49 protein-coding genes, 3 tRNA genes and 3 pseudogenes (1 of these 55 cut by a window edge) are annotated in these 56,281 nt (G+C 71.9%); 30 read left to right on the top strand and 25 right to left on the bottom strand.

Going from position 1 to position 56,281, the window contains the following annotated elements; genetic code table 11:
* Positions 1–185, bottom strand: partial view of an acyl-CoA dehydrogenase family protein gene (locus AB0F77_RS29270; protein ID WP_361954674.1) — the 5' end (the start) only. The gene continues 973 nt to the left of window position 1, outside the view; only the first 185 of its 1,158 coding nucleotides appear in the window; the start codon lies at positions 183–185; the stop codon falls past the left edge of the window.
* Between the two features lie 159 nt (positions 186–344).
* A complete protein-coding gene (locus tag AB0F77_RS29265; RefSeq protein ID WP_361954673.1) occupies positions 345–944 on the bottom strand; it encodes a TetR/AcrR family transcriptional regulator in 600 nt (199 codons plus the stop codon).
* A 96-nt stretch (positions 945–1,040) separates the two neighbouring features.
* Between AB0F77_RS29265 and AB0F77_RS29260 the strand changes: the two genes are divergently transcribed.
* From AB0F77_RS29260 to AB0F77_RS29245, 4 genes are read left to right on the top strand one after another with little or no spacing between them, the layout of a single operon-like run.
* Entirely contained in the window at positions 1,041–2,657 is a 1,617-nt protein-coding gene (locus tag AB0F77_RS29260; RefSeq protein WP_361954672.1) for a carboxyl transferase domain-containing protein, read from the top strand.
* An 8-nt stretch (positions 2,658–2,665) separates the two neighbouring features.
* Complete coding sequence (locus tag AB0F77_RS29255; protein WP_361954671.1) at positions 2,666–4,729, top strand: biotin carboxylase N-terminal domain-containing protein; 2,064 nt, start codon at positions 2,666–2,668, stop codon at positions 4,727–4,729.
* A complete protein-coding gene (locus AB0F77_RS29250) occupies positions 4,726–5,676 on the top strand; it encodes a hydroxymethylglutaryl-CoA lyase (RefSeq protein ID WP_361954670.1) in 951 nt (316 codons plus the stop codon). The genes AB0F77_RS29255 and AB0F77_RS29250 overlap by 4 nt, the downstream gene beginning before the upstream one ends.
* 8 nt (positions 5,677–5,684) lie before the next feature.
* A complete protein-coding gene (locus tag AB0F77_RS29245) occupies positions 5,685–6,845 on the top strand; it encodes an acyl-CoA dehydrogenase family protein (RefSeq protein ID WP_361954669.1) in 1,161 nt (386 codons plus the stop codon).
* A gap of 96 nt (positions 6,846–6,941) precedes the next feature.
* Here AB0F77_RS29245 and AB0F77_RS29240 read toward each other — a convergent pair whose 3' ends face one another.
* The gene (locus AB0F77_RS29240; RefSeq protein ID WP_361954668.1) at positions 6,942–8,540 is read right to left on the bottom strand and encodes a beta-N-acetylhexosaminidase; all 1,599 of its coding nucleotides are present in this window, start codon (positions 8,538–8,540) and stop codon (positions 6,942–6,944) included.
* Between the two features lie 207 nt (positions 8,541–8,747).
* On the opposite strand from AB0F77_RS29240, the gene AB0F77_RS29235 reads away from it, so the two are divergent.
* Together AB0F77_RS29235 and glmS are read left to right on the top strand one after the other, a co-directional pair.
* A complete protein-coding gene (locus tag AB0F77_RS29235) occupies positions 8,748–9,005 on the top strand; it encodes a hypothetical protein (protein ID WP_361954667.1) in 258 nt (85 codons plus the stop codon).
* 15 nt (positions 9,006–9,020) lie between these two features.
* A complete protein-coding gene (gene glmS, locus AB0F77_RS29230; protein ID WP_361954666.1) occupies positions 9,021–10,838 on the top strand; it encodes a glutamine--fructose-6-phosphate transaminase (isomerizing) in 1,818 nt (605 codons plus the stop codon).
* A gap of 277 nt (positions 10,839–11,115) precedes the next feature.
* Here the strand turns inward: glmS and AB0F77_RS29225 are convergent, their stop codons facing one another.
* Entirely contained in the window at positions 11,116–11,643 is a 528-nt protein-coding gene (locus tag AB0F77_RS29225) for a universal stress protein (RefSeq protein ID WP_361954665.1), read from the bottom strand.
* Positions 11,644–11,989: 346 nt separating this feature from the next.
* Between AB0F77_RS29225 and AB0F77_RS29220 the strand changes: the two genes are divergently transcribed.
* The 4 genes from AB0F77_RS29220 (at position 11,990) to AB0F77_RS29205 (ending at position 14,730) form a co-directional block, all read left to right on the top strand.
* Positions 11,990–12,247 (top strand): hypothetical protein, encoded by a 258-nt coding sequence (locus AB0F77_RS29220; protein ID WP_361954664.1) that lies wholly within the window; start codon positions 11,990–11,992, stop codon positions 12,245–12,247.
* A gap of 378 nt (positions 12,248–12,625) precedes the next feature.
* Positions 12,626–13,843 (top strand): helix-turn-helix domain-containing protein, encoded by a 1,218-nt coding sequence (locus AB0F77_RS29215; protein WP_361954663.1) that lies wholly within the window; start codon positions 12,626–12,628, stop codon positions 13,841–13,843.
* A gap of 94 nt (positions 13,844–13,937) precedes the next feature.
* Positions 13,938–14,540 (top strand): oligoribonuclease, encoded by a 603-nt coding sequence (orn, locus tag AB0F77_RS29210; protein ID WP_361954662.1) that lies wholly within the window; start codon positions 13,938–13,940, stop codon positions 14,538–14,540.
* Between the two features lie 117 nt (positions 14,541–14,657).
* Positions 14,658–14,730 (top strand) — tRNA-His (locus AB0F77_RS29205).
* A 65-nt stretch (positions 14,731–14,795) separates the two neighbouring features.
* Here AB0F77_RS29205 and AB0F77_RS29200 read toward each other — a convergent pair.
* From AB0F77_RS29200 to AB0F77_RS29180, 5 genes are all read right to left on the bottom strand, one after another.
* Positions 14,796–15,845, bottom strand: a complete 1,050-nt coding sequence (locus tag AB0F77_RS29200) for a LacI family DNA-binding transcriptional regulator (protein WP_361954661.1) — start codon at positions 15,843–15,845, stop codon at positions 14,796–14,798.
* Between the two features lie 158 nt (positions 15,846–16,003).
* A complete protein-coding gene (locus AB0F77_RS29195; RefSeq protein WP_361954660.1) occupies positions 16,004–17,461 on the bottom strand; it encodes a GH1 family beta-glucosidase in 1,458 nt (485 codons plus the stop codon).
* 145 nt (positions 17,462–17,606) lie between these two features.
* Positions 17,607–18,521: a carbohydrate ABC transporter permease gene (locus tag AB0F77_RS29190; RefSeq protein ID WP_361954659.1), complete on the bottom strand. Its 915-nt coding sequence runs from the start codon at positions 18,519–18,521 to the stop codon at positions 17,607–17,609.
* A gap of 14 nt (positions 18,522–18,535) precedes the next feature.
* Positions 18,536–19,528 carry a sugar ABC transporter permease gene (locus AB0F77_RS29185; RefSeq protein WP_361954658.1) on the bottom strand — a complete coding sequence of 331 codons (993 nt, stop codon included), beginning with the start codon at positions 19,526–19,528 and terminating at the stop codon, positions 18,536–18,538.
* Positions 19,529–19,712: 184 nt separating this feature from the next.
* Positions 19,713–21,035, bottom strand: coding sequence for an ABC transporter substrate-binding protein (locus tag AB0F77_RS29180; protein WP_361954657.1), 1,323 nt, complete (start codon positions 21,033–21,035; stop codon positions 19,713–19,715).
* A gap of 493 nt (positions 21,036–21,528) precedes the next feature.
* On the opposite strand from AB0F77_RS29180, the gene AB0F77_RS29175 reads away from it, so the two are divergent.
* A complete protein-coding gene (locus AB0F77_RS29175; protein ID WP_361954656.1) occupies positions 21,529–22,572 on the top strand; it encodes a LacI family DNA-binding transcriptional regulator in 1,044 nt (347 codons plus the stop codon).
* Between the two features lie 106 nt (positions 22,573–22,678).
* Here AB0F77_RS29175 and AB0F77_RS29170 read toward each other — a convergent pair whose 3' ends face one another.
* From AB0F77_RS29170 to AB0F77_RS29150, 5 genes are all read right to left on the bottom strand, one after another.
* Complete coding sequence (locus tag AB0F77_RS29170; RefSeq protein WP_361954655.1) at positions 22,679–23,098, bottom strand: PIN domain nuclease; 420 nt, start codon at positions 23,096–23,098, stop codon at positions 22,679–22,681.
* Entirely contained in the window at positions 23,095–23,304 is a 210-nt protein-coding gene (locus AB0F77_RS29165) for a type II toxin-antitoxin system VapB family antitoxin (protein ID WP_361954654.1), read from the bottom strand. Before AB0F77_RS29165 ends, AB0F77_RS29170 begins: the two co-directional genes overlap by 4 nt.
* A gap of 151 nt (positions 23,305–23,455) precedes the next feature.
* Positions 23,456–24,943, bottom strand: coding sequence for a cellulose binding domain-containing protein (locus AB0F77_RS29160; RefSeq protein ID WP_361954653.1), 1,488 nt, complete (start codon positions 24,941–24,943; stop codon positions 23,456–23,458).
* Between the two features lie 187 nt (positions 24,944–25,130).
* Positions 25,131–26,504 (bottom strand): HAMP domain-containing sensor histidine kinase, encoded by a 1,374-nt coding sequence (locus AB0F77_RS29155; protein WP_361954652.1) that lies wholly within the window; start codon positions 26,502–26,504, stop codon positions 25,131–25,133.
* On the bottom strand, positions 26,501–27,205 hold the full coding sequence (locus AB0F77_RS29150; protein WP_361954651.1) for a response regulator transcription factor: 705 nt from the start codon (positions 27,203–27,205) through the stop codon (positions 26,501–26,503). The genes AB0F77_RS29155 and AB0F77_RS29150 overlap by 4 nt, the downstream gene beginning before the upstream one ends.
* A 171-nt stretch (positions 27,206–27,376) precedes the next feature.
* On the opposite strand from AB0F77_RS29150, the gene AB0F77_RS29145 reads away from it, so the two are divergent.
* The gene (locus tag AB0F77_RS29145; RefSeq protein ID WP_361954650.1) at positions 27,377–27,925 is read left to right on the top strand and encodes a hypothetical protein; all 549 of its coding nucleotides are present in this window, start codon (positions 27,377–27,379) and stop codon (positions 27,923–27,925) included.
* Between the two features lie 66 nt (positions 27,926–27,991).
* On the opposite strand, the gene AB0F77_RS29140 is transcribed toward AB0F77_RS29145, so the two are convergent.
* Together AB0F77_RS29140 and AB0F77_RS29135 are read right to left on the bottom strand one after the other, a co-directional pair.
* Positions 27,992–28,858 carry a fused MFS/spermidine synthase gene (locus tag AB0F77_RS29140; RefSeq protein WP_361954649.1) on the bottom strand — a complete coding sequence of 289 codons (867 nt, stop codon included), beginning with the start codon at positions 28,856–28,858 and terminating at the stop codon, positions 27,992–27,994.
* A gap of 127 nt (positions 28,859–28,985) precedes the next feature.
* Entirely contained in the window at positions 28,986–29,378 is a 393-nt protein-coding gene (locus AB0F77_RS29135; protein ID WP_361954648.1) for a hypothetical protein, read from the bottom strand.
* Positions 29,379–29,632: 254 nt separating this feature from the next.
* Here AB0F77_RS29135 and AB0F77_RS29130 point away from each other — a divergent pair, with 254 nt between their 5' ends.
* On the top strand, positions 29,633–31,117 hold the full coding sequence (locus AB0F77_RS29130; protein ID WP_361954647.1) for a hypothetical protein: 1,485 nt from the start codon (positions 29,633–29,635) through the stop codon (positions 31,115–31,117).
* 40 nt (positions 31,118–31,157) lie between these two features.
* On the opposite strand, the gene AB0F77_RS29125 is transcribed toward AB0F77_RS29130, so the two are convergent.
* Complete coding sequence (locus AB0F77_RS29125; RefSeq protein ID WP_361954646.1) at positions 31,158–31,754, bottom strand: histidine phosphatase family protein; 597 nt, start codon at positions 31,752–31,754, stop codon at positions 31,158–31,160.
* 289 nt (positions 31,755–32,043) lie between these two features.
* Here AB0F77_RS29125 and AB0F77_RS29120 point away from each other — a divergent pair, with 289 nt between their 5' ends.
* From AB0F77_RS29120 to AB0F77_RS29105, 4 genes are read left to right on the top strand one after another with little or no spacing between them, the layout of a single operon-like run.
* Positions 32,044–32,997: a phosphatase PAP2 family protein gene (locus AB0F77_RS29120; protein ID WP_361954645.1), complete on the top strand. Its 954-nt coding sequence runs from the start codon at positions 32,044–32,046 to the stop codon at positions 32,995–32,997.
* Between the two features lies 1 nt (position 32,998).
* Positions 32,999–34,132, top strand: a complete 1,134-nt coding sequence (locus AB0F77_RS29115) for a hypothetical protein (protein WP_361954717.1) — start codon at positions 32,999–33,001, stop codon at positions 34,130–34,132.
* Positions 34,123–35,712, top strand: a complete 1,590-nt coding sequence (locus tag AB0F77_RS29110; RefSeq protein ID WP_361954644.1) for a hypothetical protein — start codon at positions 34,123–34,125, stop codon at positions 35,710–35,712. Before AB0F77_RS29115 ends, AB0F77_RS29110 begins: the two co-directional genes overlap by 10 nt.
* The gene (locus AB0F77_RS29105) at positions 35,709–37,046 is read left to right on the top strand and encodes an AAA domain-containing protein (RefSeq protein ID WP_361954643.1); all 1,338 of its coding nucleotides are present in this window, start codon (positions 35,709–35,711) and stop codon (positions 37,044–37,046) included. The genes AB0F77_RS29110 and AB0F77_RS29105 overlap by 4 nt, the downstream gene beginning before the upstream one ends.
* Positions 37,047–37,051: 5 nt before the next feature.
* Here AB0F77_RS29105 and AB0F77_RS29100 read toward each other — a convergent pair.
* Together AB0F77_RS29100 and AB0F77_RS29095 are read right to left on the bottom strand one after the other, a co-directional pair.
* Positions 37,052–37,662, bottom strand: a pseudogene (locus AB0F77_RS29100) (helix-turn-helix transcriptional regulator); the annotation flags it as partial.
* Between the two features lie 70 nt (positions 37,663–37,732).
* Positions 37,733–38,247 (bottom strand): annotated as a pseudogene (locus AB0F77_RS29095) (DUF6879 family protein).
* 662 nt (positions 38,248–38,909) lie between these two features.
* On the opposite strand from AB0F77_RS29095, the gene AB0F77_RS29090 reads away from it, so the two are divergent.
* Together AB0F77_RS29090 and AB0F77_RS29085 are read left to right on the top strand one after the other, a co-directional pair.
* A complete protein-coding gene (locus AB0F77_RS29090) occupies positions 38,910–39,428 on the top strand; it encodes a DUF402 domain-containing protein (protein WP_361954642.1) in 519 nt (172 codons plus the stop codon).
* Between the two features lie 39 nt (positions 39,429–39,467).
* Positions 39,468–39,648: pseudogene (locus AB0F77_RS29085) on the top strand (hypothetical protein); the annotation flags it as partial.
* A 292-nt stretch (positions 39,649–39,940) separates the two neighbouring features.
* Here the strand turns inward: AB0F77_RS29085 and AB0F77_RS29080 are convergent.
* Positions 39,941–41,668, bottom strand: coding sequence for a recombinase family protein (locus tag AB0F77_RS29080; protein WP_361954641.1), 1,728 nt, complete (start codon positions 41,666–41,668; stop codon positions 39,941–39,943).
* A 312-nt stretch (positions 41,669–41,980) separates the two neighbouring features.
* Between AB0F77_RS29080 and AB0F77_RS29075 the strand changes: the two genes are divergently transcribed.
* The 3 genes from AB0F77_RS29075 (at position 41,981) to AB0F77_RS29065 (ending at position 43,120) form a co-directional block, all read left to right on the top strand.
* Positions 41,981–42,352 (top strand): hypothetical protein, encoded by a 372-nt coding sequence (locus AB0F77_RS29075; RefSeq protein WP_361954640.1) that lies wholly within the window; start codon positions 41,981–41,983, stop codon positions 42,350–42,352.
* A 125-nt stretch (positions 42,353–42,477) separates the two neighbouring features.
* Positions 42,478–43,056: a bifunctional DNA primase/polymerase gene (locus tag AB0F77_RS29070; RefSeq protein WP_361954639.1), complete on the top strand. Its 579-nt coding sequence runs from the start codon at positions 42,478–42,480 to the stop codon at positions 43,054–43,056.
* Positions 43,047–43,120, top strand: a tRNA-Lys gene (locus AB0F77_RS29065). Before AB0F77_RS29070 ends, AB0F77_RS29065 begins: the two co-directional genes overlap by 10 nt.
* Before the next feature lie 118 nt (positions 43,121–43,238).
* On the opposite strand, the gene AB0F77_RS29060 is transcribed toward AB0F77_RS29065, so the two are convergent.
* Complete coding sequence (locus AB0F77_RS29060; protein WP_361954638.1) at positions 43,239–44,561, bottom strand: M6 family metalloprotease domain-containing protein; 1,323 nt, start codon at positions 44,559–44,561, stop codon at positions 43,239–43,241.
* Positions 44,562–44,873: 312 nt separating this feature from the next.
* On the opposite strand from AB0F77_RS29060, the gene AB0F77_RS29055 reads away from it, so the two are divergent.
* Entirely contained in the window at positions 44,874–46,703 is a 1,830-nt protein-coding gene (locus AB0F77_RS29055) for a bifunctional diguanylate cyclase/phosphodiesterase (protein ID WP_361954637.1), read from the top strand.
* Here the strand turns inward: AB0F77_RS29055 and AB0F77_RS29050 are convergent.
* Together AB0F77_RS29050 and AB0F77_RS29045 are read right to left on the bottom strand one after the other, a co-directional pair.
* Positions 46,682–47,800, bottom strand: coding sequence for an LLM class flavin-dependent oxidoreductase (locus AB0F77_RS29050; protein ID WP_361954636.1), 1,119 nt, complete (start codon positions 47,798–47,800; stop codon positions 46,682–46,684). The genes AB0F77_RS29055 and AB0F77_RS29050 overlap by 22 nt on opposite strands.
* A 158-nt stretch (positions 47,801–47,958) precedes the next feature.
* On the bottom strand, positions 47,959–48,678 hold the full coding sequence (locus tag AB0F77_RS29045) for a decarboxylase (RefSeq protein WP_361954635.1): 720 nt from the start codon (positions 48,676–48,678) through the stop codon (positions 47,959–47,961).
* A gap of 176 nt (positions 48,679–48,854) precedes the next feature.
* Here AB0F77_RS29045 and AB0F77_RS29040 point away from each other — a divergent pair, with 176 nt between their 5' ends.
* The 7 genes from AB0F77_RS29040 (at position 48,855) to AB0F77_RS29010 (ending at position 54,137) form a co-directional block, all read left to right on the top strand.
* Positions 48,855–49,802 (top strand): D-2-hydroxyacid dehydrogenase, encoded by a 948-nt coding sequence (locus tag AB0F77_RS29040; protein ID WP_361954634.1) that lies wholly within the window; start codon positions 48,855–48,857, stop codon positions 49,800–49,802.
* 106 nt (positions 49,803–49,908) lie between these two features.
* A complete protein-coding gene (ehuB, locus tag AB0F77_RS29035; RefSeq protein ID WP_361954633.1) occupies positions 49,909–50,823 on the top strand; it encodes an ectoine/hydroxyectoine ABC transporter substrate-binding protein EhuB in 915 nt (304 codons plus the stop codon).
* A complete protein-coding gene (gene ehuC / locus AB0F77_RS29030; protein ID WP_361954632.1) occupies positions 50,820–51,548 on the top strand; it encodes an ectoine/hydroxyectoine ABC transporter permease subunit EhuC in 729 nt (242 codons plus the stop codon). Before ehuB ends, ehuC begins: the two co-directional genes overlap by 4 nt.
* Positions 51,545–52,195: an ectoine/hydroxyectoine ABC transporter permease subunit EhuD gene (gene ehuD / locus AB0F77_RS29025; RefSeq protein ID WP_361954631.1), complete on the top strand. Its 651-nt coding sequence runs from the start codon at positions 51,545–51,547 to the stop codon at positions 52,193–52,195. Before ehuC ends, ehuD begins: the two co-directional genes overlap by 4 nt.
* The gene (gene ehuA, locus AB0F77_RS29020; RefSeq protein ID WP_361954630.1) at positions 52,185–52,967 is read left to right on the top strand and encodes an ectoine/hydroxyectoine ABC transporter ATP-binding protein EhuA; all 783 of its coding nucleotides are present in this window, start codon (positions 52,185–52,187) and stop codon (positions 52,965–52,967) included. Before ehuD ends, ehuA begins: the two co-directional genes overlap by 11 nt.
* Positions 52,968–53,143: 176 nt before the next feature.
* Positions 53,144–53,902, top strand: a complete 759-nt coding sequence (locus AB0F77_RS29015; protein ID WP_361954629.1) for an IclR family transcriptional regulator C-terminal domain-containing protein — start codon at positions 53,144–53,146, stop codon at positions 53,900–53,902.
* A 161-nt stretch (positions 53,903–54,063) separates the two neighbouring features.
* Positions 54,064–54,137 (top strand) — tRNA-Lys (locus AB0F77_RS29010).
* A 104-nt stretch (positions 54,138–54,241) separates the two neighbouring features.
* Here the strand turns inward: AB0F77_RS29010 and AB0F77_RS29005 are convergent.
* Together AB0F77_RS29005 and AB0F77_RS29000 are read right to left on the bottom strand one after the other, a co-directional pair.
* Positions 54,242–54,847 (bottom strand): lytic polysaccharide monooxygenase, encoded by a 606-nt coding sequence (locus tag AB0F77_RS29005; protein ID WP_361954628.1) that lies wholly within the window; start codon positions 54,845–54,847, stop codon positions 54,242–54,244.
* A 96-nt stretch (positions 54,848–54,943) separates the two neighbouring features.
* Positions 54,944–56,068, bottom strand: a complete 1,125-nt coding sequence (locus AB0F77_RS29000; protein WP_361954627.1) for an SPFH domain-containing protein — start codon at positions 56,066–56,068, stop codon at positions 54,944–54,946.
* Positions 56,069–56,281 lie beyond the last annotated feature (213 nt).

The following is a 56,281-nucleotide window of genomic DNA, read 5'->3' as shown; positions in this document are numbered from 1 at the left end:
CCGCCGTACTCCTCGGGGACGTTGATGCCGAAGAGGCCCAGTTCGGCGAGCTTGTAGTAGAACTCGCGCGGCGCCTGGCCGGCGGCGAACCACTCGTCGTGCACCGGCACGACCTCGGCCTCGATGAAGGCCCGCAGGGTCTCCCGGAACGCCTCGTGATCCTCGTCGAACACCGTACGGCGCATCGCCGCCACCTCCACTGCCGCATGTCTAAGCGCTTGCTCAGAGTCAACCGTACCGGCGGGTAGGGACACCCGTCCAGGGGATGCCGGCCGTAACGCTCATCACGTACGCGCGAGGGAGGGTACGGCCGTTGCGCACACGCGCGCGGAGGGCGCGGGCGTTCACTCCGCCCCGGCCGCCGCGAACGCGCCCCGCGCCATCCGGTGCAGCAGGCCCGCCGTGGTGGCCCGCCCGGGGAGGGCGCCGGGGCGGGCGAGGTGCGGGGTGGAATTGAGGAGGCCGAAGACCGAGTGGACCGCCGAGCGGGCCGCCGGTTCGGTCAGCGCGGGATACACCTCGCGCAGCACCTCCACCCACAGCTCGACGTACTGCCGCTGGAGCTGGCGGACCAGCTTGCGGTCGGTCTCGCGCAGCCGGTCCAGCTCGCGGTCGTGCAGGGTGATCAGCGGCCGGTCGTCGAGCGCGAAGTCGATGTGGCCCTCGATGAGGGAGTCGAGCACCGCGACCGGACCGGCCGCGCCGTCGGCCTCGGCCAGCCGGCGCTTCGCCCCGGTCAGCAACTGCCCGCTGATCCCCACGAGCAGTTCCGCGAGCATCGCGTCCTTGCCCGGGAAGTGGCGGTAGAGACCGGGGCCGCTGATGCCGACCGCGGCCCCTATCTCGTCGACCCCGACACCGTGGAAACCGCGCTCGGCGAACAGCCGCGCGGCCTCCTTGAGGATCTGTTCGCGGCGGGTGGGCGCGTCGGCTCTGGTGACCATGGAGGCAATTGTAGACAGGGAGGTTAGCGTTCGTTAACCTGAGGGAGATGGTTAACGCTCATTAACGGCAGGCCACTGGGTGAGGGGACCGCGAGGATGCAAGAGGCACCGGAGCTGACGAGCGCGGCGGACCCCGCGTCGGCGGCCTGGCGGGCCAACGAGGAGGCGCACCGCGCGCTCGTCGGGGAACTGCGCGACAAGCTCGCCGCGGCCCGGCTCGGCGGCGGCGAGAAGGCCCGCGCCCGGCACACGGCCCGCGGCAAGCTGCTGCCGCGCGACCGGGTGGACACACTGCTGGACCCGGGCTCGCCCTTCCTGGAGCTGGCCCCGCTGGCCGCCGACGGGATGTACGACGGGCAGGCGCCGGCGGCCGGGGTCGTCGCCGGGATCGGCCGGGTGGCCGGCCGCGAGTGCGTGATCGTCGCCAACGACGCCACGGTCAAGGGCGGCACCTACTACCCGATGACCGTGAAGAAGCACCTGCGCGCGCAGGAGGTGGCCCTGGAGAACCGGCTGCCCTGCCTCTACCTCGTGGACTCGGGCGGCGCCTTCCTGCCCATGCAGGACGAGGTGTTCCCGGACCGCGAGCACTTCGGGCGGATCTTCTACAACCAGGCCCGGATGTCCGGCGCGGGCGTCCCCCAGATCGCCGCGGTCCTCGGATCCTGCACGGCGGGCGGGGCGTACGTCCCGGCGATGAGCGACGAGGCCGTCATCGTGCGCGGCCAGGGCACGATCTTCCTCGGCGGCCCGCCCCTGGTGAAGGCGGCCACCGGCGAGGTCGTCACCGCCGAGGAACTGGGCGGCGGCGAGGTGCACGCGCGGGTCTCCGGGGTCACCGACCACCTCGCCGAGGACGACGCCCACGCGCTGCGGATCGTGCGCGACATCGTCGCGACGCTGCCCGCCCGGGGCCCCATGCCCTGGCGGACCACCCCCGTCGTGGAACCGAAGGTGGACCCCTACGGGCTCTACGGCGCGGTGCCCGTCGACTCCCGCACCCCCTACGACGTGCGGGAGATCATCGCCCGCGTGGTCGACGGCTCCCGCTTCGCCGAGTTCAAGGCCGAGTTCGGCCAGACCCTGGTCACCGGCTTCGCGCGGATCCACGGCCACCCGGTCGGGATCGTCGCCAACAACGGCATCCTGTTCTCCGAGTCCGCCCAGAAGGGCGCGCACTTCATCGAGCTGTGCGACCAGCGCGGCATCCCGCTGCTGTTCCTCCAGAACGTCTCCGGGTTCATGGTGGGCCGGGACTACGAGGCGGGCGGCATCGCCAAGCACGGCGCCAAGATGGTCACGGCCGTCGCCTGCACCCGGGTGCCCAAGCTGACGGTCGTGGTAGGCGGGTCGTACGGCGCGGGCAACTACTCGATGTGCGGCCGGGCCTACTCCCCCCGCTTCCTGTGGATGTGGCCCGGCGCCAAGATCTCCGTGATGGGCGGCGAGCAGGCCGCGTCGGTCCTCGCGACCGTCAAGCGCGACCAGCTGGAGGCGCGCGGCGAGCAGTGGCCCGCGGCGGAGGAGGAGGCGTTCAAGGACCCGATCCGCGCGCAGTACGAGCGGCAGGGCAACGCCTACTACGCGACCGCGCGGCTGTGGGACGACGGCGTGATCGACCCGCTGGAGACCCGGCAGGTGCTGGGCCTGGCCCTGACCGCCTGTGCGGGCGCCCCGCTGGGCGAGCCGCAGTTCGGCGTCTTCCGGATGTGAGGGTGGGAATGTTCGAGACAGTCCTCGTGGCCAACCGCGGTGAGATCGCGGTGCGGGTCATCCGTACGCTGCGCGCGCTGGGCGTGCGCTCGGTGGCCGTCTTCTCCGACGCGGACGCCGATGCGCGGCACGTGCGGGAGGCCGACACGGCGGTGCGGATCGGTCCGGCGCCCGCGGCCGAGAGCTATCTGTCGGTGGAGCGGCTGCTGGAGGCCGCCGCCCGCACCGGCGCCCAGGCCGTCCACCCCGGGTACGGGTTCCTGGCGGAGAACGCCGCCTTCGCGCGCGCCTGCGCCGACGCGGGCCTGGTGTTCATCGGGCCGCCGGCCGACGCGATCGCCCTGATGGGCGACAAGATCCGCGCCAAGGAGACGGTGCGGGCGGCCGGGGTGCCGGTCGTGCCGGGCTCCAGCGGCAGCGGCCTCACGGACGCGCAGCTCGCCGACGCGGCCCGGGAGATCGGCATGCCGGTGCTGCTCAAGCCGTCCGCGGGCGGCGGCGGCAAGGGCATGCGCCTGGTGCGGGAGGAGGGCGCGCTGGCCGACGAGATCACCGCCGCCCGCCGCGAGGCCCGCGCCTCCTTCGGCGACGACACGCTCCTCGTCGAGCGGTGGATCGACCGGCCCCGGCACATCGAGATCCAGGTGCTGGCCGACGGACACGGCCGGGTCGTCCACCTCGGCGAGCGCGAGTGCTCCCTCCAGCGACGCCACCAGAAGCTCATCGAGGAGGCGCCCAGCGTGCTCCTCGACGAGGCGACCCGGGCGGCGATGGGCGAGGCGGCCGTGCAGGCGGCGCGCTCCTGCGGGTACCGGGGCGCGGGCACGGTCGAGTTCATCGTCCCCGGCGGCGACCCCTCGGCGTACTACTTCATGGAGATGAACACCCGGCTCCAGGTGGAGCACCCCGTCACCGAGCTGGTCACCGGGCTCGACCTGGTGGAGTGGCAGCTGCGGGTGGCGGCGGGCGAACCGCTCGGCCTCGCGCAGGAGGACGTACGGCTGACCGGGCACGCGGTCGAGGCCCGCCTCTGCGCCGAGACGGTGTCCGTCAAGGAGGGCGTGCGCGGCTTCCTGCCGTCGGGCGGCACCGTGCTCGCCCTGCGCGAGCCGCAGGGCGACGGTGTGCGCACCGACTCCGGACTGACCGAGGGCACCGAGGTGAGCAGCCTCTACGACCCGATGCTGTCCAAGGTGATCGCGTACGGCTCCGACCGGGAGACCGCGCTGCGCCGGCTGCGCGCGGCCCTCGCCGGCACGGTCACGCTGGGCGTGCCGACCAACGCCGGGTTCCTGCGCCGGCTGCTGGCCCATCCGGCGGTTGTGGCGGGCGAGCTGGACACGGGGCTGGTCGAGCGGGACATGGACGCACTCGTGCCGGACGGGGTGCCCGCGGAGGCGTACGCGGCGGCGGCGCTGCTGCGCCAGGCCGCCCTGGCGCCCTCTGCCGCGCCCGCCGACGGCTCCGGCTGGACCGACCCGTTCGCCGCCGCGGACGGCTGGCGCCTGGGCGGCGAACGGGCCTGGACGGCACACCATCTGCGGGTGCCGGGCCACGACCCGGTCACCGTGCGGGTGCGCAGCACGCCGGACGGGGGGACGGAGCTGCTGCTGCCCGGGGCCGGCACACCGCTGCGGGCGTCCGGGGGCCGGCCCCGCCCCGGCGACGAGCACCGGTTCGCCTTCCTGCTCGACGGCGTCGCCCACTCCTTCGCCGCCCTGCCGGACGGCACCTGGCTGGGCCGGGACGGGGACGCCTGGCAGGTGCGCGACCACGACCCGGTGGCCGCGTCGCTCACGGGCGCCGCGCACGCGGGCGCCGACTCGCTGACCGCGCCCATGCCCGGCACGGTCACGGTGGTGAAGGTCGCCGTCGGCGACGAGGTGAGCGCCGGGCAGAGCCTGCTGGTGGTGGAGGCGATGAAGATGGAGCACGTCGTCTCCGCCCCGCACGCCGGCACGGTCACCGAACTCGACGTCACGCCGGGCACCACGGTCGCCATGGACCAGGTGCTCGCCGTGGTCGCACCGCACGAGGCCCTGGTCGCCCCGCACGAGGAGGAGACGGCATGAGCACCCCGGAACTCGGACTGCCGATGACCGTGCCGGCCCCGGACCTGCCCGCCCGGGTCCGCATCCACGAGGTCGGCGCGCGCGACGGGCTGCAGAACGAGAAGACGTCCGTGCCGACCGCGGTGAAGGCCGAGTTCGTCCACCGGCTGGCCGACGCGGGGCTGACGACGATCGAGGCGACCAGCTTCGTGCGCCCCGAGTGGGTGCCCCAACTGGCCGACGCGGAGGAGCTGTTCCCGCTGCTCGGCGACCTCGGCGAGGTGGCGCTGCCGGTGCTCGTGCCCAACCGGCGGGGCCTGGACCGGGCGCTCGCGCTCGGCGCCCGCCGGGTGGCCGTGTTCGCCAGCGCCACCGAGTCCTTCGCCAAGGCCAACCTCAACCGCACCCTGGACGAGTCCCTCGCGGTGTTCGACCCGGTGGTGCGGCACGCCAAGGACGAGGGCCGGCACGTGCGCGGCTACGTCTCCATGTGCTTCGGCGACCCGTGGGAGGGCCCGGTGGCGGCGCACCAGGTGGTGCGGGTGTGCCGGGCGCTGCGGGACATGGGCTGCGACGAGCTGAGTCTCGGCGACACCATCGGGGTCGCCACGCCGGGCCAGGTCCTCGACCTGCTCGCCCTCCTCAACGAGGAGGGGGTGCCGACCGATGTGATCGGCGTCCACTTCCACGACACCTACGGGCAGGCGCTCGCCAACACCCTGGCCGCGCTCCAGCACGGCGTCACCACCGTCGACGCCTCCGCGGGCGGCCTGGGCGGCTGCCCCTACGCCAAGTCCGCCACCGGCAACCTCGCCACCGAGGACCTCGTCTGGATGCTGCACGGCCTCGGCATCGAGACCGGGGTCGACCTCGGCCGTCTCACCGCCACCAGCGTGTGGATGGCCGAGCGGCTGGGCCGTCCGAGCCCGTCGCGCACCGTCCGCGCCCTCTCCCACCAGGAGCAGTGATCACAGCCATGGACTACCGACTCTCCCCCGAGCTGGAAGAACTCCGGCGCACCGTCGAGGAGTTCGCGCACGACGTCGTGGCGCCCAAGATCGGCGAGTTCTACGAGCAGCACGAGTTCCCCTACGAGATCGTCCGCGAGATGGGCCGCATGGGCCTGTTCGGGCTGCCGTTCCCGGAGGAGTACGGCGGGATGGGCGGCGACTACCTGGCGCTGGGCGTGGCGCTGGAGGAACTGGCCCGGGTGGACTCGTCGGTGGCGATCACGCTGGAGGCCGGGGTCTCACTGGGCGCAATGCCGCTGCACCTGTTCGGCACCGAGGAGCAGAAGCGGGAGTGGCTGCCGCGGCTGTGCTCCGGGGAGGTCCTGGGCGCGTTCGGGCTGACGGAGCCGGACGGCGGCAGCGACGCGGGGGCCACGCGCACGACGGCGCGGCTGGACCCGGACACCGACGAGTGGGTGATCAACGGCACGAAGTGCTTCATCACCAACTCCGGTACGGACATCACCGGGTTGGTGACGGTGACGGCGGTGACCGGCCGCAAGCCGGACGGCCGGCCGCTGATCTCGGCGATCGTCGTCCCGTCCGGCACCCCGGGCTTCACCGTCGCGGCGCCCTACTCCAAGGTCGGCTGGAACGCCTCGGACACCCGTGAGCTGTCCTTCGCGGACGTCCGGGTGCCCGCCGCCAACCTGCTGGGCGAGGAGGGCCGGGGTTACGCCCAGTTCCTGCGCATCCTGGACGAGGGCCGCATCGCCATCGCCGCCCTCGCCACCGGGCTGGCCCAGGGGTGTGTGGACGAGTCGGTGAAGTACGCCAAGGAGCGGCACGCCTTCGGGCGCCCGATCGGTGCCAACCAGGCGATCCAGTTCAAGATCGCCGACATGGAGATGAAGGCGCACACGGCCCGCCTGGCCTGGCGCGACGCCGCCGCCCGTCTGGTGAGCGGCGCCCCCTTCAAGAAGGAGGCCGCGCTGGCCAAGCTGCACTCGTCGACGGTCGCGGTCGACAACGCCCGCGACGCCACGCAGATCCACGGCGGCTACGGCTTCATGAACGAGTACCCGGTCGCCCGCATGTGGCGCGACTCCAAGATCCTCGAAATCGGCGAGGGCACGAGCGAGGTCCAACGCATGCTGATCGCCCGCGAGTTGGGCCTGCCGACCTGACCGTCGCCGTCCCGCCGTCGACTGTGGTGCCCCACTGGGGCACGGACCGGCGGGCACCCCGGAGTACGGTCCTCCGGGGTGCCCGTCAGCGCTGGCTCAGGTGGTCCAGGGCACCTGCGGCGAGCGGTAGTAGGACATGCCGCGGGCCTCCCAGCGCGGGCCCTGCGCGGCGAGGCGCACCTTGTAGGAGTCCCAGTCGTGGGTGGCGGCCGGGGACCAGCCCAGCTCGGCCACGCCGGGGAGCCTCGGGAACGCCATGTACTCGATGCCGGCGACGTCGGCGATGGTCTCCGTCCACAGGGGCGCCTCCACGCCCCGCACGGCCGAGGCCGGCACCCCGTCCAGATAGGCGCCCGGGTCCCAGTCGTAGGAGCGCCGCACCTCCACCAGACCCGCCCAGTCCTGGCCGAGGGGCGTGTCGTCGGTGTACTTCATGTCGAGGTACACCCGGTCGGCCGGGGACAGCACGATCCCGGTGCCGTTCCGGGCGGCCTCGGCGACCTGTGCCTTCTCGGCGGCGTCGGTGTCGTCCAGGCCCCAGTACTGGGCGAGGGCGCCCTTCGCCGGGTGGGCACCGGTCAGCTGGTGCCAGCCCATGACCTTCTTGCCGTACTTCGCGACGACCGGCTGGACCCGGTCCATGAACGTCACGTAGTCGTCGTGGGCGGTGGAGTGCGCCTCGTCGCCGCCGATGTGGAGGTAGCGGCCAGGGGTGAGGGCGGCGATCTCCCGGACCACGTCGTCCACGAAGTCGTAGGTGACGGGCTTGGGCACGCACAGGGAGCTGAAGCCGACCTCGGTGCCCGTGTAGAGCGGGGGCGCGACGCCGTCGCAGTTCAGTTCCGCGTACGAGGCGAGGGCCGCGTTGGTGTGGCCGGGCATGTCGATCTCGGGCACGACCTCCAGATAGCGGGAGGCGGCGTAGCGGACGATCTCCCGGTAGTCGGCCTTGGTGTAGTGGCCGCCGGGGCCGCCGCCGACCTGGGTGGAGCCGCCGTGGGCCGTCAGGCGCGGCCAGGAGTCGATCGCGATGCGCCAGCCCTGGTCGTCGCTGAGGTGCAGATGCAGCTCGTTGACCTTGTAGAGGGCCAGTTCGTCGATGTAGCGCTTGACCTGGTCGACGGTGAAGAAGTGCCGGGAGACGTCCAGCATCGCGCCCCGGTAGGGGAAGCGCGGGCTGTCCTCGACGGTGCCGCCGGCCACCGTCCAGGGTCCGGGCTGCGCGGACCTCTTCTCCACGGCGGCGGGCAGCAGCTGACGCAGGGTCTGGACACCGTGGAAGAGACCGGCCGGGGCGCTCGCGGTGATGGTGACCCCGCCCCGCCCGCTGTCGAGCCGGTAGCCCTCGGCGCCGAACCCGCCCTCGCGGAGCCGGAGTCGGAGGTCCGCGTCGCCGCGGGTGGTAATCGGCAGGGCGTAGCCGGTGGAGGGCCGCAGCAGTCCGGCCAGGTACTCGCCGACCTCGCGCGCCGCACGGGAGTCGGGGACGCCGATGCGCGTGTCGCGGGTGATCCGGTACGGCGATCCGGCCGGGACGACGGAGGCGGGCGCCGGGATCACCCGGCCGAGCGGGGTGATCCCGGAGGGCTCGGCCGCCGGGGCCCCGGCCGAGGTGAAGGCGCCCGCCGCGGCGACGAGCAGCAGGGATCCGAGGATCCGGGCCATACGGGGAGTCGTGCTGTGGTGCCGTCTCACATGCGCTCCCTTCGGAAATGGTGGAGACCACCTTCCCGCACAACCGGCGCGCCGAGCCCCGCGGGGTGCGATCCTCCCGAAGAACCGCACAAGAGCCGCCGGCGCCGACTACCGGACCGGCCGCCCCGCCGAGGAATCCCACCGGCCGGTGCCCGGAATCGGGCAGGATTCTTGCGAAAGCGGCGTCCGTGCCCCAGGATCTACCGGGTGCACGACGAACTCGTTGATCATCTGACGCGGTCCACGCCCCTGAACCGGGGCGAGGCCCTGCGGGTGGTCCAGGACGTGCTGGCGTTCTTCGACGAGACGACCGAGGAGTTCGTCCGTCGCCGCCACCGTGAACTCCGGGCCCAGGGCCTGGTGAACACGGCGATCTTCGAACGGATCGAGGCGGACCTGAGATACCGGGCGGTGTCCCCGCCGGAGCTCTCGCTCCGGCAGCTGCGCCGCATGGTCTACGGCTGAGGGATACCCATACACATGTGCGGAATTGTCGGATACATCGGTAAGCGTGATGTCGCCCCGCTGCTGCTGGAAGGACTCCAGCGGCTGGAGTACCGGGGTTACGACTCCGCGGGCATCGTCGTCACCGCCCCGAAGACGGCCGGCCTGAAGATGGTCAAGGCCAAGGGCCGCGTCCGCGACCTGGAGGCCAAGGTCCCCGCCCGCTTCAAGGGCACCACCGGCATCGCGCACACCCGCTGGGCCACCCACGGCGCCCCCTCCGACGTCAACGCCCACCCGCACATGGACGCCGCGGGCAAGGTCGCCGTCGTCCACAACGGCATCATCGACAACGCCGCCGACCTGCGCCGCAAGCTGGAGGCGGACGGCGTCGGGTTCCTCTCCGAGACCGACACCGAGGTCCTCACCCACCTCATCGCCCGCTCCACCGCCGAGAAGCTGGAGGACCGGGTCCGCGAGACGCTGCGCCTGATCGAGGGCACGTACGGCATCGCCGTCCTGCACGCCGACTTCCCCGACCGCATCGTGGTCGCCCGCAACGGCTCGCCCGTCGTCCTCGGCATCGGCGAGAAGGAGATGTTCGTCGCCTCCGACGTCGCCGCGCTGGTCGCCCACACCCGGCAGATCGTCACCCTCGACGACGGCGAGATGGCCACCCTCAAGGCGGACGACTTCCGCACCTACACCACCGAGGGCACCCGCACCACCGCCGAGCCGACCACCGTCGAGTGGGAGGCCGAGTCGTACGACATGGGCGGCCACGACACGTACATGCACAAGGAGATCCACGAGCAGGCCGAGGCCGTGGACCGCGTGCTGCGCGGCCGCATCGACGACCGCTTCTCCACCGTGCACCTCGGCGGCCTCAACCTCGATGCCCGCGAGGCCCGCCGGATCCGCCGGGTGAAGATCCTCGGCTGCGGCACCTCGTACCACGCGGGCATGATCGGCGCCCAGATGATCGAGGAGCTGGCCCGCATCCCCGCCGACGCCGAGCCGGCCTCCGAGTTCCGCTACCGCAACGCCGTCGTCGACCCCGACACCCTGTACGTCGCGGTCTCCCAGTCCGGCGAGACCTACGACGTGCTCGCCGCTGTGCAGGAGCTGAAGCGCAAGGGCGCCCGGGTGCTCGGCGTGGTCAACGTCGTCGGCTCGGCGATCGCCCGCGAGGCCGACGGCGGCATCTACGTGCACGCCGGCCCCGAGGTCTGCGTGGTGTCGACCAAGTGCTTCACCAACACCACGGTCGCCTTCGCCCTGCTCGCCCTGCACCTCGGCCGCACCCGTGACCTGTCCGTGCGCGACGGCAAGCGGATCATCGAGGGGCTGCGCAGGCTGCCCGAGCAGATCACCGAGATCCTCAAGCAGGAGGAGACGGTCAGGGAGCTGGCCGAGCGCTACGCCGAGGCCCGCTCGATGCTGTTCATCGGCCGTGTCCGGGGCTACCCGGTGGCCCGCGAGGCGTCCCTGAAGCTCAAGGAGGTCTCGTACATCCACGCCGAGGCCTACCCCGCGTCCGAGCTGAAGCACGGGCCGCTGGCGCTGATCGAGCCGGCCCTGCCCACGGTCGCGATCGTCCCCGACGACGACCTGCTGGAGAAGAACCGCGCCGCCCTGGAGGAGATCAAGGCCCGCAGCGGCCGGATCCTCGCGGTCGCCCACCAGGAGCAGGAGAAGGCCGACGAGACGATCGTGGTCCCCAAGAACGAGGACGAGCTCGACCCGATCCTCATGGGCATCCCCCTCCAACTCCTCGCCTACCACACGGCCTTGACCCTGGGCCGAGACATCGACAAGCCCCGCAACCTGGCCAAGTCGGTAACGGTCGAATAGCCCACGCCCCAAAGGGGCGCGGGGAACTGCGCGATCAGCCCCCACACACCCGCACGGGCCGGACAACGAAACGGACCCCCACGTGTAGCCACCACCACGGGGGGTCCGTCATAGTCACCGGGATGCCCAACTCCCGGCCCCGGCTGCGCCAAACCGTGGCCGTCACTCCCCGGCACCCGCAGCCCGCCCGCCCGCTCGCTCACGTGCGATGCCGGGTATATGCCCGACGCAAGCCTCCGCAAGCCTTTTGAACCCGGCGGAACCAGCGGAGCAACCGTCAGGGAATGACGATCACGGGACGCTGCGCACGCTTGGCGAGCCGCCCCGCGACGGAGCCGAAGATCCGGCCGACGATGCCGTGGGTGGACCCGACGACGATCGCGTCCGCCTCGTACTCCCGCCCCACCTCTTCGAGTTCGTGGCAGATGTCGCCACCGCGCTCGACGAGTATCCAGGGCACCTCGTTCAGGTGCTCCGCGCAGGCGAGTTCCAGCCCGAGCACCTCCGTGCGGTGGTCCGGGACGTCGACGAAGACGGGTGGCTCACAGCCGGCCCACACCGTGGTGGGCAGTCGGTTGGCGACGTGGACGATGATCAGACCCGAGCCGGAGCGGTACGCCATGCCGATCGCATAGGCGAGGGCGCGCTCGCTGGACGTGGAGCCGTCGAAACCGACGACCACTCCGTGTTTGAAGGCTGGGTCGCAGGAAGGGCGTGACTCCTCCGCCGCCAGGGGCTCGGCCGCCGTGGGATCGGCGACGGGCCGCTTGCGGTCCGCGGGTTCGAAGAATTCGTGACCGGCCATGGGTGTCTCGGCGTTGTGATCCTCGTGGGTGGGACGACAGTGTGCGGCGGAGCTGTGTCCGGGAAACATCTTCCCAACCCCATACCCCCAAGGGTACGGCTGCACGCCTCCTTAGCCCAGATCCCGCGTGCGCTCCGCGGAGAGATCCACGGAAGGCCCGTCGGGGTTCACCGGAGCATGCACGAGGGGCCGGGCAAACGCAATGGCCCCTGCCCCGTACAGGCGGTTTGCACGGGATTCCGCCGGGTGGCCGCACGGCCCGGACCCGCACAGTGACCGGGAGATCGAACACGCGTTGAACCCCGTGATCCACAGGTACCCGGGGAGCGCCACAGGGAGCGACGAGATGTCCGGACGGCGGGCCACGACCGAATCGCGTCACACCCCGGACACCGTGGGTGATCTCGTCCGCTGGGCGGCCTTCAGCTGTGTCCTCGTCCCGCTGGTTCTGGTCTGGTACGGCGGGTCGCTCGCCGGCGCCGCGGGTACGGCTCTGGGACTGGCCGCCGTGACCGGCGCGTGCCGCTTCCTCCTGCGCCGTTCCGAGCGCGGGGCGCACAGAAGAGGCGGACGTCACACCCGGCGACGGACACCGGTCGACTGACCGGTTTCGGCGCACGTTCCCGTCGCTTTTCAGCCAACTTCCGGACCCGGTGCGAGAGGTACCCGAACCACCCCCCAACCCCCGTTCCACCTGCACGGAAACGGTCCCGGGCGACCCGTGCACCCTATGCGGTTTGGCCACTGCGACAAGGCGCACTTCCCTGCACGGCCCGCGAGTGCAACGCTTCGTGATCGAATGCTTCACGCCAAGTTGTCATGTCGACAATGTGCCGCGAGTCGAACTGGTCACCGCGGGCCCGCGGGACCCAGTAGATTCGATCTTGACTGTCTTACGGCGGGGGACTCGTGCAGGACCGAGGGGAAACGTGCAGGAGCGACACAACCGAGGAGCCGCGACCACCGAGGGGGGCTTAGCAGGATGAGCCACGACTCCACTGCCGCGCCGGAGGCCGCGGCCCGCAAGCTGGCCGGGCGACGCCGCAAGGAGATCGTCGCGGTGCTGCTGTTCAGCGGCGGCCCCATCTTCGAGAGTTCCATACCACTTTCGGTGTTCGGGATCGACCGCCAGGACGCCGGAGTGCCGCGCTACCGACTGCTGGTGGCCGCGGGCGAGGACGGCCCGCTGCGGACCACAGGGGGCCTGGAACTCTCCGCACCGCACGGCCTGGAGGCGATCTCGCGCGCGGGCACGGTCGTCGTGCCCGCCTGGCGCTCGATCACCTCCCCGCCGCCGGAGGAGGCGCTCGACGCGCTGCGCCGGGCACACGAGGAGGGCGCGCGCATCGTCGGTCTGTGCACCGGCGCGTTCGTGCTCGCGGCGGCCGGCCTGCTCGACGGCCGCCCCGCCACGACCCACTGGATGTACGCGCCGACGCTGGCCAAGCGCTATCCGTCGGTGCACGTGGATCCGCGGGAACTGTTCGTGGACGACGGGGACGTCCTGACCTCCGCCGGTACGGCGGCCGGGATCGACCTGTGCCTCCACATCGTGCGTACGGACCACGGCAACGAGGCGGCGGGCGCGCTCGCCCGGCGTCTGGTGGTGCCGCCGCGCCGCTCGGGCGGTCAGGAGCGCTACCTCGACAGGTCTTTACCCGAGGAGATCGGCGCCGACCCGCTCGCCGAGGTCGTCGCCTGGGCGCTGGAGCACCTGCACGAGCAGTTCGACGTGGAGACGCTGGCGGCCCGCGCGTACATGAGCCGCCGTACGTTCGACCGCCGGTTCCGCTCGCTGACCGGCAGCGCGCCATTGCAGTGGCTGATCACCCAGCGGGTACTCCAGGCGCAGCGGCTCCTGGAGACGTCGGACTACTCGGTGGACGAGGTCGCGGGCCGCTGCGGCTTCCGCTCCCCGGTGGCCCTGCGCGGACACTTCCGGCGACAGCTGGGCTCGTCGCCGGCGGCGTACCGCGCCGCGTACCGGGCGCGCCGGCCCCAGGGCGACAGGACCGACGCCGACGCCCCGGTGCCGGGTGGTCCCTCGGGCCCGCCCGCCGGTCTGTCCATGCCCTCCGTGCTGCACCCCGAGACCTCGGTCCCGATGCAGACCCGGCGCACGGCGGCCGCGATGAGCCTGTCGCCCGACCAGTACGTCACCAGCCGGGCGGCCCTCCCGGGGCCCCGCGCGGGTTCGTGACACCCCGGGGCCCGAGATCCTCTCTCGGGCCCCGGCCCACAAGGTCACCGCACGGTCGGCTCACCCCGCGCCACCTCGCCGTAAGGTGAGACACATGAACGATCGCATGGTGTGGATCGACTGCGAGATGACCGGCCTCTCGCTGTCCGACGACGCGCTCATCGAGGTGGCCGCGCTGGTCACCGACTCCGAGCTGAACGTGCTCGGCGAGGGCGTGGACATCGTCGTCCGTCCGCCGGACTCGACGCTGGAGACGATGCCGGAGGTGGTGCGGCAGATGCACACCGCGTCCGGGCTGCTCGACGAGCTGTCCGGCGGCACGACACTGGCCGACGCGGAGCAGCAGGTCCTGGCGTATGTGCGCGAACACGTGAAGGAACCCGGCAAGGCCCCGCTGTGCGGCAATTCCGTCGGCACCGACCGCGGCTTCCTGCTGCGCGACATGCCGACCCTGGAGGACTACCTCCACTACCGCATCGTCGACGTGTCCTCCATCAAGGAGCTGGCCCGCCGCTGGTACCCGCGCGCCTACTTCAACAGCCCGGAGAAGAACGGCAACCACCGGGCCCTCGCCGACATCCGCGAGTCCATCGCCGAGCTGCGCTACTACCGCGAGGCCGTCTTCGTGCCCCAGCCCGGCCCGGACTCGGACACCGCCCGGACGATCGCCGCGAAGTACGTCCTGCCCGCCCGCTAGTCCCCCGCGCGCGGCGCGCGGCGGGGCGCCGCGAAAGCCGTGCGCGAGCACCCCTTCGGACCCTGTACACTTTTTCTCGGCCGGTCGGGGAAACCACAAAGTCAACCGCCGGTCATGGTGGGTGTAGCTCAGCTGGTAGAGCACCTGGTTGTGGTCCAGGATGCCGCGGGTTCGAGTCCCGTCACTCACCCTGAAGGATCAGCCGGTGGCTCCGTCGGAAGACGGGGTCACCGGCTTTTCCGTGTCCCCCGCCCGTCACGACGACGCCCGCACCACCAGCTCCGCGGGCAGTACCACGTGCCGGCGCTCCGCCTCCCGGGAGGCGCCGAGCCGGCGGTCGGCGATCTCGGTCAGGAGCAGGTCCAGCATCGCCCGGCCCATCTTCTCGATCGGCTGGCGCACGCTGGTCAGCGGCGGGTCCATGTGCCGGGCGATGGCCGAGTCGTCGTACCCCACCAGCGCCACGTCCTCGGGGATGCGGCGGCCCGCCTCCCGCAGGACCTGGCGGGCACCCGCCGCCGTGACGTCCGAGGCGGCGAAGACGGCGTCGAGGCCGGGGCGGCGCTCCAGCAGCCGGGCCATCGCGCGCCGGCCGCCCTCCTCGGTGAAGTCACCGGTCTCCACGAGGAGTCGGTCCTCGGGGTGCCCGGCGTCGCGCAGGGCGTCCCGGTGGCCGTCGGCCCGCCGCTGGGCGCCGTACACGTCGAGCTGCCCGGTGATGTGCGCGATCGTGTGCCGCCCCCGGGCGAGCAGGTGCTCGACCGCCGAGCGGGCGCCGCCGTAGTTGTCCGAGTCGACCGAGGTGAGCGTCTCCGCCGCCGAGCGCGGGCCGCTGATCACGGCCGGGATCTCCCACTGGGCGAGCAGGTCGGGCAGCGGGTCGTCCGCGTGCACGGACACCAGCAGCACACCGTCCACCCGGTGTGCGGCCAGATACTGCGCGAGCCGCTCCCGCTCCCGGTCACTGCCCGCGAAGGTCAGCAGCAACTGCATGCCGGTGTCGGAGAGTTCGGAGCCTATGCCGCGCAGGATGTCGGAGAAGTAGGGCTCCGCGAAGAACCGGGTCTCCGGCTCGGGCACGACGAGGGCGATGGCGTCGGTGCGGTTGGCGGCCAGGGCGCGGGCGGCGGTGTTGGGCACGTACCCGAGTTCGGCGACCGCCGCCTCGACGGCCGCGCGGGTGGCGTCGCTGACGCGGGGCGAACCGTTGATCACCCGGGAGACCGTGCCCCGGCCCACACCGGCCCGGGCGGCCACCTCTTCCAGGGTGGGCCGCCGCCCGCCCCGCCCGCCATTGACCGTCATGGTCGCCGCCTTCCGTTCTCACCCGTCGGGGCAGGAATGTAACAGTAGGGACCCCTCGGGCACTCCCTCCCCTCATCACTCCGCCGTGGGGGCGTTCGGACGACGGAGGGGCACCGCCGGTGTCCCGGCGGCGCCCCTCGTGGCTCGGCGGCCGGGCGTCAGTCCTGCGGGGCGTCGGCCGGCAGGGCGTTGGCGCGGATCACGTCGGCGTACCAGTGCGCGCTCGCCTTGGGGATGCGGCGCTGGGTGCCGTAGTCGACGTACACGGCGCCGAAGCGCTTCGAGTAGCCGTAGGACCACTCGAAGTTGTCGAGCAGGGACCACAGGAAGTAGCCGCGCACGTCGGCGCCGTCGGCCACGGCCCGGCGGACGGCGTCGAGGTGGGCGTGCAGATAGGCGATGCGCTGCGGGTCGTTGACCTTGCCCTCGGGCGAGACGTAGTCGTCGAAGGCGGCGCCGTTCTCCGTGACCATCAGCGGCAGGTCGGGGTGCGAGGCCGCGAGACCGGTCAGCAGGGTGTGCAGGCCGTTCGGGTCGATGGCCCAGTTCATCGCGGTGAGCCGGTCGTTGGCAAGGTGGAAGGCGACCTGGTCGGAGCCGGTCCACGGGGAGTGGTCGCTCGCGCCGTGGCCGTCGTTCTTGGTGGCGCCGGCGCCGTCGCGGGAGAGGGAAACGACGGTCGGCGAGTAGTAGTTGACGCCGAGCACGTCGATGGGCCGGGAGATCTCGGCCAGGTCGCCGTCCTGGACCAGTCGCCCCCAGTCGACGAGGTGGGCGGTGTCCGCGAGCAGGTCCTCGGGGTAGGCGCCGTCGAGGATGGGGCCGGTGAAGACCCGGTTGCCGACCGCGTCGATGCGGCGGGCGGCCTCGGCGTCGTCGGCGCTGTCGGTGAGCGGGCGCACCTGGTGCAGGTTGAGGGTGATGGAGGTCTGCGCGGTGGCCGGCAGGACCGCGCGCAGCGCGCCGATCGCCTGTCCGTGGGCGAGGTTGAGGTGGTGGGCGGCGCGCAGGGTGGCGGCCGGGTCGGTGCGGCCGGGGGCGTGGACGCCGGAGCCGTAGCCGAGGAAGGCCGAGCACCAGGGCTCGTTGAGGGTGGTCCACACGCCGACGCGGTCGCCGAGGGCGCGGGCCGCGAGGTCGGCGTACTCGGCGAAGCGGTGCGCGGTGTCGCGGTGCGGCCAGCCGCCCGCGTCCTCCAGCTCCTGGGGCAGGTCCCAGTGGTAGAGGGTGGCGACGGGGGTGATGCCCGCCTCCAGCAGCTCGTCGGTGAGCCGGCGGTAGAAGTCGAGGCCGCGCTCGACGGCGGGGCCGCGGCCGGTCGGCTGGACACGGGACCAGGAGATGGAGAAGCGGTACGCCTTGAGGCCGAGGTCCTTCATCAGGGCCACGTCGTCGCGGTAGCGGTGGTAGTGGTCGGCGGCGATGTCGCCGGTGTCGCCGTTGCGGACCCTGCCGGGCGTGTGGCTGTAGGTGTCCCAGATGGAGGGGGTGCGCCCGTCCTCGGCGGCGGCGCCCTCGACCTGGTACGCGGCGGTGGCGGTGCCCCAGACGAAACCGGGCGGGAAGCTGGTGTCCGAGGCCGGCCGGGCAGTGGTCTCGGGTCGTACGGCGGTCATGTGAGAGCGCTCCCAAATTGGCGGTGGAGGATCGGACGGTGGTCCGGTGAAGCGGGGAGGAACGGCGGCGCCGGTCCCGTACGGCCCGCGGACGCGGACCGTACGGCGCACCGGGGAGGGTGCGTGACCGGCGGCTCGGTGGGGGTCAGCCCTTGACGGCGCCCGCCATGATGCCCCCGACGATCTGCTTTCCGAAGATCACGAAGACCAGCAGCAGCGGCAGCGTGCTGATCAGCGCGCCGGCCATGACGATGCTCTGGTCGGGCGTGTACGAGGCGCTGAGCTGGCCGAGTGCCACCTGGATGGTGGGGTTCTCCTGGTTGAGGGCGAGGAAGGGCCAGAAGAAGTCGTTCCACGCCTGGACGAACGTGAGCATGCCCAGCACCATCATCGCGGGCCGGGCCGCGGGCAGGACCACGTTCCACACGATGCGGATGTTGGTCGCGCCGTCGACCTTGGCGGCCTCGATCAGCTCGTACGGCAGCGCCTCCAGCAGGTACTGCCGCATGAAGAAGACACCGAAGGCGCCGACCAGGGTCGGGAAGATCACCGACTCCAGCTTTCCGCCCCAGCCGATGTCCGACATCATCATGAACAGCGGGACGACGCTGAGCTGCGGCGGGATCGTCAGGGTGGCGATGACCGCGGTCATCAGGGCGCCCCGGCCGCGGAAGCGCATCTTGGCGAAGGCGTAGCCGGCCAGGGTGCAGAAGAACAGCGTGGCCACGGTGATGCAGCCGGAGACGATCACGCTGTTGACGATGGCCTTGCCCAGGTGGGCCTGTTCCCAGGCCGACTGGAGGTTGCTCCACAGATGGCCGCCCGGCACGAGCGGCGGCGGGGTGTCTAGGACCCGCTGCTGGTCGTGCGAGGCGGCCACCAGCGTCCAGTAGAGCGGGAAGATCGAGCCCAGGCCGACGACGACCAGGGTGGCGTAGGTGAACGGGCCGCCCTTGAGCTGCTGGCCCGCGCCGATCTTGAAACGGCCGCGGCCCTTGCCGGGGGCGGGGAGCGTGGCCGCAGCGAGGTCCGGTGCGGCGGTGGGGCTGGTCGTGGTCATGGATTCCGCTCCCGTCAGACCGCGCTCTTGCGCACGAACCGGCCGACGATCCAGTTGATCAGGGCGATGAGCAGCAGGAGGACGAGCATGGCCCAGGCCACGGCCGCGGCCGGGCCCAGGTGCCCCAGCTTCCAGCCGTAGTTGAAGAGGTAGATGCTCAGCGTCTCGTACTGGTGCTCGTTGCCGCCGATGGAACCGAGGGTGCCGCCCTGGAGCAGCAGGGGCTCACCGAACAGCTGCATGGACCCGATGGTCGAGATGACGATGGTGAACAGGATCGTCGGCCGCAGCGAGGGGATGGTCACCTTGCGGAACTGCTGCCAGCGGGTCGCCCCGTCGATCGAGGCCGCCTCGTAGAGATCGGTCGGCACGGCCTGCATGGCCGCCAGGTAGATCAGGGTGTTGTAGCCGGTCCAGCGCCAGATCACGATGACCGAGATGGCGATCTTGGAGGTCCACTCCCCGTTGCCCCAGTCGGTGTTGCCGATGCCGACGAAGTGCAGCACCCAGTTGAGCAGACCGCCGTCGGCGCGGAAGACCAGGGCGAAGACGAGGGCCGCGGTCGCCACCGAGGTGGCGTACGGGGTGAGGATCACCGTCCGCCAGAAGGTGCTGGCGCGCAGCTTGTAGTTGAGGAGGTGGGCGAGGCCCAGCGCCATGAGGAGCTGGGGGACGGTCGAGATGACGCCGATGACGAAGGTGTTCGTCACGGCCGTCCAGAACTCGGAGTCCTGGAGGATCCTCGCGAAGTTGTCCCAGCCGACCCACTCGGACTGGTCGAGGCTCGTCATCTCCACCCGGTGCAGGGCGATCCAGCCGGTGTAGAGCAGCGGGTACAGACCGAAGGCGCCGAAGACGAGGAAGAAGGGGGCGATGTACGCGTAGGGCGAGGCGAGGTCGTCGAAACGCCACAGCCGGGTGCGCCAGGAGCGCCGGTCGTGGTCCTTCGACACGGCGCCGCCGGGGGGTGAGGTGTGGGCACCCCGGGTGGGGGTCGTCGTTGCCACGGAGGGAGTCCTTCCCAGGAGGTTCTCGGCCGGGTAGGGGGGAGGGTGTCACGGGCCGGGCGCGGGGGGCTCGCCGTGGGCCCGGCCGTTCAGGGGGAACCCGTGCCGTGGCGGGCGGCCGTGCGGGCCGGTGCGCCGAGCGCGGTGCGGGCGGCCTCGGAGGGCCGCCCGCACCGGCGCCGCGTCAGCCGATCGCCTTGTCGATCGTGTCGGTCGCGGCCTGCCATGCCTTGTCGGGCTTGGTGCCCCGCTGCTCCATGTTGTTGATCTGCGTGGAGATCGCGTCCTTGATCACGCCGTCCTTCGGGCCGAGCACGGCCTGCGGGATGGTCTTGGCCTCCTCGGCGTAGATCTGGCCGATGGGGGCGTCGTTGAAGTAGGGGAGCTTGGCGTCCTTGACGTCGGCCAGCTCGTACGCGCCCTGGTTCGACGGGAAGATGCCGGCGGCCTTGAACACGGCGGCCTGCTGCTCGGGAGCCGTCAGCCACTTGGCCAGCTCGATGGCCTCCTTGACGTGCTTGCCGCCCTTGGGCACCGCCAGGAAGGAGCCGCCCCAGTTGGCCGCGGTCGAGCCGGGGGCGCGGGAGATGTCCCACTTGCCCTTGTAGGCGTCACCGGAGTTGTTGGAGATCTGGTTGGCCATCCACGCCGGGCACGCGACCGTCGCCACGGAGCCCTTGCGCAGGGCGGCCGTCCAGGCGTCGGTGAACTGCGGCAGGCCCTGGGTCAGCTTCTTCGACGCGGCCTCGGCGGCCAGGTTCCAGCCCTGCTTCACCGCGGCGCTGTCCTTGTATATGGCCTTGCCGTCGGCGTCGTAGTACTGCGTCGAGTCGGAGCTGACCACCGCGTTGTACATGGCGCTCGCGGAGTCCATGAAGTACGTGCCGGAGGGGGCCTTCTTCTTGTACTGCTCGCCGAGCTTGAGGTAGTCCTCCCAGCCGCCCGCGACGGCCTTGGCGACCGCCTCGCGGTCCGTGGGCAGGCCGGCCTTCTCGAACAGGTCGCGGCGGTAGCACAGCGACATCGGGCCGATGTCGGTGCCGACTCCGATGACCGCGCCGTCCTTCGTGGTGGCCTGCTTCTCCTTCCAGGACACCCAGTCGTTGACGTCGACCGACTTGCTCAGGTCGGTGAACTTGTCCGCCTGGGTGTCGACGACCTCCTTGATGCGCCCGACCTCGATGCCCGCGACGTCCGCGAGGCCACTGCCCGTGTTCAGCTGCTGAAGGAACTTCGGGTAGTAGTCCTGCTCGTTGGCGGTCGTCTCCTCCTTGACCGTGATGTTCGGGTGGAGCTGGTGGTACTTGGCGAACAGGTCGGCTTCCTTGTAGCCGAACTGGCCGTAGTCGCCCACCGTCAGAGTGATGTTCCCGTCGGAGTCCGAGGCGTTGGAGTCTCCGTCGTCGCTGCTGCAACCCGTGAGCAACAGGGCCGAGGCCGTCAGGACCGTGGTGGTGAGGGCCGCTGCTCTGCGGCCGCGTCCGCCGCCGGTGCGGGTGATGCGCATTCCACTACTCCTTGTTCCAGGGGGAACGGGGCCTCAGGACACGGACCGCCTGGGCCGTCGATGCGTGTCCTGCCCTCTCGATTCGAGCAGCGGCCAGCCCACTGCACGCGGGCGTGCGGTGCGAAGGTGCTGGTCAACGGTGTGCCATGCGAGCTTGAGGGAAGGGCCATGGATTCTTTGGGACCACGCCGGAGTGACCCCCGGCGACCCGTGGGACCGCTCCCACGCGGCATGACCGAAGACTCGTTCCTGCGCGGCCGGGTGTCAAGAGTTGAAAACGGCGTTGTTGCCCGAGCGTGTCCTGTGCGTCACGTGAACGTGTCGCTCGACTTACGGTCACGGCCCGGACACGCTGCCGTCGCCTGCCGGATCCACGCAGGTCACGCATGGTGCGCCCGGTCCCCGGCCGGCCCCGGACCGCCCCGCGGCGGCCGGGCCCGTTTTTTTCTGGGTCACAATGAAGCCCGTCCCGCAGAACACCGGAAGGTGAACGATGAGCCCTGCCGCCCAGCCGCCAGACGCCGCGGGCGCCCGGCGCCCCACGCTGAACGCCGTGGCCGCCCGCGCCGGCGTCGGCCGCGGCACGGTCTCCCGGGTGATCAACGGTTCCCCCAAGGTGAGTTCCCGGTCCCGGGCGGCCGTGGAGCGGGCGATCGCCGAACTGGGGTACGTCCCCAACCGCGCGGCCCGCACCCTGGTCACCCAGCGCACCGACTCGGTGGCCCTGGTCGTGCCCGAGGCCGAGACCCGCCTCTTCTCCGAGCCGTACTTCTCCGGGATCATCCGGGGTGTGTCCGCCGAACTCGCGGGCGTCGGCATGCAGTTGCTGCTGGTGCTGGGGCGCGACGGCGAGGAGCAGGATCGTCTCGCCTCCTATCTGTCGGCGCAGCGGGTGGACGGGGTGCTGATGGTGGCGGTCCACCGCGACGACCGGCTGCCGGATCTGCTGGAGGCGCTGTCCGTGCCGACGGTGCTGGCCGGACGGCGCGGTGAGCGGGAGCCGCTGGGGCACGTCCGCGCGGACAACGGCGGCGGCGCCCGGCTCGCGGTACGGCATCTGCTCGACCGGGGGCGCCGGGTGGTCGGCACCATCACCGGGCCGCTGGACATGGACGTCGCGCGGGCCCGTCTGGAGGGCTACCGGGAGGCGCTGGAGCAGGCGGGCGTCACGGCCGACGACGAGTTGATCGCGCAGGGCGACTTCACCGAGGAGGGCGGGCGCGCGGCGATGCGCGAACTGCTGCGCAGACGGCCCGACCTGGACGCCGTCTTCGCCGCGTCCGACGTGACGGCCTCGGGTGCGGTGCTCGAACTACGCGCGTCGGGGCGGCGGGTGCCGGAGGACGTCGCGGTCGTCGGCTTCGACGACTCGATCGTGGCCCGGCACATCGACCCCCCGCTGACCAGCGTCCGCCAGCCGATCGAGGAGATGGGCCGCACCATGGCCACCCTGCTCCTGGCCGAGATAGCCCACCCGGGCAACGGCCACCGAGAGGTGGTCCTCCCGACGGAACTGGTGATACGCGCGTCCACGTGAGCGCGGATCCCCACGAGCTTTTTTCGCGGGGGTGGGAGCGCTCCCGCGGTTGCCGGAGGGGCGACGTGCGTCGAGAGCGCCGCCCCCCTGCTCGCGTCCCGGTCCGTCAGAGGGTGCCCGGCGGGGCGAGCCACTGGACCGGCTGGCCGGTGACCGAGGCGATGGTCGCGAAGTCGTTGTCGTAGTGGAGCAGGGTCAGCCCCTGGAGTTCGGCCGTGGCGGCAACAAGCAGGTCCACCGCTCCCGCGGAACGGTGCTGCCCCTTCTCGGTGAGCTCACGCTGCACGTCCCACGCCCTGGTCACCGCGCGGTCGTCCAACGGTGTCCAGCCGAACAGCGCGTCCATGTCGTGGACCAGCTCCGCCCGGTCCTCGGCGTTCCTGGCGCTGTAGAGGAATTCGATCTCGGTGAGCGGGCACCGGGCGATCAGCCCCTCCTCCAACGGCCGTTCCCACAGGGCGCGGACCGGCCGCTTCAGGATGCGGACGAGGGCGCTGGTGTCGATGAGATAGGCGGCCGTGCTCACCGGCGGTAGTTCTCCTTGTCCAGCAATACGTCGAACTCGCCCGCGTCCGCGCGCGCCGCGAGCCGCGCCAGCGCGAGCGCCCGCTTCTTGCGTTCGACGCCTTCCCTGAGCGCGGCGGTGACCGTGTCCTTCTTGGTCTTGGTCCCGAACGCTATGGCCGCCTCGGCCAGCAGCTCCTCGTCGATGTCGATCAGCGTCTTGGTCACGAGGAGCCTCCTGGATATACGGAATCCATAGCAGTATATCCAACGGGACGCAGGGTGTCGCTCGCGCTCACGGCGGCCCGGGAACGCCACGCGCCCCGGCCGGAGGTGTGGGGGGAAGTCCGGCCGGGGCGGGCCCCGTTGGGTGGGTGGCTCAGTTGAAGGTCGCGAAGGACTTCAGGAAGGCGAACGGGGACTGGGTGATCGAGCTGCACGTGGGGTCGGCGGTGGGCTTGGTGCCGCCCGCGCACTGCTTGTCGCGGCCGGCCGACCACATGGACAGTCCGCCCAGACCCTTGGACTTCGCGAACGCGACGAGCTGGGAGGCGTCGTCGGTCCGGAACACCTCGGACGCGACGTCGTTCACGCCGATCATCGGGGTGACCGCCACCGCCTTCCAGGCCGCGGCATCGGAGAGGCCGAGAACTCCCTTGATCTGGGCCTGTGTGGCGGTCGCCGCCTGCTCGGCGTAGGTGCCCATGTCACCGCTGTACGCGGCGCCGTAGTCCATCGCCATGATGTTGACCGTGTTGATCCGCACACCGTTGGACTTCGCGTTCGCCAACAGGTTGACGCCGTCCTGGGTGAGTCCCTCGGGCATCACCGGGAGGGTGAAGGAGACGTCCAGGCCGGGGTGCTGCCGCTGGAGTTGAACGATGGCCTGTGCACGCCGGATGTTGGCCGCGGTGTCGGGCAGCGCGCCGCCCTCGACGTCGAAGTCGACCTTGGTGAGCCTGTACGCGTCCACCGCCCTGCCGTACGCAGCCGCCAGTGCGTCCGCCGAGGAGCAGGTCGTCGCCAGCTCGGAGCCGGAGGCGCCGCCGAAGGACACCCGCACGTCACCGCCCTTGGCCCGCAGGGCGCCTGTCTGCGCGGCCACGGCGTCGTTCGGCAGGTCGCTCACCCCGCCCCACTTCGGGGTGCAGCCGCCGCCGTCGGTGACGAAGGCGAGGTTGAAGTCCTTGACCCCGGTCGCGGTGACGGCGCCGACCAGGTCGAAGGCCGGGTACAGGGACGTGTCGACGTACGGCGCGAAGCCGCCGGCCGCCTTCGTGCCCGCGCCGGGGCTCTGCGAGGGGGTGGGCGTCGCGGCGGGCGGCGTCCTGGTCGGCGTGGCAGTGGAGGCCGGGGTGGACGTGGCGGTCGCCGTCCTGCTGGGCGTGGGGGCGGGGGTGGCGGGACCGGTGGGGCGGCCGCTCGGCTCGGGTGTCGCGGCCGAGTCGGCGGAGCACCGGGCGCCGCCGATCAGACAGGCCGTCGGGTCACCGGTGCCGTCGACCACAAAACCGACCGTGACCGACTCCCCCGCGGCCAGTCCGTCGGTGTCCCACTTCGGCGGCTTCACCGTGACGCGCCGGCCGCTGACCCCCGCCTCGCCGTTCCACAGCGAGCCGAGTCTCGCGCCCGTCGGCAGGTCGAACTCCAGCGTCCAGTCCCGCTCCCTGCCACCGCTGTTGTTGGTGACGACGTACTGCGCGGTGTACCCCGTCGACCAGTCACTGGTCCTCGTGTACGCGGCCCCGACGCCCGCCGCGTGCGCCGTACCGGTGAGCAGGACCGCGCCGCCGCCGACCACGGCCGCAGCGACCAGACCGCCGATCGCCTTGGTCCTGCCGCCGGTGCTGCGCCGGTGCGTGGTCATGCGCGTGCCTGCCTTAGCCGTTCACGGGGGTGGTGACACGAGCACGCTAGCGATCCGGAATCGGGCAATTCGCTTGATCCGGACGGGAGTCGGGATTCTTAGGGTGCGCTTAAGGAGCCGATCGGAGCGGGTTAAAGGTAGAGACCAATCCAGGGCCTCGGGCACCGGCCGGGGCGGTCGCGGACCGTCATCTCAGGGCCGGGCGGCGCCGTCTGCGCACCGGTCCCCGGTGGCCCCTGCGCACCGGTTCCCGTCCGTCGAGCTGGATCCAGACCCGGATCTCCGTGCCGCCGAGCACCGAGGAGCCGATCCGCACGTCCCCGCCGGTCGACTCCGCGAGCCGGCGCACGATGTCGAGGCCGAGCCCGGTCGAGCCCGGGTGTCCCGAACCCCGGCCGCGCGCCATCGCGGCGGCCGGGTCGGGTATCCCCGGGCCCGCGTCCGAGACGAGCACGATCACCGCGTCCTCGCCGTTGTGCACGTCGACCGCGAAGGCCGTGCCCTCGGCGGTGTGCCGGAACACGTTGCCGAGCAGGGCGTCGAGCGCGGCGGCGAGGTCGGGGCGGGCCACGGGTATCCGCACCGGCCGGTCCACGCCGGCCACCCGCCACTTGCGGCCCTCGTCCTCGGCGAGCGCGGACCAGAACCCCATCCGCTCGCGCACCACCTCGGCCGCGTCGCACCCGGCGCCGGGCCCCGCGGCGACGGTCTGCGGCTTGGCCTCCCGCGCCGTACGGATGATGGTGTCGACCTCGCGCTCCAGCTGGGCGACCGCGGCCCGGGTCTGGTCGGCGGCCGGACCCTCGCCGAGCGAGGCGGCGTTGAGCCGCAGCACGGTCAGCGGGGTGCGCAGCCGGTGGGACAGGTCCGCCGCGAGCTCCCGTTCGTTCGCGAGGAGTTGGACGACCTGGTCGGCCATCGAGTTGAACGCGACGGCGGCGAGCCGGAGTTCGTTCGGCCCCTCCTCGGGCACCCGGGCGCCGAGTTTGCCCTCCCCCAGTTCGTGCGCGCCCTCCACCAGGCGCTGCGCGGGCTGCACCATCCGTACGCCGAGCCGGTCGGCGACCGCGACCGAGCCGACGATCAGCGCGGCGCCGACCGCCGCGAGGACCGCCCAGGCGGTGCCGAGGCCGTGCCGGACCTCGGCGTCCGGGACGTACACCTCGACGACCGCGATGGCGCCGGAGCCGAGCGCGACCGGCTGGAGCAGCGTGGAGCCGCCGGGCACCTCCGTGGTGGAGGCGCGGCCCAGCCGCCGCACGGTCGCGATGTCGCGGTCGGCTGCGCGCTGCCGGCCGAGGTCGACGGGCGCCGCGGAGTCAACGGCGGGGATGTGCACGGCCATTCCGGAGTCGGAGCCCGCGGAGGCGACCACGCGCTCCAGCTTGTCCCGGTCGGTGGTGATGGACAGCGCGGGGGCGACGGCCGCGGCCTCGCGCTCGGCGTTGGAGAAGGCACGGTCGCGGGCCATCTCCCTGACGACCAGGCCGAGCGGGACGGCGAAGGCGACCACGACCATCGTGGTGACCGCCAGACAGACCTTGACCAGTGCCCATCTCATCGCGGCGGCTCCGCTCCGGGTGGTTCCAGCTTCACGCCGACGCCGCGCAGGGTGTGCAGATAGCGCGGGCGGGCGGCGGTCTCCCCCAGCTTCCGGCGCAGCCAGGACAGATGGACGTCGATGGTCTGGTCGTCGCCGTACGCCTGCTGCCAGACCTCGGCGAGCAGTTCCCTGCGGGCCACGACGACGCCGGGGCGGCCGGCCAGGAAGGCGAGCAGGTCGAACTCGCGGCGGGTGAGGTCGAGTCGTACGCCGTCCAGTTCGGCCTGGCGGCGCAGCGGGTCGACGGTCAGACCGCCAACGCGGATCACGGTGGACGGCGGGGTGTCCGGGTGGGCGGCACGGGCGCGGCGCAGCACGGCGGCGATACGGGCCGAGAGGTGTTCGACGGAGAACGGCTTGGTGAGGTAGTCGTCCGCCCCCGCGTTCAGGAGGCGCACCGTCTCCGCCTCGTCGTCGCGTGCGGTGGCGATGATGACGGGCACGTCGGTGATGCCGCGCAGCATCTTCAGGGCCTCGGAGCCGTCCAGGTCCGGCAGTCCGAGGTCCAGGACGACCACGTCGAAGGGAACGTGCGCGACCTCGCGCAGCGCCTCCAGTGCCGTGCCCACGCTGCGCACGGTGTGCGAGGCGTCGGTCAGATGCCGGATGAGCGCCGAGCGTACGAACTGGTCGTCCTCGACCACGAGCACACTTGCCATGCGCCGCACCGTACGCCATGCGCGGGACACCGGTCCGGTGCCTGTGGACAACGGACCGCCTGTGGACGACCGGGGGCCGACACGGTCCCGGCGCCGGGTGCGCTCGCCGGGACGGGTGCGGCCTCCCAGACGGATGCGGCCCCCGGTACGGGTGCGGCAGTATGGCCCGCGATGCTCAGGGGACTCGCACACGTACTGGCTTGGTCGCTCGCCACGGGCGCGGCGGTCACGCTGTCCTGGTGGGGTGTCCACACGGTGCTGGAAGGCACGGCGTACGACCCACCGCGCGCCCTGCCCATCACGGCGGCGGACGCGACGACGCAGGGTGCGGAGCCGCCCCGGCCGCCGGCCTCGCACCGGCCCCCGTCCGTGTCCGCGTCCGCCACACCTGGTGTGCCGGTCACGCCGTCCGCGTCGGCGCCGTCGCCGACCCCTTCGGCCAAGTCGCACGAGCCGTCGGTGAGTCCGTCCGCGCCGCCGCCGTCACCGACCGCGTCCGGGCAGGTCAAGGCGTACGACACGGGCGGCGGGCGGGCGGTGTTCGACCTTGGGTCGGCCGACGCGACGCTGGTCTCGGCGACACCGGGGACCGGCTGGTCGATGCAGGTGTGGAAGACGGAGAGCTGGATCCGGGTGGAGTTCACCCGGGGCACCGACCGGGTCTCGGTGTTCTGCACCTGGCACGACGGACCGCCGAGGGTCGAGGTCGGCACGTACTGAGGGGCCGTCACCGCGGGCGGCCACCCGGCCGTAGGCGCGGGTCGACCGCTCCGGCCGGGACCGGAGTCAGCGGAAGACCGACGGTGGCGGGGCCGGTGAGGCGACCGCCGCGGCGTCCGTGACCGGGGCCGCGCCGCCTGCGAAGTCCTTGAGCCTGCCGCCGTGTTCGACGCGGGCGGGGTGCGGGTCGGAGGCGGACCTGCGGGTGAGTTCGGCGACCGGGAGGGGGCGGTCGGCGGCGACGAGGACCGCGTTGCCGAACCGCTTGCCGCGCAGTACGGCCGCGTCGGCGACCAGCGCGAGTTCGGTGAAGCGGGCGGCTGCGGTGGCGATCTGGCCGCGCAGATGGGCCAGTGGCGGCCCGTCGGCGAGGTTGGCGGCGTACACCCCGGCGGGGTCGAGGGCCCGGCGGACCTCGTCGAGGAACTCGGTCGAGGTGAGGTGGGCGGGGGTGCGGGCGCCGCTGAAGACGTCGGCGACGACGAGGTCGGCCCAGCCGTCCGGCACCTTGGCCAGGCCCTCGCGCGCGTCCACCGACCGCACGCGTATCCGGGCTCCGGGGTCCAACGGCAGCTCGCGGCGCACCAGTTGGACGAGGCTCGCGTCACGCTCGACGACCTGCTGGGTGGAACGGGGGCGGGTGACGGCGACGTACCGGGCGAGGGTGAACGCGCCGCCGCCGAGGTGCACGACCCGCAGCGGCCGGCCGGGCGGGGCGACCAGGTCGACGACGTGCCCGAGGCGCCGCTGGTACTCGAAGGAGAGGTGCGCGGGGTCGTCCAGGTCGACGTGGGACTGCGGGGCGCCGTCGATCAGCAGGGTCCAGGCCCTGGCGCGGTCCGGGTCCGGGACGAGCTGCGCGAGGCCGCCGTCCACCGTCTCGGTGACGGTGGTGTCGGCGCCCTTGCGCCGCGGATTCCTGGACCTGCCCATGACACCATTTTCGCAGTCCGCGCACGGCCTCGCCGACCGCGCCCGGAGCGCCCCGGCGTGAGCGGGGTCGGCGGGGTCGGCGGGGTCGGCGGGGTCGGCGGGGTCGGCGGCGCGAGCGTCGGCGGCGTCAGCGGCAGCTGTCCGCGGCCTCGATCATCCGGGCGGCCTCCCCGAGGGCCCGGCGCAGCACCGCCGGGTCGGTGGCGAGGTCGGCCTCCCCGGGCGGCACCAGCCAGTCCGAGCCGGCCACCGGTGGCTCGGGGGCGAGTCTCAGCCCCCGCCCGCCGGTGCCGGTACAGGTGCTGCCTGGTACGTCCCACGCGGCGGCGGTGCCGGGCGGCACGAGGAAGCCGAGGGTGTCGTCGCCGCCGTCGTGGAGGACGGGCCCCACGGCCTCGGCCGCGCCCCGGCGCAGGATGTCGACCGCTTCCAGACCCTGCCGGGTCGGCACCGTCACGAGGTCGAGGGCGCGGCCGCCCGCCGCCGCCCCCCGAGGATCGTTGCTCTGGCTGGTCTCCATGCCGGCCTCCACCGCGCAGCCCTTTGCAGTCCACGGAGTTCAACGCCGGAAAGCGTCAACGGCTACGGCACATGTCAGCCGCAAAGGATGGCACTTCATGGCAGATCGCGGGGGAGATATCCGGTTTGTGGGCAAACACCGCGTGGTGACTCCGTCACAGCCGGTACGTTCGAGCCCGCCGGAATCGGGGCGGCACAGGCACAACTCACCCCGGATCCGGCATGGTTCGACGGTTCGTACGAGAGGACCCGGCCATGGCGTCGTCAACCGCGGCCTCGTCGCAGCCCGATCGGCCCGCGCGGCCCAACACCGCCTTCCGACAGCTGCGCGGCCGGCGCTCACCGGCCGAGTTCGCCGCGCTGGTACGGCGGGCCGCCCGCGAGATCGGCGAGCGCGTCAGCTGTGACGCCCGGTACGTGGGACGGGTGGAGGCCGGCGAGATCCGCTGCCCCAACTACGCGTACGAACGGGTGTTCCTGCACATGTACCCCGGCCGCACACTCACCGACCTGGGCTTCGCGCCCCGCGCGTCCGTACGCGGACGCGGAGCGCGCCCGGCCGAGCAGGACACAACCGCCGCACCCACCGCACCCGTTGAACACGCCGAGTCCACCGGGCAGGTCGCGCACGTCGCGCACCCGGCGCGCGGGGCGGATGAGTCGCCGGGGGCCGTCGATCCGTATGAGACACAGAATCCGTACGACACGCACGAGAACCACGAGGAGAGCGACGTGCTACGTCGCGCGTTCATGACCGGCGGCGCCACGGTGGCCGCCGCGCTCGGTCCGTTCGGGCTCACCCTCGACGCCGCGGCGGCCGACCGGCCCGCGCGCCGCGTCGGCACCGGCGAGGCGGCGGCCGTGGAGGAGGCGGTCCGCCGCATCCGGCTGCTCGACGACCGGCACGGCGCGGACGGCCTCTACCGGCGCGCGGCGGCCCCGCTGCGCGCCGCCTACGACCTGCTGGACGCCGGCGCGACCCGGCGGACGACCGCCGACCGGCTGTACTCGGGCGCCGGTGAACTCGCCATCTCGGTGGGCTGGCTGGCCCACGACTCGGGCCGCTTCGACGACGCGCGCTCGCACTACGCGGAGGCGCTGGCCACCGCGCGGATGACCACCGACCCGGCCCTGGAGGCGCACGCCTTCTGCAACACGGCGTTCCTCGCGCGGGACGCGGGGCGGCCCCGGGAGGCGGTGCGCGCGGCGCAGGCGGCGCAGCGGGCGGCGCGTCCGCTGGGCTCCGCGCGGCTGATGTCGCTGCTCGCGCTGCGCGAGGCGGGGGGCTGGGCCGGGCTCGCCGACCGCGCCGGGTGCGAACAGGCGCTGGCCCGCGCGCTGGCCCTCTTCGAACGCGGCCCCTCGGACGCCGACCCCGAGTGGATGAGCTTCTACGGGGAGGCCGAGCTCGCGGGTCTGGAGGCGCAGTGCTGGTCGACGCTGGGCGACTGGCCGCGCGCGGCCCGGTACGCGCGGCGCGCGGCGCGGCTCCAGGACCCGCACTTCACCCGGAACATCGCCCTCTACACCGCCGAGCTCGCCGACGACCTCGCGCGCGGGGGACACCCCGACGAGGCGGCGCCCGCCGGGATGCGGGTCCTGGACCTGCTCGACCAGGTGCAGTCGTCGCGTGTCCACACGATGCTGGCGGGCACGGCCCGGGTCCTGCTGCCGCACCGCCGGGCCCCGGGGGTGTCGGACTTCCTGGACCGCCACGCGACGCTGCCCCGCGCGGTGTGAACGTTCCGCCCCACACACAGGGGCGGAAAACGGCTCCGGCCTAGGCCGCCAGGTGTCCCAGGTCGTTCCAGCTCTCGATCGCCGGTTCCCCGTACGCCCAGCCCAGGACCGAGATCGAGGTCGGGTTGAGGCGGATGCGGGCGGCGAAGTCCAGGGGCAGGCCCAGCCAGCGCGCTCCTATGGAGCGCAGGATGTGCCCGTGGGCGAAGACCAGCACGTCACGGTCGGCGGAGCGCGCCCAGCCGACCACCTCGTCGGCCCGCGCGGTGACCTCGGCGAGGGTCTCGCCCCCGGGTACGCCGTCGCGCCAGATCAGCCAGCCTGGCCGGACCGCCTGGATCTCGGCGGGGGTCATGCCCTCGTAGTCGCCGTAGTCCCACTCCAGGAGCGCGTCCCAGACGGTGGCCCGCTCACCGAACCCGGCGAGGTCGCACGTCGTCCGCGCGCGGGTCAGCGGGCTGGTGCGCACCTCGACGCCGGGCAGTCCGTCGAAGGGCGCCCGGCGCAGCCGCTCACCGAGCAGCTCGGCACCCCGGCGGCCCTCCTCCAGGAGCGGTACGTCGGTCCTGCCGGTGTGCTTGCCGGACAGTGACCACTCGGTCTGTCCGTGCCGGGCCAGCAGGATGCGCGGTGCCATGAATGCGCCTTTCCGGGAGAAGCGAAGAGAGGACGAGGAAGAAGAAAGGAAGAGGAAGGGAGTGGAAGGGAGTGGAAGGGAGTGGAAAGGAGAGGACGAGAAGGGGAACAGCGGGGAACGGACACGGAACCCCTCCATCATCGCGCACGCCGGCCCTGGGCAACCCGGTGGGCGATCTCTGCGTCTTTGAGGGCTGGAGCGGCCCGCAGGGGGGAAATACGCACACCGTAAAGTGACACGGCCGCCTCCGCGGGCGCCGCGTGACCACAAACAGGGGGAGGACGATCGGATGCCGCAGACCGAGACACCGGGCACCGAGGTGTCGCCACCGACCCGGCTGCGCTGGTGGACCGAACTGCCCCTCATCCTGCTGGTCTACGGCTGCTACTCGGCCGGCCGTCTGCTCGCCCGCGGCGACGTCACCACCGCCGTCGACCACGGCCTGGCGATACTCCGGATAGAGAAGGCTCTGCGCCTGAACGCGGAGCACCCCCTCAACCGGCTGTTCACGCGCGAGGCGTGGCTCGGGGTGCCGGCCGACTTCTGGTACGCCTCGCTGCACTACCTCGTCACGCCGCTGATCCTGGTCTGGCTGTTCCGCCGCCGCGCCGCCCACTACCGCGCGGCCCGCACCTGGCTGATGACGTCCACGTTCATCGGTCTCATCGGCTTCACCCTGCTGCCGACCTGCCCGCCCCGGCTGCTCTCACCGGGGTACGGGTTCGTGGACACCATGGCCGAGTACAGCTCGTACGGCTGGTGGGGCGGTCAGGCCAGCGCCCCGCGGGGACTGGGCGGCATGACGAACCAGTACGCGGCGATGCCCAGCCTGCACGTGGGCTGGGCGCTGTGGTGCGGTGTAATGCTGTGGCGCCACGGCGGCACGCGCACGACGAAGGTCCTCGGAGTGGCCTACCCGCTGTGCACGGCGATCGTGGTGATGGGCACCGCGAACCACTACTTCCTCGACGCGGTCGCGGGCGCCGCCGTGATGGGTGCCGGATTCCTGCTCGGGCCGTACGTGACGCGCGCCGCGCGGCAGCTCGGGTCCCGTCTGGTCCCGCGCGGCACGGGCGTCGCGACGGCCACGGGCGGCACGGGCTCCCCGATTGTCAGTGGCGGATGCCAGACTTCCCCGGGTGAGCGATTTCCACGGCAGCGCGAGGAGCGGTTCGGCCCCGGAGCCGAGCCGGACGTCTCCCCCAAGGACGCGGGAGAAGGGGCTCCGGCAGCGGCTCGCTGAGCTGCGCGGCCCCGACGTACCGGCCAAGGCACTGGACGCGCGCGCCCTCGCGGCGCTCGCCGCGAACCCGGGGTGCCGCAGGCGCGCGATCCTGGACGGCGCAGGGGTGGACAAGACGGCGCTGGCGAGCGCGCTCGGCTCGCCCTCCGCCTTCGGGCAGTCGCAGTTCGCGCTCACCCGGGGCAACGCCTTCGAGACGCGGGTGAAGGCCGACGGCGGCGCGGAGCTGCTGCGGCTGGTGCACTCCCGGCTGGACCCGGCCGCCGAGCCGCCGCGGGACGCGGCCGTCCCCGACCTGACCGCGACCGGCCCCGAGGGGCGCACGGCCCGTACGGCGCTGGCGCTGCGCGAGGCCACCGGGGCGCCCGGCACCTGGACGCTGCTGGACCATCCGATGCTCGCCCTGGACGTGGCCGGCTCCCCCGCGTTCCTGGAACCGGACGCGGTGGTCGTGCACCCGGACGGCAGCTGGACGGTCGTGGAGATCAAGTCCTTCCCGATGCTGGACGGCGCGGCCGACCCGGCGAAGGTCGGCGCGGCGGCCCGACAGGCCGCGGTGTACGTGCTGGCCCTCGAGGAGGTCGCGGCCCGTCTCACCGAGGCCGGCGGACCCCCCGCGCGGGTGCGCCACCGGGTGCTGCTGGTGTGCCCGAAGGACTTCTCCAACCTGGCCACGGCCTCGGCGGTCGACGTGCGCAAGCAGCGCGCGGTCACCGCGCGCCAGCTGACCCGGCTCACCCGCGTGCAGGACATCGCCGACGCTCTGCCGGAGGGCACCTGCTTCGATCCGGAGCGGCCGGCCGAGGAGCTGACGGCCTCCGTCGCGTCGGTCCCGGCGACGTACACGCCCGAGTGCCTGGCCGCCTGCGAACTCGCCTTCCACTGCCGCGCCCGCTCCCGCGCGGCCGGCGCGGTGACCGCCCTGGGCCGCTCGGTCCGCGCCGACCTGGGCGGGCTGACCACGGTCGACGACGTGCTGGCGGCGGCGCGCGGCGAGAGCGGCGACCCGGACGACCCGGCCGTGGCCGCCCTGCGCCGGGCCGCCGAGCTGCGCGCCGAGGCGCTGACCGGGCTCATGGACACCGCCGACGCGGACACCCGCGCGGGCGCCCCGGAGGTGGCGCCTTGTCGCTGATCGACACCCTGGCCCGGCTGGAGGCCGTCAGCACCGGCCGCGCCCGTCCCACCGCCACCGTGCGGCACCGCCATCTGTCCGACCGCCCCCTGGTGTTCGTGCCGCTCACCACCGCGGGTGAGGCCGGCGCCCCGCTCGGCGCGCTCGTCGGCACCGACCGGGACGCGCCGCGGCTGCTGGTCGTGCCGCAGCCCCGCGACCGCGACCTGCGCTTCGCGTTCCTCGCCGAACTGGCCGACGTGATCCTGCCGTACGTCGACGCGCACGCGGACGCCGTGGAGGCCGCCGAGCGCACCGAGACCGACCCGGAGACCGGCAAGCGGGTCAAGGTCGAGGTCGACCTGTGCGCGGACGCGCCCCAGCTGATCGTGCCGAGCCGCGCGGGCGTCGACTTCGTCAGGCTGCTCGGCCGGTCCATGCGGTTCCGGCGCACCGCCGAGCAGGACCCCGAGACGCCCTACCCGGCGCCGCCCCGGGTGCCGCTGCTGGGCCGCTGGCTGACGCACTTCGGGGAGCGGGCCCGGGTGCCCGGCTCGTCGCTGCTGCCGGCCCTGACGGAGCTGCTGTCGCGGCACTGGGCGACCGGGCAGTCCGGCCTGGAGGACCAGCACCTCGGCGCGCTGCTCGCCTGGATCGACCCGCCGGAGGACGGGAACGGCGCGGAGGCCGCGCTGCGGGCGGAGCTGGCGCGGGACGCGCGGGGCCAGCTGCTGTGGCCGCCCGCGGGTCCTGCCACCGACCCGGCCTTCGACAACAAGCTGCTGGCCCCGGCCATGGAGCGCTACGACCGGGCGCGCACGGCCTTGGCCGCGGCCGAGGACGGACTACAGGCCGACGCCCGGTTCGCGGCCCTCACCGCGGCCGAGCAGGAGATCCGCGACCTGGTCGAGAGCCGTACGCGCCCGACCTGGGACGCGGTGTGGCGCGGGCTCGACCTGCTGCGCGCCCTTCCGCCCGGGGCGCACGTGGCGGAGCGCTGGACCCGTGACCGCTGGTCCTTCACCGGCCACCGCGACCGGGTGATCGCCGGCGAGCCCCCGCAGCCGCGCCGCGACGACGCGGTCACCGCCGCCAACAAACTGGCCGTGCGCGAGCGCGAACAGGGCCGTCTGGAGGCGCAGGAGGCGCTGGACGACCCGCTGGTGATGGCCGGGCGGCGGCTGGCCGGGGAGGCGTTCGCGGGCGAGGTCGTGGACGTGGAGATGGCGTACGGCGAGGGGAAGCGGCCGAGCCCGCGCCCGCTGGTGACCGTGCGCACGGACGACCGGCCGCATCTCGCGGAGGGCGTGAAGGTGTACCGCTCGCTGGGTGGCAGACCGCAGTCGGCGCAGGTCGTGGGGCAGGAGGACGAGGGGCTGGTCGTGCTGCGCGTCCTGGACAAGATGGGCCGCGGCAAGGAGCCCGAGGCCGGGTCCGTGCCGGAGAAGGGCGACCGGCTCTGCTTCACGCTGTTCGAGCACGAGCAGCGCGGCGGGGCGAAGCTGCCCGACCCGGAGGAGACCCCGTGGACCCACGGCGGGCCGCCGGGCGAGCCTGCCGCGGAGACCGCCGACGCCCCGACCGAGGAGGACGTGCTGTGACGGCCCTGGCCTTCGACCCCGGTACGGCGGCCGCGCGGGCCACCGACGCCATCCTGCGCGACACGCTGCGCGGCACGGAGCGGGGTGTGGTCGTGGACTCGCCTCCGGGGGCCGGCAAGTCCACGCTCGTGGTGCGGGCGGCGCTCGAACTCGCGGACGCCGGGCGGCCGTTGATGGTGGTCGCGCAGACCAACGCACAGGTCGACGACCTGGTGCTGCGGCTCGCCGAGAAGAACCCCGAGCTGCCGGTGGGCCGGCTGCACAGCAGCGACGCCGACGCGTACGACAAGGCACTGGACGAGCTGCCCCAGGTGCGCAGGTCGGCGAAGGCCGCGGATCTCGCGGGGCTGCCGGTGGTGCTGTCCACGGCGGCGAAGTGGGCGCACGTCACGGTGGACGAGCCGTGGCGGCACGCGATCGTCGACGAGGCGTACCAGATGCGCTCGGACAGTCTGCTCGCCGTGGCCGGGCTGTTCGAGCGGGCGCTGTTCGTGGGCGACCCCGGCCAGCTGGACCCGTTCGCGATCGTGGGCAGCGAGCAGTGGGCGGGGTTGTCGTACGACCCGTCGGCGTCGGCCGTGACGACGCTGCTCGCGCACAATCCGGGGCTGCCGCAGCACCGGCTGCCGGTGTCCTGGCGGCTGCCCGCGTCGGCGGCGCCGCTGGTGTCGGACGCGTTCTATCCGTACACGCCGTTCCGCAGCGGTACGGACCACGGCGACCGGCGGCTGTCGTTCGCGGTGCCGTCGGACGGCTCCGGGCCGGACCGGGTGATCGACGAGGCGGCGGTGTCGGGGTGGGGGCTGCTCGAACTGCCCGCCCGGCACACCCCGCGCACGGACCCGGAGGCGGTGCGCGCGGTGGCGGAGGTGGTGCGGCGGCTGCTCGACCGGGGCGGTGCGGCGGTGTCGGAGCGCTCGCCGGACCCGGCGCCGCTGACCGCCGACCGGATCGCGGTGGGGACCGCGCACCGGGACCAGGCCGCGGCGGTGCGGGCGGCGCTCGCGGAGCTGGGGGTGGCGGACGTCACGGTGGACACCGCCAACCGTCTCCAGGGCCGGGAGTACGACGTGACGGTGGTCCTCCACCCGCTGTCCGGGCGCCCGGACGCCACGGCGTTCCACCTGGAGACGGGCCGCCTGTGCGTCCTCGCCTCCCGGCACCGCCACGCCTGCATCATGATCTGCCGCGCGGGCGTGACCGACCTCCTGGACGACTACCCGTCGACGGAACCGGTCCAACTGGGCACGGTGGTCAAATTTCCGGACGGCTGGGAGGCAATGTTCACCACACACCTTCACCTGCTGGAGCACCGTGTGTCCTGGCGTCCCTGAGCCGCGATTGTGAAGGTAGGCATGGGCCACACGGCTCGTTGGGCTGAGAACGGGATGAGCCCCACGGCAACGTTCTGGAGATCCATAACCCCGAGCAGGTGACCAAGCTGTGCCGCTATGGTCTCCGCGCTGCACAGCCGGTACCGCAACACCGACTCCTCCAGCACGAACGAGAACCGGCGTGCACCGTTGCTGAGCACCTCGTTACGCCTCATACGGGCCGCAACGGCATCGCTCACGTCGTCCGACGTCCCCCTGGAGGGCAGCAGAGCGGCGGCGCATCCCGGTGTCTGGAGGAATCCGGGGATCACATCGGAGACATAAACCCTGAAAATCTTTGTTTGTTGGTACAGATCCCCGATGGACTCCTGCAATCGACGGAGACCGCTTCGCTAGAGTCGCCGCCACTGCACATGAGCATCTGCGGACCACCTGTTGGCAGCGATCAGGTCGGGGGCCTGTTCACCGGCAGCGCAGGCTCAGCACCAGGCTTTGACATCCGCGTCGGAGGGAGGGGTCTTGGTGTTCTCAATGCGTGATGACTTCGCCTCTGACCAGCCGCACCTGACTGCCGGCTCCGCCCGCTGATCCCCGCGCCCTTCCGGATCTCACGCAGACGGCCAGCCAGTTCTTCACGGGCCTCCTGAACGCGCGAGGAGGGGCGTGGGGCATGGAGCTGACTTTCGTCAGATCTCGTACAGGTGGTGCGGGATCGCTCGCTCCCCGACCGCTTCGAAGGCGGCAGAGCACAGCTCCACGGCTGCCGGGTCCACCATGATTTCGCCTTCCATCACCACTCCATCACCTGAGAAGTGATGCACCCGAAGCAGAGTGCTGTCGAAGAGCCAGAAGTCATTGCCCGGCAGGGCGATGCTCGTAGCCCGTCGCCGTGGCACCCACCACACCTCCTCGCCCGCCGTGACGTTGGCGCGGGTCACTTAGTGTTCCCAGCGGATGTAATCCGCTACAGGCTCGGAGACCACTCGGCCCGGCGGATCGCTACGCCTTGGGCCACGGTGTCCGTGATCAACTGGTCGTAGGAGTGCCACCAGGATGCGCGGTCCTCCCAATCGATCCGCTCGCCCCGCTTCCACGCCTCGAACCGGCCCGTCGGGGCGTAGGAGTCACGCAGTTCCAGGTTAATGGCGAACCGCTCGCACTGGCCAAGCAGCTCAGCGAAGCTGGGCACGCTCGACGACACCACACGCCTCCCTGATCATCGGGATCATCCGGGCCGGAATCCGCACGATGGCCCCGGGCTTGCATCAGCTTCTTTGAACTGCGGAGACACCGTCAATAGAGCTACCGGCCACGCCAATTGCCGTGCAAGTTCATGCAAGTTCGTAGAGCCCGACACTCGCCACTTCCTAAGCCTTCGGCGTCGGCGACGTGCTCATGGTGCAGAAGGGCGATCCCGGCCCCGAGGGCGCCGAGCTGGCCCCGCAGTTCGGCCTTACTCTGGCCTCGGTGCAAGTGCGGGAGCTCGAAGCGTCCCGACTACAAGGCCCCGTCGCATAGGCTGCTGGAGGGACTGAACAACACAGCCCCTGAGGCCAACACGAGGAGCCGTAGGGGTGGGCTGTGAGCATCAGAGCGGCCATGCAGTACGTGATGCACCGGATCACGGAGTACCCGGACACAGACGTGATATTCGAGGCCGAATGCCTGCGCTGCAAGTGGAAGGCAACGCCTTCCGACGACTCGGCGTCCGTCGATGTGGAGTGCATGAGCCACACGGCCCCCTCCGGTCACGCCGGTTTCCAACGCATAGGGAGCCCGCTCTTCGGGCCGCTGAGGCTTTCGCCCTGGGGTGACGAGTCAGGCGGGGTTCCTTCGTTGGCGCCGTCGAGTTAGCGTCTTGGCGTGGTCGTAGAGAGCAACTCCGTGCGGGTCGACGTGCGGAAGTACGACGGCGGTCTGAGTGCGCAGTGGACCGCGACCCGGCTTGGCGAAGATGAGCACGGCGTGTGGTTGGGAACGGCGCAGGGTATCCCCGTTAGTTCGGTCACGGGTGGCTGGACAAACCGGTTTGCGTACGTGATGTTGGTCCCGCGTGGTAAGTGGTGGACGGCCACATTCTGCGTGGACCCGGGGCCCGAGATGTACTGCGACGTGTGCACAGTGCCGGAATGGAACACGGATGGGACTGTCCTGCGCATGGTGGACCTCGATCTCGATGTCGTGCGGCCTCGTAGCGGCGAGGCCTATTTCAAGGACGAGGACGAGTTCGCCGAACACCAAGTCAGCTACGGCTATCCCGACAACGTCAGCGTCAAGGCCCGACAGACCTGCGCGTGGTTGATGGAGGCGGCACGTCGCGATGGTGATGGCGTCGAGCCCTTCGCCTCGGTGTACCGCCACTGGCTCGGTCTCATCGGGTAGGCCAAATGCGCGCCCGCCTGCCGCCGAGGAGAGAGACCGAGAGACACCACGCGCCTGGATCGACTGGTGAATTCTGCTGCCGCACAACTGCACTCGGGTGCTGATGTGTCGTACGACTTCTACCTGGAACGTACCTCGTATCTGTCCCTGGCGAGTGGCGCCCTGTTCCCCAAATTGTGCGAACGCTGAATTGGTCTACCCAGTCGCACAGTCGAAATAACAAAGAATCCCCGACCTTTGCGGCCGGGGCTCGTTCGGTTGGTTAGAGCAGTGCACGGAAGGGGTTGAAGTCTGCGAGCGGTTCCGACCTCTTTACTTCCATCGTTCGCGTTGTAGCCCAACTCATCCGCGATCGTCGGATTCCCGGTGAATAATCGAACGGGGCTCGGGTCCAATCAGTCTTCGCATCACGAGTCGCAGCAACCAGGCGACGCGGCCACGGACTGTCAGTCATACGCACTCCCTAAATAACGTGGGAGGACGCCGGGCACAAGCGCGGGGTCCTGACGGGATCATGCGAGACGGCTACAGCTCGGGGGCGAAGTAATCCCTGTATTCTCCTGCTTCAGTTCCTCCAGGTCAGTCAGTTTATTGATCAGCTCATCGAGAATGGTGCAGAAAACCGCATAGGCACCCCGCTCGTACTCTTCGCCGTCACTCGACGCCCAGTTGCCTTGCAGAGCACCAATCGCCCACCCTTCCAGGTCCTTCGGGGTGATGAGGCCGATGGACAGCCCGATCTTGGGGCTACCTACGAGGAAGATCCGGAAACCGGCTTTGCGGAGGAACGGGCCGCGCTCCTTCCATTCGGCCATCTGCCCCCACTTCGCACGGTAGGTCTGGCCCGTGCTCGTCTCCTCCCAGCGGCCTGGGACAAAGGGTTCTTCCTGAAGCGTCGCCAGGTTCGCGGCGTAACGCTCCAGTGTCGTCGTGAGCGCCGTAACGGCAGCAGCCGAGGAGGCTTGGGCGATGGCCTGAGAAAGGTTCTCCATCGCGGCCTCCAGCTCCTTGATCTGAGCCCTGTTGTCCTTGCCGGGGACGTACGAGCGCTCAGTGATGTACTGGTCTCCCAACTTGGAGAGGAATGACTCCTCTACAGCCCGGTAGATCTCTTCCTGTGGCCACGACGCGGAGAACCTGCACGCCTCACCGTTGGACCAAGAGGCGCAGCGGAAATACCGGTGCTTCTTGGTCTCGCCTGTCCGCAGGGTCACCAGGGAGCTGTTCTCGTAGATCTTCATGCCGCACGGGCAGTACAGGACTCCCGTCATGGGGGACGCGTTCGACTTGATCCCCGCCCTGTACTTGCCCAGGTCGGCGACGGTGATCTGCAGCTTGTCGAACTCCTCGTCCGTCAAGATCGGATCAGCCCAACGGACGGGCAGCCCGTCTCTGAGCAGCGGCTCACCCTTGTGCATGGCCACGCCCTTGAGCGTGGGCTTCTTCAGCATCTTGCCGAGGGTGGAGGTGCTCCACTTCGTCCCCTTGATGTGCGTCTTGACGCCCACCTTCTTCTCTTCGGCGTTGATGCTCCGCTGGTAGTCCTGGGAGGTCAGGACCCCGCGCGGACAGTCGCACTGCGGCGTCTCGCTGCCCTGGTCGGCGCAATCCGCGACGTGCCGGGGGCGTGAGTTCCATTCAGTGCAGAGCTGCCCCATGGACCATCCTTGCTCCGAGATCCGTTCGTACGCCTCCCGGATGAGGGGGCCGGTCACCGGGTCGATCACGAGCTTGAACCGCTGCTTCCCGTGGTGATCCACGACAACGGGCCGATAGCCGAAGGGCCACGTGCCGCCGCCCCACAGGTTTGAGTCCCGGTAGTACTGCATCTGGTTGCGACGCTTCTTCACGATGGCTTCTCGGTACTCCTGCGCCTGGGTCGCCTTGATATAGGCGATCATCCGGCCCGTGGGCGTGTGGATATCCAGGCTCGGGTCATGGATACAGACGATCTCTTTGCCGCCCTTGTGGCAGCGCTCCGCGAACCTGTCCCAGTGGTGCTGATCCCGAGTGATCCGGTCCAACGACGTGACCATGATCGCGTCCCACTCGTGCCAGAGCGGATCCCTCATCCAACGGCCGAGCTTCGGCCGGTCGTCCAGGTTGACGGCGCCGGAGACACAGATGTCCTCGACTTCCCCAGCCACGGTGAACCGAGCTTCAACGGTCGCCCGGTCCAGTTCCTCCCCCTGGCGCAGCAGGGCGGAGCTGTCCTCGGCATCACGGCTGATACGCCGCACCTTAAGGACTCGCATACCGGGCAAGAGATGTGTACTGGACATAGTCTCACCTTCCGTTACAGGTGCCCCGAGCATATTTGGTGATCCCATCTTCCCATTGCCAGGAGGCCAACCACGTGGTCCAACCTGACCGAACACCGTGTGACCTGGTGACCGTGACCGCGTGGGGAACAGGCCGTGGGGTGGTGCGGTTGTCGTGGCTTGGTCCGGGCCGCTGAAGGGGTTCACAAGGGGGACTTGCGGAGGCGCGGGACAATGGACGACGGCCCACCCGACGGCGGTGGACGACGAACCGTACGAGGAGGAGAAGACATGGCGGAGCCCACGCCGCGTCGGAACGAACCGCGGCTACGCCCCGCGCCCCTGCTCTTCGAGCCCGCGGCGGCGGCCGCCGATCCCGAACACTTCTTCGACCTGGAGTCGATCGACGACCCCCGCGCCCTGCTCACCCGGGCGACGGAGCTGACCCAGGCGTTCCGCGCGGCAGCCGACCGTGCCGTGGAGTTCCAGGCGATGGCGGCCGCCCAGCTCGCCGACCCGCGCCGCTTCGACCGGCTCACGGCGGCGGACATCGCGGAGCGCGCGGAATGGACCGAGGACTACGCGAGGAAGATGGTGGAGTACGGCCGTGACCTGATGCGCGGCGCCGGTGCCGAGGGCCGGGAGACCGTCGACCCGGTGTGACCGTCCCCACCCGGGCGGCGCGGCATATGCCAGAGGGGCGGCAAGATACCCCCCGGCCGCGCCCCCTGTCCCGGTTTCCGCAACTCTCGGGAAGCACCCGCTCACGGCCGGTAGATGTATGTGCCATGAGCAGCACACGGGATGTCACCTCGGCCGGCGCCGCCTGGCTCGCCTCGGCAGGAACGTATCCGCGCAGCACGCTCGCGTTCTGGGAGGAGCGCCCCGACGCCCCGGTCGTCCTCCCCTGCGGCACCGTCTTCGACGTGGTCAACACCCCCGCGATCTTCGGCCGCCGCATGCTGGACCGGCTGTGGGACGAGGGCCCCGGCTCCGGCCCGGTCGCGGTGTTCCGCGGTCGTGTGCTGCTGTTCGCCGCCCCCGGCACCGCCCAGCGCCTGCCGTCCCTGCTGGGCTGGGAGGAGTGGGGCTCCGGCGAGGGCGACGGCCGCGCCGGCGCCGTACCGCCGCTCCTGTGCCACGGCACCGGCGACGCGGTGACCGTCCCGGCCCCCTGCGACGACTCCCCCGCGGACGGCGGCGGCAGCCGCTGGCTGGTCGCCCCGGACACCCGTCACCCCTGGCTGCCGGGGCCCGAGGCCCTGCTCTGGGCGGCCGTGCGGGCGGCCCGCTCGACCGTGCGGATATCGATTTTTCCTCCCCCCGACCAGGGTGCTAATGTCTACGACGTCAGCAGGCGCCGCTAGCTCAGTTGGTTAGAGCAGCTGACTCTTAATCAGCGGGTCCGGGGTTCGAGTCCCTGGCGGCGCACGATGACGATGGCGAGGCGTGTTCGCGGAAAGCGCGAACCGGCCTCGCCATCGTTGTTTTTGCACGGCTTCGCCGCGCGTGGCGGGGGCTTCGCCACACTTGCCCTGGCCGGGATCGATCAGGTGCCCAGGGTGGGGGTGATCTTGATGGTCCAGGCGCCGGAGGTGGTGCGGGACTGGGCTTCGACGCGTACGCCCTCGCCGGGGACCGTGAAGCTCTCGCCCAGGGAGACCGGGGCGTCGGCCAGCGGCGGGTAGACCGAGCCCTCCCAGCACGCCTCGGTGCGCGGATGCGCGTCCACCACCTCGATCGGGCCGCCGCCGGACTCCGCGCCGCTGTGCACCCGGTACACCAGCACCCCCTGCCGGCACTCCGCGCGGTCGTTCCCGGCCGGACCCCGCGCCTCGAAGGCGAGCGCGCTGTCGGGTCCGGTGCGCACCACCGCCAGCTTCACGCCGTCGCCCAGACCGAACGACGGCGACCCGGCCGCACCCTCGACCGGCGTCTCCTCCCCCGCCGCCAGCGGCTCCAGGGTCAGCCGGGTCGGCCCGGCCCCCCGTACGCACACCACCTGGCGCGGGTCCAGCCAGCCCAGCTTCCACTTGTGCCAGGCGAACAGGTCCGGCGCAAGACCGAACTGGCTGCCCATCAGGTCCCAGTCGCCGACGTAGGTGTCCCAGTCGCCCTTGCCGTCGACCGGGCGGTGGTAGAGGTCCGGCAGGTCGAAGACGTGCCCCGTCTCGTGCGCGAGAACCAGCCGGTCGGGCGGATGCTTCTCGAAGACGGTGACCACCCGGCGCACGTCCGTGCCGTCCAGGCGCACCGGGGTGTCCAGGTTCACCACCTTGGTCGCGTCCGAGTCCACGCCGGGCGCGTCCGGATCGGCCACGAGGTACACGATGTCGTAGCGGGAGAAGTCGACCTCCCGGTCGGCCGCGGCCAGCGCGTCGCGCAGATAGGCGCCCCGCCGCTCCACGCTCCAGTCGCGCCTTATGTCGTACGAGGTCGACGGCCGCGGCATGCGGATCCAGCGGTCCAGCGCGTGCGGGCGCAGCGTGAACCTGCCGTAGGACGCCTGGGTGAAGAAGCGGCTGGTGGCCGGGAAGTGGTCGGCCGTCAGCTCGGCGGGCGTGGTGCGCGGGACAGCGTCCGGGAAGGACAGGAACACCATCACGGCGTCGAGGGAACGGCGCGGTCGCACATAGGCGGCGTTCCAGGTGTCGACGCCCTCGGAGTGGTGCGCGCCGGTGCGTTGCAGGGCGCAGGGCGCGGTCGAGAAGGGCTCGGCGACCGAGGGGCCGGTGAGGATCGAGGTCGCGGCGAGCGCCGACATCGTGGTGAACACGGCGGCTGTGCTCCGCAGCCGGGGGCGCGCGTCGGTCCTGGTGAGCCGCGCGAGGGCTCCACGGGAAAGCCCCCTGAGGGGGAGCGGACGCGGCAAGTCGACCTCCGGAGCGGTTCACGGGACACCGCACCCAGCTTGTAATGCCTGATGGTCATATGCCCTGTTTGTCTGCCCCGGAAGGGTGAGGGCGTGTCGCACGGGCGAACAGCCGACACCCCGAATCACTCACGGAACGTCACAACTGGTCGGGGGCTTGCCGAACCCGTCCACACGCGAGCAGAAACGATCTGTCAGAACGGCCTCTCGATCCGGGACACTGGAGAGTGGCTGGAAGGCCCTCGGGTCAGCCTCTATGATCGGCACACTTTCCTGCACGGACAGAGATCGAGTGCACTGCGGGAGCGAGCGGTGAGCGGAACGTCCGAAGGGCCGACGCCCGCGGCAGACCTCGACCGGTCCGCCGTCACAGAGAGTGATCTCGACGCGCCTCCTGGTGCCGAGTCCTTGATCCACACCTACCACTCGGTCTTCGCGACCGCACCCCTGGCGATGGCCGTCGTCGACGCCGGCGGGCAGGTCGTCAGCGTCAACGGGGCGTTCGGCACCCTGCTGGGCACCGAGCCGCAGTCCCTCGCCGGACGTCTCGCCGCCGACCTCCTCGACCTGGCCTCCGACGCCCGCACCTGGCACGCCTACCGCGAGGTGCTGCGCGGCCGGCAGGAGCGGCTGCGCTGCACCCGGCGGCTGAAGCGCCCCGACGGCAGCTCGGTGTGGGCGCAGGTCACGGCCGCGCCGCTGGCCGGGCGGCCGGAGGGCGTCCTGCTCTCGGTCGCCGACATCAGCGCCCGCCGTGAACTCCAGGCCCGCCTGCGGCACCTGCAGATGCACGACCCGGTGACCCGGCTGCCCAACCGCACGCTGTTCTTCGAGCGTCTGACGGCCGCCCTGGAGGCCGAGTCGTACGAGCAGGACGGCACCGGCCGGATCGGCCTGTGCTACCTGGACCTGGACGGCTTCAAGGCGGTCAACGACACCCTCGGCCACCGCGTCGGCGACCGGCTGCTCGCGGCCGTGGCCGAACGGCTGACCAGGGTCGCGGACGAGGCCGGGTTCGCGCGGATGGGGGCGCCCCTGGTGGCCCGGCTCGGCGGTGACGAGTTCGCGCTGCTCGTGGAGGACTCGACGGGCACGGACCAGCTCGCCGACCTCGCCGGGTCCGCCCTCGCCGCCCTCCAGGAACCCTTCGACATCGCGGGCCGGCGGCTGTCGCTGTCGGCGTCGATCGGCGTGGTCGAACGGCACGCGGCCGGCACCACGGCGACCGGTCTGATGCAGGCCGCCGACACCACCCTCTACTGGGCGAAGGCCGACGGGAAGGCCCGCTGGACGCTGTTCGACCCGGAGCGCAACGCGCACCGCATGACCCGCCAGGCGCTGTCCTCGACGCTGCGGCCCGCCATCGACCGGGGTGAGTTCGCCCTGGAGTACCAGCCGCTGGTCGGCATGGAGGACGGTCGGCTGCACGGGGTGGAGGCGCTGGTGCGCTGGCACCACCCCCAGTTCGGCACCCTGACGCCGAATCGGTTCATCGCGCTGGCCGAGGAGGACGGCTCGATCGTGCAGCTCGGCCGCTGGGCGCTGGTGACCGCCTGCCGCCAGGCCCGCGACTGGCAGCTGGCGCACCCCGGCGAGCCGCCGATCTTCGTCAGCGTCAACGTGGCCGTGCGCCAGGTGTGGGACTCCGACCTGGTCGCGGACGTGGCCTCGACCCTGGCGGAGACGGGCCTCGCGCCGCAACTGCTCCAGCTGGAGCTGACGGAGTCCGCGGTGATGGGCTCGGCGGGGCGCCCGCTCCAGGCGCTCCAGGCGCTCAGCGACATGGGCGTGCGCATCGCCATCGACGACTTCGGCACCGGCTACTCGAACCTCGCCTATCTGAGCCGGCTGCCCGTGTCGGTGCTCAAGCTGGACGGATCGTTCGTGCGGGGCTTCCAGTACGACGACCCGGGCGACCGGCCGAATCCGGCGGACGAGGTGGTGGTCGAGGCGATGATCCAGCTCGCGCACCGCCTGGGCCTGACCGTCACCGCGGAGTGCGTGGAGACGTCGGCCCAGGCGACCCGGCTGCGGCACATCGGCTGCGACACCGGCCAGGGGTGGCTGTACTCCCGTCCGGTGCCGCCGGACCGCATCTCCGAGCTGCTGGGCGCGCAGTCCTACGCGGTGGGCAACCCGTAGGCGTCCGCGATCAGTTCGTAGGAGCGCACCCGCTGTTCGCCGCGGTGGGCGAGGGTGGTGATCATCAGCTCGTCGGCGCCGGTGCGCTTCTGGAGGGCGTCGAGCCCCGCGCGGACCTCGTCGGCGGTGCCGTGGACGATGTTGTCCGTCCAGGAGCGCGCGAACTCCTCCTCCAGCGGGCTGAAGGTGTACTTCTCGGCGTCGTCCGGGTGGGGGAACAGGCCCGGACGGCCGGTGCGCAGCTTCACCATGTTGAGCGCGGCGGCCTTGACCTGGCGGCGGGCCTCGTGCTCGTCGTCCGTGGCGAGCGCGGAGACGCCGATGAGGGCGTACGGCTCGTCGAGGATCTCCGACGGCCGGAAGGACTCGCGGTACAGGTCGAGCGCCGGGACGGTGTTCTGCGCGGAGAAGTGGTGCGCGAAGGCGAAGGGCAGGCCGAGCATGGCGGCGAGGCGGGCGCTGAAGCCGGAGGAGCCGAGCAGCCAGACCGACGGGCGGTGCGAGGACTGGACGCCGCCGGGCGCGGAGCCCTGCACCGGGCCGGGGATGGCGTGGATACGGCGGTAGGGGTGGCCGTCCGGGAAGTCGTCGTCCAGGAAGCGGGTCAGCTCGGCGAGCTGCTGGGGGAAGTCGTCGGCGCCCTCGTTGAGGGTGTCGGTGCGGCGCAGCGCGGCGGCGGTGGCGCCGTCGGTGCCGGGGGCGCGGCCGAGGCCGAGGTCGACGCGGCCCGGTGCCATGGCCTCCAGGGTGCCGAACTGTTCGGCGATGACGAGGGGCGCGTGGTTGGGGAGCATGACGCCGCCCGAGCCGAGCCGGATGCGCTCGGTGTGGGCGGCGAGGTGGGCGAGGATCACCGCGGGCGAGGACGAGGCGACACCCGGCATGGAGTGGTGCTCGGCGACCCAGTAGCGGTGGAAGCCCCGGGCCTCCGTGACGCGCGACAGCTCGACGCTGGTGCGCAGCGCGTCGGACGCGGTGCTGCCGGCGCCGACGGTCACCAGGTCCAGTACCGAGAGGGGAACGGGTGCCGTGCCCCGCGTCGTCCCCCGGATCTCTTCTGCCGCCACGGTGGTGCCTCCTGTTGTCGACCGTGCCATGTCCTCCGGCGCACAACAGGAGGCTGTCTCCGTTTTATTCCCGGCCGATTCGTTCCCGGAGAGGCCTCGTCGTCGGTGCGCATTCCGCGGCGCCGTCGTGGCTGGTCGCGCAGTTCCCCGCGCCCCTTCGGGACGCCCCCCACCGGCGTGCCTCCGGTTCAGACCTGGACGATCGGCTCCCTGGTGAACAGGGTGCCCAGGGCCGGGGCGTTGATCCGGCGGTCCGTGAGGCGCAGGGCCTCCCAGGCCGTCACCTGGTTGGCGGTGAGGACCGGCTTGGCCAGGGCCTCCTCCAGGGCGGGCAACCGGGACACGGTGCGCAGCCCGGTGTCCGGGATCAGCACGGCCTCCGCGTCGGGGCGGTCGGCGGCGCGCGCCATGTCGATCAGCCCCGCCCCGTCAGGACCGGCCGCGCCGGGCCCGCCCGCGCGCACGCCGGTGACCTCGACGCCCCCGGCCCGCAGGAACTCCGCGAACAGGGCGGCCGTCTCCTCGTCGTAGGGCGCGGCCACGGCGACGCGGCGCGCGCCGACCTCCCGTACGGCGTGCACGAACGCGAAGGACGTCGAGGACGCCGGCGTGCCCGCCGCCACCGCCAGGGCGCGGACCTGCTCGTGGGCGCCCTCCCAGCCGTACACGAAGCTCCCGCCTGCGGACGCCCAGACCACCGCCTCGGCACCCGCCAGGCGCAGCTCGTCCACGCCGTGGGCCAGCCGCTCGGGGGCGCCCGACGCGCGCAGGGCCGCCACGCCGGGCGGGCCGTCGCCGCCCGTGGTGTGGACCAGGTCGAGGCGGATGTCGCTGCCCAGCAGCTGTTCGAGGCGCGGGTAGTCGTCCTCCGCGCCGTGGCCCGGGTAGAGAAATCCCAGTGCGGTCATGTCCAGCCCTCCTGCTGTCGGCCCGACGGGGCTCCACCGTCGGGGTACCCGGCCGACGCGCCGCCGCCCCCATCGTCACCCGGCCGGGTGCCGTACGCCCGATTGACGACGCCCCGCGCGGGTGCGAGCGTGGTCCGGCCCCGCACGGTCCGCCCGCCCGGAGGAACGGCCCGCCGATGCCCGTCCCCACGCTCCTCGTGCTCGACGCCGAACCCCTCCCCCGGCTGGACCGGCTGACCGGCCGGGTCCGGGTCGTGCACGCCGCCCGTGACACGCTCGCGGCGCTGCTGCCGTCCGCCGACGTCCTGCTCGTGTGGGACACGGCCTCGCACGCGGTGCGCGAGGCGTGGCCCGGCGAGGGGCCCCGCCCGCGCTGGGTGCACACGGCGAGCACGGGCGTGGACCATGTCATGTGCCCCGAACTCGTGGCCTCACACACGGTGGTGACCACCGCCCGCGGGGTGTTCGAGCAGCCGGTCGCGGAGTACGTCGCCGCGCTGGTCCTGGCGATCGCCAAGGACCTGCCGCGCACGGTCGCCCTCCAGCGCGAGCGGAGCTGGCTGCCCCGCGAGACGCGGGCGCTGGCCGGCACACGGGCGTGCGTGGTGGGCTCCGGTCCCGTCGGCCGGGCCGTCGCCCGCACCCTCAAGGCGCTGGGCGTCGTCCCGGCGGTCGTGGGCCGGGTCCCGCGCACCGGCATCCACGGGCCGGGCGACCTGGACCGGCTGATGTCCCGCGCGGACTGGGTGATCGCGGCGGCCCCGCTGACGGAGCGGACGTACGGCATGTTCGACACGCACCGCTTCGGTGTGATGCAGCCCTCGGCGCACTTCGTCAACGTGGGCCGGGGCGCGCTGGTGGTGGCGGAGGCGCTCGCCGAGGCGCTGGCGAAGCGGTGGATCGCGGGCGCGGCCCTCGACGTGTTCGCGGCCGAACCGCTGCCGCCCGACAGCCCGTTGTGGGGCGCGCCCGGTCTGCTGGTCTCCCCGCACATGGCCGGCGCCGCTATGGGGCGCCACGACGAACTGTCGGCCCAGTTCGTGGAGTTGTTCGAGCGCTGGGCGGCCGGCCGGTCCCTGGTGAACGTGGTCGACAAGCGCCGCGGATACGTCCCCGGGCACTGATCGCCCACCTTTCCCCGCGAAACGGTCACGACTCCCGCTCCTTTTCTTCCGATTCCCCCGAAATCGGGAACGCATAAGTCGTGTGGAGTCGGGTAGCCGCGCCGCCATGGCTTCACGACTTGGGTACGGCGAAGACACCCCACGGCACGAGAGACGCTCCCGCCGGACGGTGCTCACGGGCCTCGCGGCGCTGGGCGCGCTGGGGGCCGCGGGCTGCTCGCGCGTCGCCACCGCCGCGGCGGGCGGCGGAGGTGACCTGCTCGACCGGCTGCGGGCGCAGGGGGTGGTGCGGCTCGGCATAGCCGGCGAGATCCCCTTCGGCTACATAGACAAGGACGGGCATCTCACCGGTGAGGCGCCGGAGTTGGCGAAGGTCGTCTTCAAGCGGCTCGGCATCGACAGGGTGCAGCCCGTCCCGACCGAGTTCGGCTCGCTGATCCCGGGCCTCAACTCGCAGCAGTTCGACGTCGTGGCCGCCGGGATGTACGTCAATCCCGAGCGCTGCGCACAGGTCGTCTTCGCGGACCCCGACTACCAGATGCTCGACTCCTTCATCGTGCGCAAGGGCAATCCGAAGGGCCTGCACAACTACAAGGACGTCGTCGAGAAGAAGGCGAAGTTCGCCACCGGCACCGGCTACGCGGAGATCCAGTACGCCGTCGACGCCGGCTGCAAGGAGAGCGACATCCTGATCGTCCCCGACCAGGTGGCCGGGCTGAACGCCGTGGAGGCCGGGCGGGCCGACGTGTTCGCCGGTACGGCGCTGACCACCCGCGAGGTGGTCAAGAAGTCGGCGAAGGCGGAGGCCACCAAGGCGTTCGCGCCGCTCGTCGACGGCAAGCCCCACGTGGACGGGGGCGCGTTCGCGTTCCGGCCGACGGAGACGCGGCTGCGGGACGCCTTCAACGTCGAGCTGCGCAAGCTGAAGAAGAGCGGTGAACTCTTCCACGTCCTGCGGCCGTTCGGCTTCACCGAGGCCGAGATGACGGACCTCACCGCGAAGGAGCTGTGCGGCGGATGACCTCGGGACTGTGGAAACTCGTGCTCGAAGGCGTCTGGACCACGCTCCAGCTGCTGGTCCTCGGCGCCCTGCTGGCGACCGCGGTCGCCTTCGCCGTCGGCACCGCGCGCACCCACCGGCTGCGCGTCGTCCGCTTCCTCGCCGGCCTCTACACCGAGGTGTTCCGCGGCACCTCGGCGCTGGTGATGATCTTCTGGGTGTTCTTCGTGCTGCCGCTGGCCTTCGGCTGGCAGCTGGTGCCGCTGTGGGCGGGCACGCTGGCGCTCGGGCTGACCTACGGGGCGTACGGCTCGGAGATCGTGCGCGGCGCCCTGAACGCGGTCGACCCGGCGCAGTGGGAGGGCGGCATCGCGCTGAGCTTCTCGCCCTGGCAACGGCTGCGGCTGATCCTGCTGCCGCAGGCGATCCCGGAGATGATGCCGTCGTTCTGCAACCTGCTGGTCGAACTGCTCAAGGGCACCGCGCTGGTGTCGGTCATGGGCATGGGCGACCTGGCGTTCAGCGGCAACCTCGTGCGCCTCGCGCTCCAGGAGAGCGCGGAGATCTACACGTACGTCCTGCTCATCTACTTCGTGATCGCCTTCGTGATCACCCGGTTGATGCGGGCGCTGGAGAACCGGCTGCGGGCCGGCATCGGCAGGGCACCCGGCACGAAGGCCGCGGCGCGTGAAATCGATCGCGCGCGCACGACCGGCGTCGGCGCCGCGGGCGGAGGTGTCGCATGACCTGGGACTGGAACGCCGTACGGGAGTTCATGCCGCACTTCTGGGACGGCCTGCTCGTCACCCTCCAGACGCTGGTGCTCGGCTCGCTGATCTCGTTCGGCCTGGGCATGGTGTGGACACTGCTGATGCGCACGCCGACCCGGTGGGTGCGCTGGCCGGTGGCGGCGGTGACCGAGTTCGTGCGCGACACCCCGCTGCTGGTACAGCTGTTCTTCCTCTTCTACGTGCTGCCCGAGTGGGGCCTGGCGTTCTCGGCGCTGACCACCGGCGTCTTCGCGATCGGGCTGCACTACTCGACGTACACGATGCAGGTCTACCGGGCCGGCATCGAGGCCGTCCCGCCAGGTCAGTGGGAGGCCGCGACGGCGCTCAGCCTGCCGGTGCGGCGCACCTGGACGGCGGTGATCCTGCCGCAGGCGATCCGCCGGGTCGTGCCGCCGCTCGGCAACTACGTCATCGCGATGCTCAAGGACACGCCCATCCTCATGACCATCACCGTGCTGGAGATGCTGGGGCGGGCGCGGCTCTTCTCGCAGCAGCACTTCCAGTTCACCGAGCCGGTGACGGTGATCGGCGTGGCCTTCATCGCCGTCTCCTACCTCGCCTCCCTCCTCCTGCGCACCCTGGAGCGTCGCCTTGTCCGTTGAGACCCGCACGAAACCCGCTGCCACCGATGCCCGGCCCTCCGACCTGGTCCGCCTGGAGGGCGTGACCAAGCGGTTCGGGGACCAGACGGTCCTCGACGGCCTCGACCTGTCCGTGCAGGCGGGCCGGCACGTCACCCTGATCGGCCCGTCCGGCTCCGGCAAGACGACGATCCTGCGACTGCTGATGACCCTGACCAAGCCGGACACGGGCACGATCACCGTCGACGGCGAGCGTCTCTTCCCGGCCACCGAGAAGGAGCTGCGGGAGGTCCGCAAGAAGATCGGGATGGTCTTCCAGCAGTTCAACCTGTTCCCGAACATGACCGTGCTGAGGAACATCACCGAGGCCCCGGTCACCGTGCTCGGCCTGTCGAAGGACGAGGCGGAGGCACGGGCCAGGGAGCTGCTGGAACTGGTGGGGCTCGCCGACAAGTGCGACGCCCGCCCCACCCAGCTCTCCGGCGGCCAGCAGCAGCGGGTGGCGATCGCCCGCGCGCTGGCCATGCGGCCGCAGGTGCTGCTGCTGGACGAGGTCACCTCGGCGCTCGACCCGGAACTGGTCGCCGGCGTCCTGGACCTGCTGCGGGACATCGCCCGCAGCACCGACATCACGATGCTCTGCGTGACCCACGAGATGGGCTTCGCCCGGGACATCTCCGACCAGGTCCTGATGTTCGACTCGGGGCACGTCATCGAGGCGGGCTCGCCGGAGAAGATCTTCAGCGATCCCGAGCAGGACCGGACCCGGGAGTTCCTGAGCGCCGTGCTCTGATCCGGAGCGCCGTGCCCGGGTTCCCGGGCGCCGTGCTCCACGGACGCGCGAACGGCGGAGGTCGCCCAGGGCCACGATCTTGCCAACAGGCCCTCCGCCCGCGCGCCGTGGCCGTTATCGTGGAGGGGATCCGCTGTCCGGATTACGGCCCAAAGAGCGAGCGCAGGGGGACCACCGTGGCGCTGAAGCACGAGCCGACCGCCCCGTACCACTCCGCGCAGGACGCCCTGCGCGTCCTGGAGACCGTGGCGGAGCACCCCACCGGAGTGACCGAAACCGAACTGGCCCGCGGCACCGGCCTCGGCCCCGAGCGGCTGACCACGCTGCTGCGCATGCTGCGCCGCGAGGGGTACGTGGCGCAGGTCACCGACGGCGCGTACGTCACGGGGGACGCCCTGCGCCGGCTCGGCTCCGCGCACGGCCGCGAGGCGGCCCTGAGCGCCACCCTCCAGCGCACCCTCGGCCGGCTGCGCGACTCGGTCGGCGCGGCCGTCTATCTCAGCCGGTACGTCGACGGTGAGGTGAAGGTCACCCAGTACGCCGACAGCCCGGCCACGCCCGCGGTCAACGAGTGGGTCGACTTCCGCTTCTCGGCGCACGCGACGGCGGTCGGCAAGAGCCTGCTCACCCAGCTCGACCACAACGCCCGCCGCGACCATCTGTCCCGGCACAAGATGGCCCGGCTGACCTCGCGCACCATCACCAGCGACAAGCTGCTGCTGTCCCGGCTGGAGTCCCAGCCGCCCACGGTGCCCGTACTGGACCTCCAGGAGTACGCGATCGGGACGGTGTGCGCGGCCGTGCCGATCACGGCGGGCTCCTCGGTGGGCAGCCTGGCGCTGTCGCTGCCGCTGGAGCACGCGCACCGGCTGAAACAGGCCGCGGACGCGCTGAACCGGAACGCGGCCCCGGTCCTGCTGTCCCTGGCGATCTAGGACCCGGCGTCCAGATCCGGCATACAGACCCGGCATCCAGGACCCTCGATCCGGGACCCGGCCGGGCGGGGCCGACGTGGTCGGGAGCACCCCCGCGGGCCGGGTAGTATTTTCCCCGTCGCCTCCCGCGAGACCCAGGTCGAGCGGTCGGCGGGAGTCATGCGCCGCTAGCTCAGTTGGTTAGAGCAGCTGACTCTTAATCAGCGGGTCCGGGGTTCGAGTCCCTGGCGGCGCACCGGAGAAGGGCCCCTCGCCTCGGCGAGGGGCCCTTCGGTCGTCCGTACCGTGTGCGCCGGCACCGCCGTACCGGCGCACACGGCGTGCGCTCCCCCGGCGGGATCAGAACGTGACGTCGGAGCAGGCGTAGAACGCGTTGCTCGTGTCGGCGATCGTCCACACCGCGAGGATGACGTGGTGGCCGCTGAGGCCGGTGGGCAGCGTGCCGCTGTGCGAGAGCGTGGACGGCGGGCGCTGACCGTTGTACGGCACCGTGAAGAACGGCGTCGTGTTGAGGTCCGAGCGGGACAGGTTGTGGTTCTGGTTCCAGCCCTGCTTGGTGACGTAGTACTTGAAGTCCGTGGTGGAGTGCATCGCGGTGAACTGCCACCGGAAGGTGTAGTTCTGGCCACCCGACACCTTTGTCGTGGGCCACGCCGCACCGGACGGCGCCTTGGGCGCGCTGAGCTGGGCGAACTGGCTGAGTCCGCCGTTGCAGAGCTGGCCGTCGGCCGGACCGCCGCCGGGGAAGCCCTTCGGGCCCTCGACGCTCTGCGGCTCCCACTGGATGGAACCGCAGTTGGCGACCGCGCCGTTCTGACACAGCTTCTGCCTGCTGATGGGGAGATCGGTGTAGCCGTGACCGCTGGCACCGCCGGACGAGAGCACAACGGCTCCCGCGGTGGCGAGACCCACCACGGCGGCGGACAACTTGGTCTGTGTGCGCATGCTGCCGCTCCTGGAGAACGTGGGGGAAGTTCACTGAGCTTTGCAGGTCTAGACCAAGTCGAGAATATTACCGCTCCTTGAACATGTCCATACCAATCACGGCGCGGTCTCCGTACGGCCGGAACAGAACGCCACCGTCAGGTCCCGCACCAGCATCTTGCGCTCGTAGTCGTCGAGTTCGACCAGCCCGCGCACCGTCAGCCGGGTCACCGTGTCCTCCACCGAGTCCACGACCGAACTGAGCACGCTGGCCCGCTGCCGCGCGTCCAGCGCGGCGATCCGGCGGCGGTGCATCGCGGCGGCCACCTCCGGCGCGTACTCCACCCGAACCGGCTGCACCGAGAACACCTCAAGACCCACCGTCCCCGCGTCCGCCGCCACCAGCCGGGTCAACGCCTCCTGCGCCGCGTCCACCGAGCCGCGCGCCGAGCCCGGCGTCTCCACCGGCACCCGGGCGAGCGCCGCCTCGACGCACTCGCGCAGATACGTCTCGTGGTCCTCGACCCCGAGCACGGCCCGCGCCGTGTCCCGCACCCGCCACACCACGAGCACCACCACCCGCAGCGCGACCCCGTTGCCGTCGGCCGCCGGCATCGGCTCGCTGCGCCAGTGCCGCAGCCGTACGTCGACCCGCCGGCGCAGCAGCAGCGGGTTGACCCAGAGCAGCCCGGTGCGCCGGACCGTGCCCCGGTAGCGCCCGAACAGACCGAGCACCCAGGCCCGGCCGGTCGTGCCCCGGGCCAGCCCGCCGAAGCCGAACAGCCCGAGCGCGCCCGCCCCGGCGTACGCCGCCCACTGGGCCGGGCCGAGACCGGCGCCCGCCGTCACGGGCAGGCCCAGCGCCTCCACCGCGGGCGGCGGCAGCGCCCCCGCCCACCACGAGGTGGCCAGCGCCCCGGCCGCCCCGGCCGCCCCGGCGAGCAGGCCGGCCGCGCCGGGCAGCACCCGGGCCCGGCGCTCCACCAGGTCGGGGTCGACCCGCGGCATCGGCCGGGGCCGCGCCGGGACCGGGCGGCGCAGCCGCGGCTGTTCACCGGTACCCCGGCGGCGGGCGACGACCGCGGGCCGCAGCGGGACCGACACCGGGTCGGGGTCGTCGCGGAAGAGGAGGTGGACGGGGATCTCGGTGGTGGACTCGTTCTGGATCAGCCGGGGGGTGCGGGGCTGCCCCTCGGTGGGGGCGCCCTCCGGTTCGGGCGTGTGTGACGTCGTCGTGCTCATGCGTGCTCCAGCCTCCGCGCCAGATGCGTCATGACGGTGAATGGCAGTGAACGGCGGTGACGGCAGTGCGGTTCGGGGATCGGTGGGGTGTCGGTCGGGGGCGGTCGGCCGCGCGGGCGGCCTAGGGCGTGTTTCGAAAGTCCCGCCTGGCCCGCGACGCCTGGCACGCACACTCGCTGCGTTGTCGGAACGCCCAAGTACATCCAGTACGAG

Origin of the sequence: Streptomyces sp. NPDC026672, assembly GCF_040638185.1 — a bacterium.
In the GTDB taxonomy this organism is placed as follows: Bacteria; Actinomycetota; Actinomycetes; order Streptomycetales; family Streptomycetaceae; genus Streptomyces.
Note: the sequence above shows the minus strand (reverse complement) of the source record. Positions and strands in the feature narration are given on the sequence as shown.

Coding starts and splice junctions, on each gene's coding strand:
- AB0F77_RS29070 (WP_361954639.1), top strand. CDS start 42,478: ATGAGCAGCACACGGGATGTCACCTCGGCCGGCGCCGCCTGGCTCGCC.
- AB0F77_RS29195 (WP_361954660.1), bottom strand. CDS start 17,461: ATGACCGCCGTACGACCCGAGACCACTGCCCGGCCGGCCTCGGACACC.
- AB0F77_RS29260 (WP_361954672.1), top strand. CDS start 1,041: ATGCAAGAGGCACCGGAGCTGACGAGCGCGGCGGACCCCGCGTCGGCG.
- AB0F77_RS29125 (WP_361954646.1), bottom strand. CDS start 31,754: ATGGCACCGCGCATCCTGCTGGCCCGGCACGGACAGACCGAGTGGTCA.
- AB0F77_RS29150 (WP_361954651.1), bottom strand. CDS start 27,205: ATGGCAAGTGTGCTCGTGGTCGAGGACGACCAGTTCGTACGCTCGGCG.
- AB0F77_RS29190 (WP_361954659.1), bottom strand. CDS start 18,521: ATGACCACGACCAGCCCCACCGCCGCACCGGACCTCGCTGCGGCCACG.
- ehuD (WP_361954631.1), top strand. CDS start 51,545: ATGACCTGGGACTGGAACGCCGTACGGGAGTTCATGCCGCACTTCTGG.
- ehuC (WP_361954632.1), top strand. CDS start 50,820: ATGACCTCGGGACTGTGGAAACTCGTGCTCGAAGGCGTCTGGACCACG.
- AB0F77_RS29040 (WP_361954634.1), top strand. CDS start 48,855: ATGCCCGTCCCCACGCTCCTCGTGCTCGACGCCGAACCCCTCCCCCGG.
- AB0F77_RS29005 (WP_361954628.1), bottom strand. CDS start 54,847: ATGCGCACACAGACCAAGTTGTCCGCCGCCGTGGTGGGTCTCGCCACC.
- AB0F77_RS29045 (WP_361954635.1), bottom strand. CDS start 48,678: ATGACCGCACTGGGATTTCTCTACCCGGGCCACGGCGCGGAGGACGAC.
- AB0F77_RS29120 (WP_361954645.1), top strand. CDS start 32,044: ATGCCGCAGACCGAGACACCGGGCACCGAGGTGTCGCCACCGACCCGG.
- AB0F77_RS29145 (WP_361954650.1), top strand. CDS start 27,377: ATGCTCAGGGGACTCGCACACGTACTGGCTTGGTCGCTCGCCACGGGC.
- AB0F77_RS29180 (WP_361954657.1), bottom strand. CDS start 21,035: ATGCGCATCACCCGCACCGGCGGCGGACGCGGCCGCAGAGCAGCGGCC.
- AB0F77_RS29000 (WP_361954627.1), bottom strand. CDS start 56,068: ATGAGCACGACGACGTCACACACGCCCGAACCGGAGGGCGCCCCCACC.
- AB0F77_RS29140 (WP_361954649.1), bottom strand. CDS start 28,858: ATGGGCAGGTCCAGGAATCCGCGGCGCAAGGGCGCCGACACCACCGTC.
- AB0F77_RS29225 (WP_361954665.1), bottom strand. CDS start 11,643: ATGGCCGGTCACGAATTCTTCGAACCCGCGGACCGCAAGCGGCCCGTC.
- AB0F77_RS29050 (WP_361954636.1), bottom strand. CDS start 47,800: ATGGCACGGTCGACAACAGGAGGCACCACCGTGGCGGCAGAAGAGATC.
- AB0F77_RS29215 (WP_361954663.1), top strand. CDS start 12,626: ATGAGCCACGACTCCACTGCCGCGCCGGAGGCCGCGGCCCGCAAGCTG.
- AB0F77_RS29220 (WP_361954664.1), top strand. CDS start 11,990: ATGTCCGGACGGCGGGCCACGACCGAATCGCGTCACACCCCGGACACC.
- AB0F77_RS29245 (WP_361954669.1), top strand. CDS start 5,685: ATGGACTACCGACTCTCCCCCGAGCTGGAAGAACTCCGGCGCACCGTC.
- AB0F77_RS29155 (WP_361954652.1), bottom strand. CDS start 26,504: ATGAGATGGGCACTGGTCAAGGTCTGTCTGGCGGTCACCACGATGGTC.
- AB0F77_RS29200 (WP_361954661.1), bottom strand. CDS start 15,845: ATGACGGTCAATGGCGGGCGGGGCGGGCGGCGGCCCACCCTGGAAGAG.
- AB0F77_RS29135 (WP_361954648.1), bottom strand. CDS start 29,378: ATGGAGACCAGCCAGAGCAACGATCCTCGGGGGGCGGCGGCGGGCGGC.
- AB0F77_RS29175 (WP_361954656.1), top strand. CDS start 21,529: ATGAGCCCTGCCGCCCAGCCGCCAGACGCCGCGGGCGCCCGGCGCCCC.
- AB0F77_RS29250 (WP_361954670.1), top strand. CDS start 4,726: ATGAGCACCCCGGAACTCGGACTGCCGATGACCGTGCCGGCCCCGGAC.
- AB0F77_RS29130 (WP_361954647.1), top strand. CDS start 29,633: ATGGCGTCGTCAACCGCGGCCTCGTCGCAGCCCGATCGGCCCGCGCGG.
- AB0F77_RS29255 (WP_361954671.1), top strand. CDS start 2,666: ATGTTCGAGACAGTCCTCGTGGCCAACCGCGGTGAGATCGCGGTGCGG.
- orn (WP_361954662.1), top strand. CDS start 13,938: ATGAACGATCGCATGGTGTGGATCGACTGCGAGATGACCGGCCTCTCG.
- AB0F77_RS29075 (WP_361954640.1), top strand. CDS start 41,981: ATGGCGGAGCCCACGCCGCGTCGGAACGAACCGCGGCTACGCCCCGCG.
- ehuB (WP_361954633.1), top strand. CDS start 49,909: ATGGCTTCACGACTTGGGTACGGCGAAGACACCCCACGGCACGAGAGA.
- glmS (WP_361954666.1), top strand. CDS start 9,021: ATGTGCGGAATTGTCGGATACATCGGTAAGCGTGATGTCGCCCCGCTG.
- AB0F77_RS29160 (WP_361954653.1), bottom strand. CDS start 24,943: ATGACCACGCACCGGCGCAGCACCGGCGGCAGGACCAAGGCGATCGGC.
- AB0F77_RS29265 (WP_361954673.1), bottom strand. CDS start 944: ATGGTCACCAGAGCCGACGCGCCCACCCGCCGCGAACAGATCCTCAAG.